Raw genomic sequence first — 55,784 nt, forward strand, 5'->3', positions numbered from 1 at the left:
TCGGCCGCGGCGTAGACGGTCGCGTCGTGGGAGCCACCAGCCTTCGCCACGAGCGAGGCGTGCGTGGGGGCCTCGGGCACGTGGGCGGGCCGCAGGGAGTCGAACTCCTTGCGCAGGACCGGCACAACCTCTTCGCCCAGCAGGTCCAGCTGCTCGAGGACCGTCTTGAGCGGCAGGCCCGCGTGGTCCATGAGGAACAGTTGGCGCTGGTAGTCCCCGACCTCGTCGCGCATGGAGGCGTAGCGGTCGATCACTTCCTGCGGGCTGCCGACGGTGAGCGGGGTCTGGGCTGTGAAGTCCTCCATGGACGGCCCGTGGCCGTAGACGGGGGCGTTGTCGAAGTAGGGCCGGAACGCACGCTTGGCGTCCTGGGAGTTCTTGTTCATGAACACCTGCCCGCCGAGCCCGACGATCGCCTGGTCGGCCGTGCCATGGCCGTAGTGCTCGAAGCGTTGGCGGTAGAGGGCGACCATCTCTCGGGTGTGCTCGATCGGCCAGAAGATGTTGTTGTGGAAGAACCCGTCGCCGTAGTAGGCGGCCTGCTCGGCGATCTCGGGGCTGCGGATCGAGCCGTGCCAGACGAAGGGGGCCACGCCGTCGAGCGGACGCGGGGTCGCGGTGAAGCTCTGCAGCGGGGTGCGGAACTCGCCCTCCCAGTCGACGACGTCCTCGGTCCAGAGCCGGCGCAGGAGCGCGTAGTTCTCGACCGCGAGCGGGATTCCCTGGCGGATGTCGCGCCCGAACCACGGGTAGACGGGTCCGGTGTTCCCGCGGCCCATCATGAGGTCGAGGCGCCCGTCGGCAAGGTGCTGCAGGGTCGCGTAGTCCTCGGCGATCTTCACCGGGTCGTTCGTGGTGATGAGGGTGGTCGCGGTCGAGAGCATGATCTTCGACGTCTTGGCCGCGATGTAGGCGAGGGTCGTGGTCGGGGAGGAGGGGACGAAGGGCGGGTTGTGGTGCTCGCCGGTCGCGAAGACGTCGAGGCCGACCTCCTCCGCCTTGAGGGCGATCGCGATCGTTGCCTTGATGCGTTCGTTCTCGGTGGGCGCGCGTCCGGTCGTGGGGTCCATCGTGATGTCGCCGACCGTAAAGATTCCGAACTGCATGTGGACCAGCTCCTGAAGAAGTAGATGCGTTTGCATGTAGTTTACGTCTCAACTACTTCATGGTCAAACATATTCCGGTCAGCGGAGAGTGGCGGTGGTCACCCGGCCGCGCGGGCCGGCGTGAGGCGCTTGATGACGAGGTACATCTCTCAGCCGATGCACACATTGAAGACGGCGTTGAGGAAGGCCGCGACGAGCGCGACCCCGGCCGCCACGGGGACGGCCACCGGCACGACGGTGAGGCCGAGCACCAGACCGGCTCCGGTGATCACGAGGCCGACGCGCTGCGCGAAGCGTGGGGGGAGGGGGTCTTCAAGCTCGGTCGGCGGCGCGAGGCGCGGCCGGACGAAGGTCTTGAACACCCAGCCCTGGACGGTGCCCTGTGCCCCGCGGACGGCTCCCAGGACGAAGAGCGCGACGGCGATCCCGAGCAGCACGAACGCGGCGGTCGAGGTGCCGGCGAGAACGGTCACGGCCAGCAGGACCGACATGAGGACGGCTCCGAAGCGTGGTCCACGTGGGTCGATGCCGCGCGTGGGACCGGTCGTCGAGCCGGTGGCTGATGAGTCGCTCATGGGGTGTCCTTGAGGCTAGCCACGCCCGCGGGTGCGGCCGTGTGGTTCGGAGTTGAGCTCTGATGTACCGGGTGCATCGGAATCGAGTGCAGCGAGTGCGTCGCGTGCCTGTCCCGGGGTCATCGGGCCGGAGGTCCGTCCGTGGACCGAGCCGCTCGGTCCGAGCAGGAACACGGTCGGGGTTCTCAGGACCCCGTGGGTGCGGACCAGGTCCGGGTGCTCTCCCACGTCGATCTCGACGTGGGAGACGCCGTCCTCCCGTGTGCTGAGGTCGGTGAGCACCCGGGCGACCTGGCGGCACGGGGCGCACACCTCGGAGGAGAACTGGACGAAGGTCGCCCTGCTCCCATGGACCGCGCCCAGGCCGGCCAGGTCGAGGCGAGGGTCGTCGGCGCGGGCGGCGGAGGCGCGCATCGTCCCCGACCGCCGGGAGGCGACGAACCACAGCAGGCTTGTCACGGCCAGGAGCGCAACGAGGCCTGCCGCGCGTCCGAGGGGCGAGCCGAAGACGAGGTCCATAGGGGTGGTCCGGTATCTCTCTGGTGGGACGGAGGGTGCTTGTGGAGGTGGCTGGCCCGGTGCATCTGTTCCGGTGCTCATGGCAGTCGCGGTCAGGTGTGCGAGCTAGGAGCTGGGTCGTCACCAGCCGCATGCATCTCGCAGGGGAGGGGCCTCGGCGCCCGGGTGGGGCGCGGCGGGCGCGGTCGCTATCGAGCGGCCGGACAGCAGAGCGGCCGACAACAACGCCCGGCGCGGGGAGCGCGGGACGTGGTCAGTTCCGGGGACAGCTGCATGCCGAGCATTCAACCATGTTCGGCATCGACCACAACAGTGCCTGTTCACCTGCTGGATAGACGCCGATTCATGGCTTCCCCCCCCTCAGATCAACTTTCCCATTTCTTCACACCGTTCTTCAGGATAAAATAGTGTGCCAAGCACATCTGATGCTATGGAGGAGACTCGAGCTGTGACCTCACCACAAGAAGCAGTGACGGCAAGATACCCACGACCGCCAGTGACGCACGCCGAGGCGGAATGGATCTGGCGCGAGCTGTCCGTGGACGCGCTGCGTACCGGCGCGAAGCCGGAGATCGTACGCCTCGCGGTCATCGTCGCCCTGAGCCGGTGCACAGGCGCGCGCTACGGGGACCTGCTGCGATGCACGGTCGACTCCTTCGGGCCGGAGCAGGGGAGCGTCCTGGTCGACCACGGGAAGCTGCGCACTCGCCTAGAGCACCCGCTCGACGACGCCGCACGCCTCGTCCTGCGGCGCTGGTTCGTCGTCCGTGAGGAGCTGTGCGCAGGGATCGAGGGATCGACGCCCCAGGCGTTGCTCCTCACGGTCCACCACACCCACGACAACGGGATCACGGTCGTGGCCGGCCTGCCGATCACCCGGCAGGGTCTTGTGCTGTCGTGGCGACGGTTCATCCACCGCACCAACGCCCGCTACGCCGGGCTCCGTCCACCGCTGCCGACCCGCTTCGAGCAGGTGCGACGCGCCTGGTGGGCCTCCGACGAGCCACAGACCACCGACGAGCCGGTCATCCCGGCTGATCTAGGCTGACCCGGTGCCATCCTTCCGAGTCTCTCTCGCCGTCGGCCTGCTGCGCCCCGGCGTCCCTGCTGCGAGCATCCTGCCAGCCGCCAAGGCGGCCGGAGCCGACCTGACCACCGTCGAGTCGAGCGACGTCTCTGTCGTCGGGGGTGCGGCCCGGATCACCGTGCGCTTCACAGCCGAAGACACCCCCACCGCTCGCACGATCGCCGATCACGTGTGCGCGACGACGGGCGCGCTGGCTTCGATCTCCGACCTTGCGCTCACCCGCCGGTACGGCGGCCGCTGGCTTCCGGTGTGACCCGGCCGGCCCGCCAGATCGGCTCCTCGGTGAAGCCGCCGCCGCGCCGGCGCAGCGCTCTGGCGGGTTGGTAGTTCCCGGCCTAGGCTGAAACCATCCTCATCAACGAGGGCGGAATCATGGGCTGGATCCTTCTCTTCTACGGCGTCGTGCTGGCGTGCTTGGTCATCGCGCTCAGGTTCGCCCCGCACGGCACGGTGCCCGTGCGGCACGCCCGGCGCGGCATGTCGTCTCCACGCCCCCGGGGACGCCACGCATTCGCTGCGGCCCCTCGCCACGTCGACGACGATCCCTTCGAGGTCCTCGCCCTGCAGTGTCGGCTCACGGCCCTGGCGGCCGAGATCCAGCGGCTCGGGCGAGACCGCACGACATTCGCCCTGGCCCACCACCTGCGGGCGACCCAGTATGCCTACGATGCGCTGCTGGCCGAGGCGTGCACGCTTGTCGGCCTGACGACCGAGGCCTGGGACCCAACGATCCCCGACGAGACTTCTGGGTCCTGGACCGTCGACGAGGACACCAGGATGCGCAAGGAGCTTGAGCTGTCCGCACGCGGCTGGACCTGGTGACCCGACCACCAAGCCCGCTCAGTCCGTCGCGTCGGTGACCTGCCAGCCGCGGACGGCCACGACGACGGCGCCCGCCGTGGCGGCGGCGACCGCCTCCTCGAGCGCAGCGAGCCGCGCGGGCGGGACGAGCAGGGTGAACGTCGCCCCGGCGTCGTACACGACGGGGCAGAAGGTCGCGTGGGAGGTCGAGGCCCACTCACGGAGCATGTTCTCCAGGCGACCGGCCTCGGTGTGGCTCGCCGCGACGGCCACCTCCGCCCGCACCTCGCGACGCACGATCGTGGCCGCATCAAGAGCCTGGCCGACCGACGTGGAGTAGGCCCGCACCAGGCCACCGGCCCCGAGCAGCACCCCGCCGAAGTACCGGGTCACCACGGCCACGACGTCGGTCACCCCGCGGTGGCGCAGCACCTCGAGCATGGGCACACCGGCGGTCCCGGAGGGCTCGCCGTCGTCGGAGGACCGCTGCTGGTCGCCGCCCGGTCCCACGATGAGCGCCACACAGTTGTGCCGGGCGTCCCAGAACTGCTTGCGCACCGCGGTGATGACCGCCTCGGCCTCCTCCGTCGTGGTCACGTGGGCGAGGCGGGTGATGAACCGGGACTTCTTGATGACGATCTGATTGACCGTGTCGCCCGCGATCGTGGAGAGCAGCGGCCCTGCGCCCGCCGGGGGAGCGGGAGTCGGCACAGGTTCGGTCACCTGGTGAGCCTACCGAGGATCAGCCGGGGTCATGGCAGCCCGGCTGTGCCGCCCATCCGAGCCAGCGCACGCCGGGCGAGCACCTGCGGTGCGACGAACCACAGCAGGATCAATGCGATCGCGACGAACGCCGCCGCCCCGGTCGCCGCCCACTGGTTGGCCACGACGTCGAACAGCAGGAAGGTGCAGCCGATCAGCACGAGCGCCAGGACCAGCAGCCCGGCCCGGGCCAGCAGGTCCCCGTCGTGGACGAGGACGGACTTGAGGTGCTTGCGGAACAGGCGGCGGTGCAGCGCGACCGGGGCCACCAGGAGCGCCGTCGCGAGCATCGCAAGAACCACCAGGACGAGGTAGATGCCCCGTTGGGTGGCGTCGAGCAGCTCGAAGCGCTGCTGGAACGGGACGGTGAGGAGGAAGCCGGTGAGGATCTGTGTCCCGGTCTGGGTGACCCGCAGCTCCTGAAGCAGCTCGGACCAGTTGCGGTCCATCCGCTCGGTGACCGTCTCGTGACGATCGTCGGGCAGCTTGGGAGCCCCGGGGGGCTGGGGCGCCGGTGGCCCCGGGGGCACCGGGGGCACCGGCGCCTCAGACGGCTCGGGTTCCACCGAGCACCGTGGCCAGACCGCGTCAGCTGTCGGCCTTGCCGGCCTGATCCGCCGCGCTCTGCTCCGAGGTCGCTCCCGCGGTGCTCAGGTCGCCCCCGGAGGACTCCAGGTGGGCTCGGATGAACCAGTGGAACAGCTCGAGCTCATGGAGGTGGCCGATGAGAAGGTCGTTGCTCACCAGGTCCAGCTCCTCGGTGTCGGCGGCCGCCTTGCGGTGGCTCAGGATGACGCCCTGGTAGACCTCGTCGAGCGCTCCGAGGTGGGCGATCGTCGAGGCCCGCCCGAGCGCGTAGTCGTCCCACGTCCGTTCGGCGACGATCACTCCGGGTGTCCCGCGCGGGGCCAGCCCGAGGGTCGCGATGCGTTCAGCGAGCGCGTCGACCATCAGTCGCACGGCGTCGACCTGCGGGTCGATCATCTCGTGGACGGCGATAAAGTGCGGCCCGACGACGTTCCAGTGGACGTGCTTGAGGGTGAGGGCGAGGTCGTTGAGAGAGTTGAGGCGCTGCTGCAGGATCCCCGCGACCTCGGCCCCCTGGGCGGGGGTGAGTGACGGGACGGTGTAGTTGGGCAGCTGCTTGCGAGTCGGCATGAGCTCATTCCTCCACATGTGCGAGCGGGGCGGGTCCCCTCTCTCATCGTGCCCGCGGGCCGACGAGCGCGCAGAAGTTACCGCGCCGAGCTGGCCCCACGTCGCGGCCAGCTGCGCGCACCGGTGCGCAGCGCGATCGCCAGCACGATGAGCGCCAGCGCCCCGGCCACGCCGATCCACACCGTGCCCGACGCCGGCCCACCGTCCCCGGACTCGCTCACCGTCGTCAGGACGCCCGCGAGCAGGGCCAGGGCTTGGCCCACGAAGTTGATGACCGCGAACCGTCGCCCTTCGGCGGCCACGACCGTGACCTCGACCCGGGTGGTCGCCGAGACCTGCGAGGTGAACCAGCTGAGCCGCACGCTCGCGTGGATGGCGATCATGAGCAGCGGTATGCGCCAGGAGTACCCCTCAGAGCCGACCGCGAGCAGGACGATCGTGGTCGGGGCGAGCGATACCCCGAAGGCGAGATATCCGGGACGGCGCACGGTCACGGCGACCGCGGCGGCGATCACGACGCAGACGACGGCGACCAGTCCCGCGGGCAGCGCGGCGGCGGCCGCCGTGAGGAAGGCGCCGACGGCGCACACGGCGAGCCCTGCATGCAGGTACCAGCCCGGGATCGTGTTCCCGGCCTCGATCGTGGCACCTCGGCTGGTCTCGGCCCGTCTCCAGAACCGGGGAACCGTCACGGCCGCGCGCACGCGCCGCAGGAGCACGCGGGTGGCCCGCTCAGCGGGTGCAGCGGTCATCGTGGGCGCCCGTGCGTCTGGGCCCGGGCGGCCCCGCGCAGGTCTCGCGCGGCGTCGCCGCCGGCCCATCGAAGCACGTCGATCCCTGACCGGGCGAGGGTGATCAACCGGTCCCGGCGCTCGATGTCGGTCAGCCGCCAGGCGTAGATCTCACGCACGGTCAGCCCGCGCAGGTCCGCCACGGGCAGGGTGTCCACGGCGATGACCCGGTGCCCGTGGGTCTGCCACTGCCCGGCGATGTCGGCGGCATTGTCGTCAAGGAAGGTGGAGAAGAGGTAGACGAGCGCCCCGCTGGGGATCTGGGGCGCTCGCCTGCGGGTGGGAGGGGCTCCGACGGGGCGGCTCAGCGCGAGCGCGTAGGTGAGGCGCTGCAGGTGGCGCTTGCCGCCCGCGAGGGGCAGCGGTGAGGCGACCCGGCCGAGGTCTTCCAGGCCCACCCGGTCGCCCGCGTCGACCACGGCCTTGGCAATCGCGGCCGCGGCCTCCCGCGCGAGGTCGAGGGACGTCTGTTCGTAGGGCGCGCTCTCCTGGTACCCGACCCAGGTGGACACCCGGGGGCCGACGTCGTCGCGGGAGTCGACGACGAGCACGACGGAAGCCTCGGAGGCGGCGAAGGTCCGCCGGACGTAGAGCTGGCTGAGGTCGGGGGAGCGCCGCGCGGTCGCGCGCCAGTCCACCCGGCGCAGCGAGTCGCCCGAGCGCAACGGCGCGACGTCGCGCATCTCGGGTCCGTCACCCAGGCGCCGGGAGCTGTGCGGGCCGGTCAGCCCGCGCAGCTGCTGAGAGACCGGGACGAGGTCGAGGCGACGTTGGCGCGGCAGCACCAGAACCCGCGCGGCGGGCAGGTGCACGGGACCGTGGTTCCAGCCACCCGCAGCGACCAGGCCGAGCACGTCGACCGTGAACAGCTCACGGGTCCCGGTGCGGACCGAGGGGGTGTGCAGCCGGAGCGACCGGGTACCGCCGGGCACCGCGACCATCGCCGCGATCGACGGGTTCCCCGGGCTCAGCGCTCGGATCACGGCCGTGTCCGCGCCGGGCGGCGCCGTGATGGTGAGCTCGATGTCGAGCTGGGAGGAGCGCACGGCGGTGGTCCCGGCGACGGCCGTGAGCGTGAGTGCGCCGCGGGGGCGGTGAGCGATCGACCACACCGCGCACAGGACGAGCGGGGTCGCCAGGGCGACGACCTGGGGCCGGCCTACCAGCAGGCCCGCCGCGGCGAGCAGGAGCCCCGCGACGGCGCTGACCATGATGGACGCATCGGCGTGCCAGATGCGTGTCACGTGCCGGCGACGGTCGTGGGTCCCGCGACCCGGTCCAGGATCCGGGAGACCAGGGTCGCCGCGGCCACCCCGGAGGCCCAGGCGCCGGGGCTCAGGGTGAGGCGGTGCGCGAGGACGGGCACGGCGACGGCCTTGACGTCCTCGGGCAGCACGTAGTCACGGCCGTCGATGACAGCGAGGGCACGCGCCACGAGCATGAGGGTCTGGGAGCCGCGCGGGGAGGCACCCACCTCGAGCTCGTCCAGCTCACGGGTCGCGGCGGCCAGGTCGACGCAGTACCGCACGACGTCGTCGTCGATCAGCACGTCCTCGATTCCGGCCTGCATGGCCAGGACGGTCGCCGGGGTGACGACCGCCCGCACCGGGGAGAACTCCTGACGGCGGTCCAGACGGCGGCGCAGCACGTCGAACTCGGCGTCGCGACCCGGGTAGCCGACTGCCAGACGAACCATGAACCGGTCCAGCTGGGCCTCGGGCAGCGGGTAGGTCCCTTCGTACTCGACGGGGTTGGACGTGGCCATGACGTGGAAGGGCAGCGCGAGCGGGTAAGTCGTGCCGTCGATCGTCACCTGGCGCTCGGCCATCGCCTCGAGCAGGGCCGACTGCGTCTTGGGTGCGGTGCGGTTGATCTCGTCGGCCAGGAACAAGCCGGTGAAGACCGGGCCGGGGCGGAAGACGAACTCACGCTGGGCCGGGTCGTAGACCGAGGACCCGGTGATGTCGGCCGGGAGCAGGTCCGGGGTGCACTGCAGCCTGGTGAAGTCGAGCCCGAGGGCGCCCGCGAGGCTGCGTGCGGCCAGCGTCTTGCCCAGGCCCGGTACGTCCTCGAAGAGCACGTGCCCCCCGGCCAGGATGGCTGCGAGCGCGACCCGCAGGGGCTCGACCATACCGACCACGACGGTCGCGACCTCGGCCAGCACCTGGTGGGCGAGGTCGGCGATCTCGGCGACCGGGAGCGGCACGGTGAGCTGGCCGGTGAGCGGGTCGAAGGTGTTCTGAGCCGGCGTGGTCTGCTGGGGCGGGGTGGTCATCAGGGGATCCTCGGTGACGGTTGGCGGGGTGTGGCGGGGGAGACGTGCGGGGCGGCCGCCATGAGGGCGGCTGGCTCGATCGCGGTGAGCCGGTCGATGCACCGCCCGAGCTGCGCCATCGAGGGCGGCGGGCCGTACGTCGTGAGCAGCGCGTAGGCACCCTGGCCCAGCAGCTCGCGGGCGGCCCGGGCGTGGGCGGGGTCGGCGAGGTCGACGCCGTGCAGCGCGAGACGCGCGGTCGCGGCCTTGCGGACGGCGTGCAGCCCGCGGGTGCTCACCGACTCGTCTCGGGTCATGAACGCCCAGGAGAGCGCGGTGACCTGGTCGCGGGCGCCGTCCCGACGGTCGGAGGACTCCCGGGGCCACCGCGGCTCCTGGATGTCGGGCAGCGCGACCAGCATGACCGTCACGGCCGCGGCCGCGGTGATCGCGAGCAGAGCGTGGGCGGGGGCGAACCCCATCGCCTGCTGGGCGAGCAGGATCACGAGCGCCTCGAGGGGGAGATACCACCAGAGCGCCTTCATGCGGGCGCCCCCTCATCGGCAGGTGCGTTGCTGAAGTCCTCCGTCAGGCGGCGCAGCGCGGCGCCGGCCGCGGCGACCTGGGCCGCGGTCATGTCCGTGTGGGCGAACCTGGCCAGGTGGTAGAGCCCGAGCAGCTCGGTGACGGCCTGCGGGGAGGCGGGGGTGGTCCCGAGCACCGCGACGGTGAACTCGGTCGGTGTCTGCGCAGCGCCGCGCGTGGCGCCGCTGCGCACGGCCGCGTCCTCGAGCGCCAACCAGGCCGCGATGATCGCGTCGGTCGAGTGCTCTCCCTCACGCAGCAGCGTCTCGGCGTGGGTGGCGGCCTCCCGCAGTGCGCTCAGGGGGACGACCTCAAGGTCGATGGTCGGCTGCGGTGCGGCGTCGGTCGGCCGGTCGCGCCGGGTCGCGAGCCAGGGCAGAAGCGTCCGGCGCACCCACAGGGCGGCGCGGTAGAGCAGGAAGGCGGCGAGCAGCGCGGCGGCCACAGTGAGGACGATGCTCACGACTCGACTGCCCCACTCGTTCGTGGCGCCGTCGCCAGGGTCGAACATGGGCGGGGCCGCGGTCGGTTCCGTGGTCGGCGGGACGGTCTCCAGGGTCATGGTCGGCGCGGGACCGGGATCGAGCGACCAGTCACCGCTCAGGGCAGCGCCGGCGACCACGACGAGCAGCAAGATCGTCGCGGCGGCGACCGCGAGCGCCGTGCGCCGAGGACCGCGCGCCGCGCGGATCAGCTCGTCGGGGGTGCGTGGCTGGTGGCTCATCGTGACGCCCACCCTAACGGCTCCAGGCCACTCACCCGTGGGACGTTTCACGCACCCCCAGCCCGGATCCCCCATCCGTAGGGGGAGGACTACCGGCGGACGGTCCGCGCAGCGTGCAGGCCGGCGACCGCGGCGCCGAGGAAGGCCGCTGGGTCCTGCTCGAGCCCGCGTCCCATGGTCGACAGGCCCACCGGTGATTCTTCGAGGGCGGCGAGCAGCTCGGGCGAGGTGTCCACCGTGACCAGGTGGTGGCCGGCGCCAGACAGTGCCGCGACCTGCTCCCCGATCCGCGCGTCGAGGGCGGCCGGGTCCTGCCCGCTGGCCGCGAAGGCACTGGGGGCTCCCGTGAGGACGGGCACGACGACGTCGGCTGGGCGCAGGGCGACCCGGCCGTAGGCGGTCAGCGAGTGGTGGGACACGCCGAGGTGGCGGTCGCGCGGGTCCGCGCCCGAGATCCGCAACGAGGCGACCGGGTTACCGGCCAGGGTGGACACGGCGTTGACCGTCTCGCCGGCGCTCACCCCCGAGAAGCCCCACCGGGTTCCGGTGCCGAGGTTGCCCGGTCCCTGCGCGACGACGACGAGGTCGGCATCGAGCACCACGTGGGCGGCGAGCAGGCCGGTATGGACGGTGACAGCCTCGTGGTCGCCGCCGAAGGACTGTCCGACGGTGATGCACGAGGCCAGCCAGCCAGCATCCCGCAACCCGGCGATGGTGCGGGAGAATCCCGCCGGCAGCGCGCCTCCGTCGGTCATGACGTAGACGATGCGCGGCTGCGGGTCGCCGCGCTGGGCGGCGCCGAGGCGGGCACCGGCGACGATCGCCGGGACGGCGGAGTGCAGGTCGGCGACGACGACGGGCATGCCCGCCAGGTCGTCGGCGCGGCGCAGGAGGTCGTGGTGGGGTGACTCCTGCTCGTCGATCCCCAGGACCATGGTCTGCAGCGGGGTGTAGCGCGCCTTGACGAGGTGCCCGGGGCCGGGGGAGCCGGCGGTCCGCGGACGGGACGGGTCGTTGCCGAGCGCCGGCAGGACCGTGATGACCATGGCATAGCCGCCCGTGCCGAGCCCGCGGTCCAGAGCCGTGGTGTTGAGGACCACGTGGTCGCCGGGGCGGACATCTCCGACGAGGTCGGGGTAGGCCAACGACCGGACCGGGCCGACGCCCTCGACGTCGACGCTCAGCTCCTGGGCACCTGACCAGGCACGACCGAGCGACACCACCACACCAACTCGCGACGTAATCACGGCGTTAACGCTACTCGACGCTAGCGTAGGAGCGATGTCTGCCAACACTCCTCCCGCGGCCCGCCTGCTCAACCTCGTCATCGCGCTCATGAACACCCCGGTGCGCATGACCAAGGACGAGATCCGCACGTCCGTCGCCGGGTACGACGAGCCCGCCTCGACCAAAGCCTTCGAACGAATGTTCGAGCGGGACAAGGACTCCCTGCGCGGCCTCGGCGTGCCGATCGTCACGGTCGAGCCCGACGGACACACCGAGGACATCGGCTATCGCATCGACAAGGACTCCTACGCCCTCGACGAGGTGGACCTCACCCCGGCCGAGCTTGGCGTGCTCTCCCTTGCCGCACAGTTCTGGCAGGACGCCGCCGTCGCGGTCGACACCACGCGGGCGCTGACCAAGCTGCGCTCGGCCGGGGAGATGGACTCCGGCCCCGCGGGGGAGGGCACCGACGCCGTCGCCGGCCTGGCGCCCCGGGTCCGGACGGTCGCGGCCGCCTACGAGCCTCTGCTGGACGCGATCCTCGCCCGCCGGGTGGTGGTCTTCACCTACCGCGCGGCCAACACCGGTGAGGTCCGCCGGCGCACCGTGGAGCCCTGGAAGGTCGCCGTGCGCGACGGCGGGTGGTACCTGCTGGGCCACGACCGCGACCGCCGGGCGGCCCGCTCCTTCCGGCTCACCCGGATCGAGGGCTCCGTCCGGGCGATCGGCGAGCGCGGCGCCTTCACCATCCCGGCCGAGATCGACGTCGACCAGCTCGTGGGGGGCGCCGCCCCCGCTCCGGTGCGCCACGCCCTCCTCGCCCTGCGGCCCGAGCGTGCCAGCGCGTTGCGGGCCCGGGGGAGTGCAGCCACGCCCCTGGGGCCAGATCGCGCGGCGCTCGCCCGAGCGGTGGCCGACCGAGAGCTCGTCATGGTCGGCTACACCTCCACCCACGCCATGGCCGACGAGGTCGCCGGCTACGGCGAGGCCGTCCTCGTCCTGGAGCCCCTCGAGCTGCGCACGGAGGTCCTGGATCGGCTCCGCGCCGCGGCAGCCCTGCCGCTGACCCCAACAACCTCCGGAGACGATCGTGGCTGAGCGCGCAACCGAACGATTTGTGCGCCTCGTCGCGCTCGTCTCCTTCCTCGAGGCCAGCGGCCCGGTGCCGGTCGCCGAGCTCGCCCGGCACTTCTCGGTGACCCCCAAGCAGATCCTCGCCGACGTGGACACGCTGTGGATCTCGGGGACCCCGGGATACTGGCCCGAGGACCTCATCGACTTCGACGCGGACTCCTTCGACCGAGGCGTCGTGCGCCTGACCGAGGCCCGCGGCATGACCCGGCCGCTGCGCCTGGGCACCCGGGAGGGTATCGCCCTGATCGCCGCTCTGCGCGCCCTGGCCGAGGTCGTGGCCGAGTCCGGGGACGACGAGCAGGCCGCGGTCATCGGATCCGCGCTGACCAAGCTCACCCTCGCCTCGGGCGAGGCCTCCGCGGCCCTGGACGTCCGGCTGCGGGTCGACGCCACGCCCCACGTGCTCGAGGCCATCCGCTCCGCACTGAGCGAGGGGCGAGCGCTCCGGATCGAGTACGTCAACGCCTCCGACGTGACCTCCAGCCGCGTCGTCGAACCGTTCCGGCTGCTGCCCTCGGACACGTTCACCTACCTGCACGCCTGGTGCCACAGCGCCCAGGAGCAGCGCACCTTCCGCACCGACCGGATCTTGGCGGCCGAGGTCCTCGACCGCCACGTGGAGCACCGCGGACCGCTCGGCGTCCCCGCCGACTATCGGCCGGCCGGTGACACGGTGGCCGAGCTGGTGCTCTCCAGCCGGGCCCGATGGATCGCCGAGCAGATCCCGGTCGAATCCGTGGTCAACCTGGACGAGGCGCGCTTCGCCGTGACGGTCCGGGTGGCGAACCCGCTGTGGCTGCGCCACCTGCTCCTGCGCCACGCCCGCGACGTCCGGTCCGTGCGCCCTGCCGCCCCGCGCGACGACGCCGCCCGGGCTGCCGGGGCCGCGCTGGCCGCCTACGCGGCCCTGGATGCGTAGGCTGAGCAGATGTGGTTCTGGATCTGGTGCATTCTTGTCCTCGGCGCGGGTGCGGGCGGCTTCTTTCTCGCCCGTGACCTCTGGCGTCGGATCAAGGTGATGCTGCGCGCAGGCGCGGGGCTGAGCGACGCGCTCGAGGCCATGTCGGAGAAGGTCGCCGCGGGCGAGGCCGCCGGGCCGGCCACGAACCCGCGTCCGGTCGACGTCTTCGCCGACCCGCTCGACCTCGCCGACCTCGTCGCCGAGCGACGCCGGCTCAGGCGCTCCCGCACCGCCGCACGACGTCGGGGCCATGCGGAGCGCTACGAACGATGGCGCACGATCGACCTCTAGACCACACCTCGACGGACCACAACCTCGATCAGGACGCATCGACGACTGCCAATCTGTGACGGCGCACCGACCGTTCACCGCGGGCGGGTACCCTGCCCAGGGTTCAACCGAACTACCATTGAGTCAACACGTTCACATACTGGAGGTCTCCTATGGGTGCCATGAAGCCGATCCACTGGGTCGTACTGCTCGTCATCGTCCTGCTGTTGTTCGGGGCGAAGCGTCTCCCTGACCTCGCCAAGAGCGTCGGCCAGTCGATGAAGATCTTCAAGAAGGAGATCAAGGAGCTCCAGGAGGACGACGCTCCCGTGAGCGCCGCCCCGGTCGCACCGGTCGCCCCCGTCGTCGTCCCCGTCGTCGTCCCCGAGGCCGTGGCCCATCCGGTCGACACGTCCAAGCCCGCGACCGCCGCGTCCGAGAGCACCAATCCACCGAAGGCGTAGGGGCGTGGCGCGAGGCTCACAGTCGAAGGCAGACCAGCGCGCGGAGCGGCTGGCTGCCAAGGGGAAGATGTCCCTGCGGGGTCACCTCCTCGAGCTGCGCAAGCGGCTCTTCCTCGGCGCGCTCGGAATCGCGATCGGTGCGATCGTCGGGTGGTTCCTCTACGACCACGTGTTCCACCTGCTCCAGCAGCCGATCCTGGAGGCGGCCGCGCGGCGCAACCAGCTCGCCTCGATCAACTTCGGGGCACCGGGTGCGGCGCTCGACATGAAGTTCAAGATGTCGTTCTTCGTCGGCTTCATCATCACCAGCCCGTGGTGGCTCTACCAGCTCTGGGCGTTCATCACCCCGGGACTGACGGGCAAGGAGAAGCGGTACACGGTCGGCTTCATCGGCGCGGCTGTCCCGCTCTTCGCGGCCGGCGCCGGGATGGCTTGGCTCGTGCTGCCGCACGCGGTGCGCATCCTGACCGACTTCCTCCCCACGGACTCCACGAACTTCCAGGACGCCCAGACGTACCTGAACTTCGTCATGCGCCTCCTGGTGGCCTTCGGCCTCGCCTTTGTCATGCCCGTCGTCATGGTCGCGATCAACTTCCTCGGCATCGTGCGGGCCAGCACGTGGGCCAAGGGCTGGCGGTGGGCGATCATCATCGCCTTCACCTTCGCCGCGATCATGACCCCTACCCCGGACGCCCTGACGATGATCCTCGTCGCCCTGCCCATCTGCGTGCTCTACTTCGCGGCCCTGGGCGTGTGCATCCTGCACGACCGCCGCGTCGACAAGCGACAGGCGGCCTTCGACGCCGAGGTCGAGGGATACGACGTCTGACCCATGGCCGTCTCTGCTCACCACCCTGACCCCGTCACGCCTGCGCGCGTCGGTCTCGTCGTCAACCCCACGGCCGGGCACGGCCGGGGCCGCAAGGCCGGACTCCGCACGGACCAGCTCCTCCGGGAGGGCGGCCACGTGGTGGTCGAGCTCTCGGGGGAGACCGTCGCCGACGCGCTCGCCCGGGCCAGGGGCGCCTCGATCGACGGGCTCGACGCCCTCGTCGTCGTCGGCGGGGACGGCATGGTCCACCTGGGAGTGAACGCCGTCGTCGGCACAACCACCCCGCTCGGGATCGTGGCCGCCGGATCCGGGAACGACTTCGCCAAAGTGCTTGGCCTGCCCGTGCACAAGGTCGACGACGCCGTCGCCCGCATCGTCGTCGCGCTGGGCCACCCGCCGCGCGCGGTCGACGCCGTCCACGTCGCCCCCTACATCGCCGGGGCGCACTCGCCAGACGGCGAGACGTGGGGCGGTTCCTGGTTCGCGGGGGCCCTCTCGGTCGGCCTCGACGCCGCCGTCAACGCCCGCGCCAACACCTACACCTGGCCGCCCGGTGCAGGAAAGTACATTCGCGCGGTCGTCACCTGCGTGCGCGACTTCAAGCCCTATGGCTACCGGATCACGACCGACACGGCCGCCTTCGACCTCACCGGGACGGTCGTCGCGGCCGCCAACGCCCCCCAGATCGGGGGAGGGGTGCGGATCGCACCGGACGCACTGATCGACGACGGGCAGCTAGATGTCATCTACGCGAGCGCGCTGCCCCGGCGCGGCATCCTCAAGCTCTTCCCGGGCATGTACCGCGGTCGCCACATGACCCACCCTGCGGTCACGGCCCTGCGCACAACCTCGATCATCATCGAACCGACCAGCGCCGGGGCGTTCCCACCGGTCGCCTTCGCCGACGGCGAGGTCATCGGCCCCGTCCCGCTGCGCGCCCAGGTCCACCCTGGCGCGTTGCACCTGCTCGTCTGAGTCGAGACCTAGGCTGGAGCCATGGCTCCCCGCTCAGATCGCCGCACGTCAGACGCCAACAGGTCAGATCCCAGCAACGCCGAGCCCGGTCCGGCCGAGCGCTACCGCCGCTTCCGCGAGCGCACCGCCCAGACCGGACCCCAGCTGGCTGCGTTCCGTGAGTCGCTCGAGATCGAGCTCGACGACTTCCAGGTCGACTCCTGCGCGGCCCTCGAGCGCGGGCAGAGCGTTCTCGTGGCCGCCCCTACCGGCGCCGGCAAGACGATCGTGGGGGAGTTCGCCGTCCACCTGGCCATCGCGAGCGGCCGCAAGGCGTTCTACACGACCCCCATCAAGGCGCTCAGCAACCAGAAGTACGCGGACCTGGTCCGCCGGTACGGGACCGACTCGGTCGGCCTGCTCACCGGTGACACGACGATCAACGGTGAGGCGCCCGTCGTCGTGATGACCACCGAGGTGCTGCGCAACATGCTGTATGCGGACTCCCCGACACTGGCCGGGCTGGGCTTCGTCGTCATGGACGAGGTGCACTACCTGGCCGACCGGTTCCGAGGTGCGGTCTGGGAAGAGGTCATCATCCACCTCGCGAGCGACGTCCAGCTCGTCTCCCTCTCGGCGACCGTGTCCAACGCCGAGGAGTTCGGGGACTGGCTCGAGATGGTACGTGGTGACACGGCCGTCGTGGTCAGCGAGCACCGTCCGGTGCCACTCTCCCAGCACGTGGTGGTCGCCGGACGCGGGACCAACCCTGGCGGCATCCTCGACCTCTACGCCCATATGGTCGACCCGACGTCCCCGGGGACGAACCCGCCGATCAACCCGGACCTGCTCGCCGTCATGCGCCAGAGCGAGGGGTTCCGTGGCTCCGGGTCGAGTGGCGGCGGCTGGGGTGGCGGCCGCGGGCGAGGAAGACGCGGGGGACGCGGCGGGCCTTCACATCCCTCTGCTCCTTCACAGCACTCTGGCCGCCGCGGACCGCCCCGGTTCGCCGTCGTGGACGGCCTCGACCGCGCCGGGCTGCTCCCGGCGATCTTCTTCATCTTCTCCCGGGCCGGCTGCGAGGGAGCCGTCGCGCAGTGCCTAGGCGCGGGGCTTCGGCTGACCAGCCCCGCCCAGGAGGCGCAGATCCGCGAGATCGTCGAGGCCCGCTGCGCGGCCATCCCCTCCGAAGACCTCGCCATCCTCGGATACTGGGGCTGGCTCGACGCCCTCAGCCGCGGGGTCGCGGCCCACCACGCCGGCATGCTCCCGCTGTTCAAGGAAACCGTCGAGGAGCTGTTCAGCGCGGGCCTGGTCAAGGTGGTCTTCGCAACCGAGACGCTCGCCCTCGGGATCAACATGCCCGCGCGCTCGGTCGTGCTGGAGAAGCTCGTCAAGTGGGACGGCTCGAGCCACGTCGACCTCACCCCGGGGGAGTACACCCAGCTCACCGGGCGGGCCGGGCGGCGCGGGATCGACGTCGAGGGCCACGCCGTCGTCGTCGACCACCCCGGGCTGGACCCGGTCGCCCTCGCCGGGCTGGCGTCCAAGCGCCTGTACCCGCTCCGGTCGAGCTTCTCGCCGACGTACAACATGGCGGTCAACCTCGTCTCCCAGGTGGGCCGCGAGCGCGCCCGGGAGATCCTGGAGACGTCCTTCGCGCAGTTCCAGGCGGACCGCGGGGTCGTAGGCCTGGCCAAGCAGGCAGCTGCGAACTCCGAGGCGCTCGACGGCTACGCCCGCGCGCAACAGTGCGACAAGGGCGACTTTACGGAGTACATGCGCCTGCGCCGGGCGATCACCGCCCGTGAGGGTGCGCTGGCCAAGCGCGCGTCGGGGGAGCGCCGCTCGGCGATCGTCGCCTCCCTGACCGGGCTGCAGCGCGGGGACATCATCGAGATTCCGTCCGGGCGACGCGCCGGCTACGCGATCATCATCGATCCCGGTCAGGACGCCGGCTTCGACGGGCCGCGACCCACGGTGCTCAGCAGCGAGCGGCAGGTTCAGAAGCTCACCCTGGCCGACGTGCCGCACGGCGTGGAGACGGTCGGTGCCATCCGCATCCCCAAGGCCTTCAACGCCCGCAACCCCGCCGCCCGCCGGGAGCTCTCCGTCCAGCTGCGCGCCGCGCTGAACGCACCGGGGGGACCTGGGAGAACGGGCGGGGGTGCGTCGTCGGGCACAGCGCCCGGGCGCGGCGTGCGCCGCGGCGCAGGGGAGGACGCGGAGCTGGGGCGGCTGCAGAGCGCGCTGCGGGCGCATGCCTGCCACTCCTGCCCCGACCGGGAGGACCATGTGCGGTGGGCGACCCGGTGGACCAAGCTCGACGCCGAGCACCGGGCGCTGCTGCGCCGGATCGAGGGGCGCACCGGGTCGATCGCGAAGGTCTTCGACCGGATCTGCGAGGTGCTGAGCACGCTGGGCTACCTGGAGCGCCAGGACGGCGAGCTGGTCGTGACCGCCCCGGGCGCGGCGCTGCGCCGCCTGTACGCCGAGAGCGACCTGCTGCTCGCGGAGTGCCTGCGCCTGAAGGTGTGGGAGGGCCTGGACGCGGCCGGGCTGGCCGCGGCTGTCTCCACGCTCGTGTACTCCGCACGCCGCGACGACTCCGACGGCGACCCGCACATCCCCGGGGGACCGGGCGGCGTGCTGGCCCGGGCCCTGGACGAGACCATCCGGGTGTGGTCCAAGCTCGACGACCTGGAGGCCGCGCACCGCCTGGAGGCCACCGGGGCCCTCGACCTCGGCCTCGTCGAGGCGGTCCACCGGTGGGCGTCGGGGCGGGGCCTCGACGTGGTGCTCAAGGGCACGGACTTCGCCGCGGGGGACTTCGTGCGGTGGTGCAAGCAGATCATCGACGTGCTCGGCCAGCTCACCAAGGCAGCCCCGGACCAGCACATGCGCGCCACGGCCGACCAAGCCATCGAGGCGCTGCGACGGGGCGTCGTGGCCTATTCGAGCGTCTAGCAGCGCGCCCGGTGGCATAAAGTCGTGCGGTGACCTCGATCCTGTACCGCAACGGCATCATCCACTCCCCGGCAGACCCCTTCGCCGAGGCCCTGCTGGTCGACGACGGGGTCGTCACCTGGATCGGGGCGAACGACACCGCCGACGGGCTGGCCTCCCGTGCCGCCCGGGTGATCGACCTGGACGGCGCGCTCGTCGCCCCCGGCTTCGTCGACGCTCACGTCCACCTCCTCGAGGAGGCCTTCACCCGCGAGGGCGTCGACCTGTCCAGCGCACCCTCGCGGGCCGCGGCCCTGGACGCCCTTGCCGCGCGGGCCCGTGCCCACCGGGCCGACGACGGCCCGCTGCTCGCGCATGGCTGGGACGAGACCACGTGGGCCGACTCCCGCCGCTTCACCGCCGCGGAGCTCGACGCCGCGTGCGCCGGAGCGCCCGTCTATGCCGCCCGGGTCGACCTGCACTGCGCCGTCGTCTCGACCCGTCTCGCCGAGCTCGCGGGCCTGGCCGGGCGTCCCGGGTGGCACGACGACGGCTTCGTCGCAGGCGAGGCGCACGTCGCGGCGCGCCAGCTCGCCCGCCAGGTGGATGCCACCCGCCACGCCCGGATGACCGACGCCGTGCTCCGCGCCGCCGCGGCGCGCGGCGTGGTCGCCGTGCACGAGAACAGCGCCCCCGGCGTCGACACCCGCGAAGGCCTCACCTCGCTCCTCGCCGCGACCGCCGACGCCGCCAGCGGCTTGCCGCTCGTCGTGGGATACCGCGGCGAGCTGTGCCGGACGGTCGAGGAGGCACGCTCCCTCGCCGAAGCGATCCCGGGCCTGACCGGGATCGGTGGTGACCTCTCGGTCGACGGGTCCATCGGCGCGCGCTCGGCCGCGCTGCGCGAGCCCTACGCAGACGCGCCCGGCACAGCCGGTGACCTCCACCTGTCAGCCGCCGACGTCGAGGCGCATGTCCTCGCGGTCACCGCCGCCGGCCTGCAGGCCGGATTCCACGTGATCGGCGACCGCGCCTGCGACACGGTCGTGGCGGGCCTGCTCGCAGCCGGCGAGCGTGAGCGCAGCGCCATGCGCCGGTTGCGGCACCGCCTCGAGCACGTCCTGATGATCGACGACGCCGCGCTGGCTGCCCTGGCGACCCTCGGGGTCGGGCTCAGCATGCAGCCAGCCTTCGACGCGGCCTGGGGCGGTTCCGGTGGCCTCTACGACGTGCGGTTGGGGACGGCGCGGGCCGGGCAGATGAATCGTTTCGCCGCGATCGCCGCGGCCGGGGTACCCACGGCCTTCGGGTCGGACGCACCTGTGACGGCGCTGAGCCCGTGGGCTGGTGTGCGGGCAGCCGTCTACCACCACACGCCCGAGCACCGGATCTCCGCCCGGGCCGCCTTCCGTGCCGCAACCCGCGGCGGCTGGCGGCTGGCCGGCCTGGATCACACCGGGGCGGGCGAGATCCGGCTGGGCAGCCCCGCACACCTCGCCGTGTGGACATCCGAGCACGTGGGCGTGCAGTCCGAGGCGGCCGGACTGTCCTCGTGGAGCACCGACGCCCGCTCGGGCACGCCGTTGCTGCCCGACCTGAGCCCCGATGCGGCCCTGCCGCAGTGCCGGCAGACCGTGCGCGCGGGGCAGGTCATCTTCGACACCTTCGACTGACGCGCGCTCAGGTCGCATTTTTCACCCGGTCCCTTTTGTCCCACATTGCCGCCCTGACCTGCAAATATATCGCTGACCAGCGAGAACGCACTGTTGACAGCAGGCAGGGACGGACGAGTAGGTTCTTCTTGTACCTCCCCGGGGCGGTTCGTGCGTTCAGTAGAAAACGCAGGTCTCAGCGATGCGACCGGCGGCACGAAGGACGCACGAACCACCCCACCTCACTCCACCGGCCCGGACACGACCTCCAGGGAACGCCCAGTGCCGTGAAGTACCCTGCTCAGGTGCTTGCCCGTCACATGCCCCGGTGGTTCACCCTCGTCCTTGCCGTCGTCGGCGGGTACCTCACCGACCTCGGTTTCCCCGACGTCGGTATCTGGTTGCTGGCCATCGCTGGCGTGGGCATGCTCTTCCTCGCCACCATGCGCGACGCCCCGGCCTGGAACTTCCTCATCGGCCTCGTCTGGGGCCTGACGTTCTTCCTTGTGCACATCCGGTGGGCCCAGTACGCGGTCGGGGACGTGCCGTGGGTCGCACTGAGCGTCATGGAGGCCCTGTTCGTCGCCCTGTCCATGCTGGCCTGGACATACGTCCGCCGGGTACCCGTGATCACCCGCAGGGCCGGCCTGCAGGCCATCGCCTTCGCGCTGGTCTTCGTGGCTGGCGAGCTCGCCCGATCGGCCGTTCCCTTCGGTGGGTTCCCGTGGGGCCGGCTGGCCTTCTCACAGTCGGAGTCACCCATCGGTCGACTCGCCTGGCTGGGGGGCATGCCCCTCGTCTCCCTGGTCGCGGCGGTGTGCGCGGCCCTGCTCGCCCTCGCTGTGGGCGCCCTGGGACGGTTCAACCTGCTCCGCGCGGGCTCCTGCGCCCTCGTGGCGGTGGCCGCCATCGGCGTGGGCCTGGCAGTACCGCTCGCCACCCAGGCCGAGAGCGGCACCCTCCAGGTGGGCGCCGTCCAGGGCAACGTAGCCACGCCGGGTCTGGACGCCTTCAACCACCGCCGTGAGGTGCTCAACAACCATGTGGCCGGGACGTATGCGCTGCTCGACCTCGTCGCCCCCGGCGACCTCGACCTCGTTGTGTGGCCGGAGAACGGCACCGACATCGACCCCCAGGTGGACGCGGACGCCGCCACGGCCATCGACGACGCCGCCCAGGCTGTCGGGGCGCCCCTGCTCATCGGCTCGCAGGAGTTCCCCGAGACCGGCGGCCGGTACAACGTGTCGCTGCTGTGGGAGCCCGGCGTCGGCGTGGTGGGTCGCTATGCCAAGCAGCACCCAGCGCCGTTCGCGGAGTACATCCCCATCCGCAGCCTGGTCCGCCCGTTCTCCTCGGCCGTCGACCTGGTCACCAACGACATGATCGCCGGCACCGAGGTGGGCATCGTCAACCTCGACTCACCCCGGCTGGGGAGGGTGGTGAAGATCGGCGACGCCATCTGCTTCGAGGTGGCCTACGACGCCCTCGTCCAGGATGCGGTCGCGGCCGGCGCCGAGATGCTCGTGATCCCGACCAACAACGCCTCCTTCGGCCCGACGAACGAGTCCACCCAGCAGCTCGCCATGTCCCGGCTGCGGGCCATCGAGACCGGGCGCACCACGATCCAGATCTCGACCGTGGGGGTGAGCGCCGTCATCGCCCCCAACGGGGTGCTGCTCGAGCAGACGGGGCTGTTCACCGCCGAGCAGATGGTCAGCCCGGTGGCACTGCGCACGTCCCTCACCCCGGCGGTCAGGGCGGGGGAGTGGCCGGCTCGCACGGTGCTCGCCGCGGCCACGCTGCTTACCGCGGCGGGGGTCGTCGTGAGCATCCGGTCCCGGCGCCGCACCGGCCAGGACGCGGCGTCGTCGGCTGGCGCTGCAAAGAAGGCTGCAGCGAAGAAGGCCGCGGCCCGGGCCTAGCCGGCCGGCTCCGGACTGGTCTGAGTGGCAGGTTGGTCAGTAGATGTCGGATCGGTGATCGACGTCGAGGGCGATGATGATCCGGTAGTCACCGGCCCGGAGCCGCCATAGGCCGGCCATAGGGCCGCATCAGTGATGCGTCGGGCAGTGACCGGCTCGAGCTTCTTCAAGCTGCGTTGTGCTCGTGGGGTGAACTGGATATCCCAGCCGCTCATGCGTCGCCTAGCGCGGTGTCGTCCAACTCGTCACGGGTCATTCCGAGATCGGCAAGGACCTCGTCCAGACCGACCGTTTCGAGTTTGCCGCTCCGGACCGCTTCCGCCTCGGCGCGCAGTGTGTAGACGTGCTCCAACTCACCCAGGTGCTCGGTCAGGGCCTCGCGCACGTAGAACGCGGCTGGGCGGCCGGTGGATGCGCTCAGCGCGTCCAGACGGTGCTTCAACTCGTGGGGCAACCGGATACTCAGGACGCCTGTAGACATGTAAACATGTCTCCCACGTTCCCCGGTCGAGGACCAGATGTCTTGGCTGGGCTGGAGTTCTACCCCGCACATGACGATGCTCCCGAACCCAGACGGGTTCGGGAGCATCGGTGTTCGTGGCGGCGGCGCGCAGGCGCTGCTGCGGTCAGCTCACGCGCTGCGGCGGAGCTTTCCGGCCCTCAGCAGCGTCAGACGCTCGTCGAGAAGCTCCTCGAGCTCCTTGACCGTGCGACGCTCGAGCAGCATGTCCCAGTGGGTGCGGGGCGCCTTGCCGGCCTTCGCCTCGGGCTGGTCGGCGTCGCGGAGCAGCGCCTCCTCACCGCAGCGGCACTCCCAGACCAGGGGCACGTCGGCCTCGGTCGAGAACGGAAGGATGATCGTGTGCCCGTTCGGGCAGTCGTAGTGGGCCTGGAAGCGCGGAGCGAAGTCGACGCCCTCATCGGACTCCATGCTCTTGGCGCCAATGCTCATACCGCGCAAGGATCGGTCTGCCATGTTGTCCTCCAAGTGAATTGCGGTGACATCAAAAAGGCGTGATGCGCATACCGGCTGATACGTCTATGTCTGGAAAGAAGCTCTGGTGGTTCAACGAGTCGATCAGGCGATCTGTTCCACACACACCGTGAAGGTATCGTGAAATCGCCGCTCGGACTCGTCGAGATGGCGGTGATCCGCGCATCTCGGGTGTCTCGGTGGTGCTCCCAGGACCGTCCGCGGTCTGTGCCGGTCCGTCACCGGACGCACGACAGAGACGCGAGATTGATCTGGGAATCCCTGTCAGTGTAGCGCGGGCGGGCTGCCGACCGCATACTGCCGAGCGGTTACCGTCGTCACCTCTGGCTGGCGCTCACCTCAGGTCGGCGTGCGGTACGCACCGCGCCCGGTCAAGCACGCGGGACCGATCTGCTCCCACCGCGGCGATCATCCGGATCGACCAGCCGGTGGCATCGGCGGCGCGCCACAGCGCGTCGGCCCAGGAGCGTTCGTGGTCCCCGTAGTCCCCTCCCGTCGGTCGGACGATCGCGACGAGCGCCTGAGCGCCCGGGTACACCTTCCCGACGACGTCGCGCATCGCCGCGGCGAGCGCGGCGGTCGTCGCGTTGTCGGGCATGGACGGCAGATCGTCGATGGGCAGGACCAGCGCGAGCGCGCGGTCGTCGGCGGACAGGAAGGTCACCCACAGCACCGCGTCGTCGCTGCAGTCACCGACCAGGCCCGCCAGGTGCTTGAGCGCCTCGTGGTCGCTCGCGATGAGCGAGCCGGGAGGCATGGGGGAGCGGCGCCTGGTGGGACGGACGGGCGTGGGGTGGACGTAGTCAGGGCGGATGTTGTCGTCGGCTGGGGCGGGAGATGGAGTCATCGTCAGATCTTCGGCGCGGCGTGCCCCGCGCCGCAGCCCGGGACCTGCGGGTTGTGGACGGTCCTCGATGTCCACAACCCGGCCGCCAGCTCGATCGGGTCGAATCCTCACCCGCTGGGACTGCGTAGGATTGCTCTGCTGCGCCTGTGACCCGCAGCGACCACCTCGAATGCTCATCGAGCAGGCACTGGAGAGAACACCTCATGACCGGACGCAGCGGCGAGTCCGCGCTGGCTCAGTCGTTCAAAGCGCTCAGCGACCCGACTCGGCTGCGCCTGCTCTCGCTCGTGGCAGCTCACGAGAACGGCGAAGCCTCCGTCGTCGACCTCACCGAGCCGCTGAACCTCACCCAGCCGACGGTCTCCCACCACCTGAAGATCCTCGTCGATGCGGGCCTGCTGACCCGAGACAAGCGCGGCGTGTGGTCGATCTACGCCCTCGTCCCCGGCGCGCTGGGGACCCTGGGTTCCTACCTGCGCGACGCCGAAGCCGCCTGGGGCTGAGTGGGCTGAGTGGCTGGCCACTAGGCTGACGGGCATGGACACGACCGCCGCGCAGCCGCCCGCGCCCCATGTCGCCGACACCCATGATCTGATCCGGGTGCAGGGCGCGCGCGAGAACAACCTCAAGGACATCCATCTTGAGATCCCCAAGCGCCGACTGACGGTGTTCACCGGAGTCTCCGGCTCAGGCAAGAGCTCGCTGGTGTTCGCCACGATCGCCGCGGAGTCGCAGCGGATGATCAACGAGACCTACAGCGCCTTCCTGCAGGGCTTCATGGCGAACCTGGCCCGGCCTGACGTCGACCTGCTCGAGGGTCTGACCACGGCGATCATCGTCGACCAGGAGCGGATGGGCGCCAACTCCCGCTCGACCGTCGGCACCGCGACCGACGTCAACGCGATGCTGCGGATCGTGTTCAGCCGGCTCGGGCAGCCGCATGTCGGATCGCCCCAGGCGTTCTCCTTCAACGTCGCCTCGATCAGCGGGGCCGGCGCTGTCACGTTCGAGCGCGGCGGCAAGGCCGTGAAGGAACGGCGGGACTTCTCCATCACCGGCGGCATGTGCCCGCGCTGCGAGGGCATGGGGACCGTCAACGACATCGACCTGACCGCGCTGTACGACGACAGCCTGTCGCTCAACGAGAACGCGTTGACGATCCCCGGCTACACGATGGACGGCTGGTACGGGCGCATCTTCCGCGGCTGCGGCTTCTTCGACCCGGACAAGGCCATCCGCGACTACACCAAGACCGAGCTCGACGACCTGCTCTACAAGGAGCCGACGAAGATCAAGGTCGACGGGATCAACCTGACGTACTCCGGGCTCATCCCGCAGATCCAGAAGTCCTACCTGTCCAAGGATCGCGAGGCCATGCAGCCCCACATCCGGGCCTTCGTGGACCGTGCGGTCACGTTCACGCCGTGCCCCGAGTGCGGGGGCACCCGGCTCAACGAGGGCGCCCGGTCCTCGCGGGTCGCCGGGATCAACATCGCCGAGGCATGCTCCATGCAGATCAGCGACCTGGCCATGTGGGTCGCCGGCCTCAGCGAGCCGTCGATGGCGCCGCTGCTCACCGCGCTGGGCCACACCCTCGACTCCTTCGTGGAGATCGGGCTGGGCTACCTCTCGCTGGACCGGCCGGCGGGCACGCTGTCCGGCGGCGAGGCGCAGCGCACCAAGATGATCCGGCACCTCGGATCCTCGCTCACCGACGTCACGTACGTCTTCGACGAGCCCACCATCGGGCTGCACCCGCACGACATCGAACGCATGAACAAGCTGCTGCTGGAGCTGCGGGACAAGGGCAACACGGTGCTCGTAGTAGAGCACAAGCCGGAGATGATCGTCATCGCCGACCACGTCGTCGACCTCGGTCCGGGAGCGGGCTCGGCCGGGGGAGAGGTGGTGTTCGAGGGCACCGTGGCAGGGCTGCGAGCCAGCGACACGCTCACGGGGCGCCACCTCGACGACCGCGCCGTTCTCAAGGAGACCGTGCGCACGCCCACCGGGGCGCTAGAGATCCGGGGCGCGACGGCGAACAACCTGCGGGACGTCGACGTCGACGTCCCGCTCGGGGTGCTCGTCGTGGTGACCGGGGTGGCCGGCTCGGGCAAGAGCTCGCTCGTGCACGGGTCGATCCCGGCTGGGGAGAACGTGGTCTCGATCGACCAGGGTGCCATCCGCGGCTCCCGGCGCAGCAACCCGGCGACGTACACCGGGCTGCTCGATCCGATCCGCAAGGCCTTCGCGAAGACCAACGGGGTCAAGCCCGCCCTGTTCAGCGCCAACTCCGAGGGCGCCTGCCCCAACTGCAACGGTGCGGGCGTCGTCTACACCGACCTGGGCATCATGGCCAGCGTAGCCTCGCCGTGCGAGGTGTGCGAGGGAAAGCGATTCCAGGCCTCGGTCCTCGAATACCACCTCGGTGGCCGTGACATCAGCGAGGTGCTTGCGATGTCGGTGACCGAGGCCGAGGAGTTCTTCGGCTCAGGGGAGGCCCGCACGCCGGCCGCGCACACCATCCTCGCCCGGCTGGCCGACGTCGGGCTCGGCTACATCAGCCTGGGCCAGCCGCTCACGACGCTGTCCGGCGGCGAGCGGCAGCGGCTCAAGCTGGCCACGCACCTGGGTGAGAAGGGTGGCGTCTACGTCCTCGACGAGCCGACCACCGGCCTGCACCTGGCCGACGTCGAGAACCTGCTCGGGCTGCTCGACAGGCTCGTGGACTCCGGCAAGTCGGTCATCGTCGTCGAGCACCACCAGGCGGTCATGGCGCACGCCGACTGGATCATCGACCTCGGCCCGGGCGCCGGGCACGACGGCGGCCTGGTCGTCTTCGAGGGCTCGCCGTCTGAGCTTGTGGCTGACCGGTCGACGCTAACCGGCCAGCACCTCGCGGCGTACGTCGGGGCCTGAGGTGACGCCCGCCGTGCCGCCTGCTGACGGACCTGTCGCACGGCCCGCGCGCCACGGCGACCTCGACGGCATCCGGGAAGTCATGGTCCGGACGAGACCTCTCGACGCCGATTCCGGCGTCGACCAGGTTGCCCGGGCGATCAGCGACGACCACCGTGCTGTCGTGGTCGCCGTCGTCGGTCCCCGGATCGTCGGCTGGGGCAAGACACACCTGTTCGCCGACGCCGATGGTGTCGCACCCGCCGGTCACTACCTTGCTGGGATCACCGTCGACCCCGAGTTCCGTCGCCTCGGCGCGGGCGCCGCACTCACCCAGGCACGCATCAGCTGGGTGGGCGAACGCTCCGCTTCGGTCTACTACTTCACCAACCGCCGCAACACCGCGTCGATCGCCCTCCACCAGCGCTGGGGTTTTCGGGAGATCGCTCGCGGACCGTCGTTCCACGCGGTGCCCTTCGACGGCGGAGCCGGCCTCTTGATGCAGGCGGACCTCGGGCCCAGCGCGACTAGGCATATCAGCCCATAACGGGCTACTTAGATCACCTCGTCCAGTTCGCTCTGGTGGGTGATGGCCGCCCGGAGCAGGTTCCGCATCGTGGCCATGAGCAGCACGAACGCCGCTCCGCCGGCGACACTCGCGGCGAGGAGGAAGAGGACTCCGGGCCCACCGACACCCACGATCACGAGCAGGTGGAAGGTGACGGCAGCCGGGAGAAGGGCTGCGGCCACGCCGCAGGCGATGATGGTGTCGACACACCGCAGGGCGCGAACCGTGAAGATCGTGTTGTTGGCGACGAGAGACAGCAGCCGCCAGATCACGACCAGCGCAACCTGGGCGCACACGATGACCAGGATGCCCACCACCGAATAGGGCGCGACTAGGCGTGCGGTCTCCTCGTACGGCCCACCGAGGTCTTGGGCGAGCAGCGGCAACAGGGCCTGGGACAGCACGGAGCCGGCCATGAGAACGATCAGCACCGCGCGGAGTGACGGAACATATGGGGTGAGCACCTATCGAGTATCGATAGGTGCCGAACGACTGTCAATCGACGACCACCGCACCGCACTCATCGAGCCGTTGTCAGCTCGCCCGAGGACCGCTAGAAGCTCTTCAGCATCGTGACAGGGTGGAGCCTGACCGCTGCGACCATGTGATCGGCTTGGGAGTCTAGGTAGACGCTGGTGGTGGCCACGGACGCGTGGCCGAGAATGTCGCGCACGGTCATGACGTCCGCGGCGCCCGAAGCGAGGAGAAGGGTGGCCGCAGTGTGGCGCAGGCCGTGTGGGGTGACCTCCCGCATGAGGGCGGCGGGCATCAGGGCGGCTTGCCGGTGGACCATCAGCTCGACGTCACGCGGTTGCATGCGCAGACCCCTCCACGTGAGGATGAGCGCACGCTTGGCGTCGTCGACTCCAACCGTCTCGACCAGGACACCGTTGACCTTGCGTGTGCGCGGGGCCGGGGCCGGGCGCGCGCGGTCGTAGTTGGTGAACGCTTCCATGGTCCTGGGGGAGAGAGGCACCCTGCGGCGACCGCCTCCCTTGCCGTGACGGATGTCGAACCACGCGGCGCCTTCGTCGTCAACGCTGATGTCGGCGCGGTCCGCCTTGCAGAGCTCGGAGACTCGAGGCCCAACTTCCACGAGGAGGTGAAGGATGAACCGGTCTCGAAGCACCATGTCCTGGTCAGCGCGCGAGACCTTCTGGTCGGCGGGGTCGGTCGTGGACAGGAGAGCCACAGCGCCTGACTGGGGGAGCGCGGTGCGCGACTTCGCCCTGGTACGACTGCCCTTGAACGTGACGAGCATGTCGGGGACCGGGTTGAGCTGTACCCAACCGACGCGGGTCGCATGGGAGAACATCCGGGAGACCGACTGCATGAATCGGGCGGCTGCTCCGATGGAGCGGGTCCGATCACCAGGGTCGTTGAACCGTCCGTCCGGCTTGGATCCATACGTCACAACTGCAACATCAAGGTCTTCGCCGTTGAGGTCGTCGAGGATCCTGTCACCACCGACGATCTCGACGAACTCGGCGAGGTCGCGAACATAGTTGTCGACGGTGACCTGGGAGAGCGACCCCATGACGACGGACCGCGGGAACGTGCCGATGTAGGTGTCCGCGGCCACCGCCACGCTGAGGAGTTCAAGGGACGGCGGTGCAACCACGGGACGTGCTCCTTCGACTGAAAGTCCATCGGAAGAGGACTGGTGCGAGCCTAGTGTTGCCCTCTGACACTCAGAAAACTCAGTGCGACTCGAGCACAGTGCGACGCAAGTTCAGCGCAGTGAAGTGCCAGTGCGACGGGGGCGCGTTCACCCCATTTTTGTTACTACGTTCTTGCAGCGTACAGCGTAGTAAGCGTGATAACTTAGACATAACGTCGCCAACGCCCTCTGGTCCCACTTGATCGACACTCCAGGCCCGCGAGCTTGTACGGGACGTTCTGCTGCGTCGTCCGCGCCACAGCCTCCAGCCCGCCGACCGAACCCCCGTGGCGATGGCGATGGCGATGGCGCAGATTCTCGACCAGGGCCGGCTGCTGCATGGCCAACAGCAGATGCTGTCCACGGAGATCGGGTCGAACTCCATCGCAGCACGATGGACCTCATTGATCACACACAGGCAGATCCTTGCCCCCATGCGCGAGAAGGTCCGCAGCCCCTCAGTCAGTTGATTTCGGGCCACTTCTGCCCCACCGTTCATCCAGCCGATAATGTATCTTATGACATTACGGCGATGCGAACCCGGTCCCTCTCTGCGGACGGGACGCCGCTCACCTGCTCGTCGGCTATGTTCGTCGAGTGGATGATGTCGAACAGAGCGCCATGCGGTTCGCCCAGAAGACGCTCAAGCGTGCCCTGATAACCTCAGCGGTCGCGCCGTTCGTGGTGGCTGGCGCGATTGTCGCCCTCGACCACTGGAAGAAACGGACGGAATCGCGCAAAGCGGTGTTTCCGCACGCGCGACCGCTGACGACGACCATCGGCGACTCGACCACCACGGTGTTTTCCTTCGGCGAAGACCTCTACGCCGAGATGATCGCGGCGATCCACGCGGCGAAGACCCGCATCTTCATCGAGACCTACATCTGGAAGGGCGACGAGGTCGGTCAGACCTTCAAGGACGCACTCATCGAGGCGTCCGCGCGCGGCGTCGAGGTGTTTGTCGTCTACGACGGCTTCGCCAACCTCGTGGTCCCCCGGCGCTTCTTCCGGTTCCCCGAACCGATCCACGTCCTCGAGTACCCGATCTTCCGCCCGCAGGTCCTCCTCATGGACATCAAGCACACCGGGCGCGACCACCGCAAGATCCTCGTCGTCGACGACGAGATCGGTTTTGTCGGCGGGTACAACATCGGCACCCTGTACGCGACCCAGTGGCGCGACACCCACCTCAAGCTCACCGGCCCGGCCGTGTGGGAGCTCTCCAGCGCGTTCATCGACTTCTGGAACCTCAACCTGCGCGGCGCCAACCCCACGATCCCCTCCCCCGGGACCGAGGTCTGGGCGCCCCGACTCCAGGCCGCGCGCAATGCACCGGTACGCCGGGTATACCCGATTCGCAACCTCTACCTCGAGGCGATCCGCCGGTCCACCCATCACGTCTACCTGACCCAGGCGTACTTCATCCCCGACCGCGAGCTGCTGGCGGTCATCGTCGCCGCGGCGCGTCGCGGCGTCGACGTCCGGATCGTGGTGCCCGAGGCGTCCAACCACGTGCTCACCGACTGGCTCTCCCGCGGGCTCTACTCCCAGCTGCTGCGGGCCGGGGTGAGCATCTGGCTGTACCGAAACGCGATGGTCCACGCCAAGACGGCCACCGTAGACGGGCAGTGGACCACGATCGGCACGGCGAACATCGACCGGCTGAGCCTGACCGGCAACTACGAGATCAACATGGCCATCTACGACGAGACGCTCGCCGCCCAGATGGAGGACATCTTCGCGGTCGACCTGAGCAACTGCCGCCAGCTCCTGCTCGACGACTGGGAGCGACGCTCCCCCGTCGCCAAGATCGGCGAGCTCATCCTCACCCCGCTGAGCCCGCTGCTCTGAGCCCGGTTAGGCCTGGGTCGCCTGCACGCTGCTCACTCGCGGGAGGCGTCCGCCACGAGCTCCTCAGGGCGAGGCGGGATGGTCTCGTCGTCCTCGAGCAGGCGGACCTCGTCAAACTCAGGATGGGCGGAGTGCAGCCGGCGTGCCACCTCCTCGGCCTGCCCGTCGAGCCCGTCGCGATCGGGGCCAGCTAGATGGTCGGAAGCATCAAGTCCCTCGTGGTGAGCATTCATGTGCGTGTCCTCCTCAGATCCGGTGACGACCACGCTAGGCACCATCTCCCCCACCCGCCACCTGGATCCGCTAGGAGATGACCATGACCAGGTCGCCGCCCTCGAGCTGCTGGACAGCGCCGATCACCAGGCGCTGGACCGTTCCGGCCACCGGGGTGGTGATCGAGGCCTCCATCTTCATCGCCTCGACCGTGGCCACCGTCTGACCCGCCTCGACCCGCTGGCCCTCCTGGACCACGGGCGTCACAGCCCCTGCGAACGGCGCCGCGATCTGACCCGGGGTGTCCAGATCGGCCTTCTGTGCCAGAGAGCTGTCCACCGCGATGCGCATGTCACGGACCTGGATCGGACGGAGCTGGCCGTTCAAGGTGAACATCACGGAGCGCATGCCGCGCACGTCCGGCTCGCCGACGGCCTCGAGGCCGACGTGCAGCCGCACGCCGCGCGCGAGGGCGATCTCGACCTCGTCGCCGCGCTCGAGCCCGTACAGGTAGTTGGACGTGTCCAGCACGCTGACGTCACCGAACTTGGCCTGGGTGGTGAGGAAGTCCTTCGTCGGCCCGGCGAAGAGCAGGTGATTGAGCCGGTCCCGGCGCACCTGCGACGACCCGGCGAGGTCGGCGAGGTCCTGCTCGGTGAGCGGGTTGATCGCGTCGCGCACGGTCCGCCCGGCCAGCGCCTTCGTGCGGAAGGGCTCGGGCCAGCCACCGGGGGGATCACCGAGCTCGCCACCGAGGAAGGCGATCACGGAGTCCGGGATGTCATAGTCCTGCGGATTCGCGGCGAAGTCCGCCGGGTCCGCGCCGCGGGCCACGAGCTGGAGAGCCAGGTCCCCCACGACCTTCGACGACGGCGTCACCTTGACCAGGCGGCCGAGGATCCGGTCCGCAGCGGCATAGGTCGCCTCGATCTGCTCGAACTGGTCACCCAGGCCCAGCGCGATCGCCTGCTGGCGCAGGTTGGACAGCTGCCCACCGGGGATCTCGTGGGTGTAGACGCGACCGGTCGGGCCGACCAGGCCGGACTCGAAGGGTGCGTACAGCCGGCGCACGGCCTCCCAGTACGGCTCGAGGTCGCACACGGCGGCGAGCGAGAGCCCGGTGTCCCGCGGGGTGTGCTCGAGGCTCGCCACCAGGGCGGACATCGGTGGCTGGCTCGTGGTCCCCGCCATCGCGGCCGACGCCACGTCGACCGCGTCCACCCCGGCCTCGACCGCGGCCATGATGGTGCCCATCTGGCCGCCGGTCGTGTCGTGGGTGTGCAGGTGGACGGGGAGGTCGAAGCGCTCACGCAGCGCGGTGACCAGCTTGACCGCGGCCGCCGGACGCAGCAGACCGGCCATGTCCTTGATCGCCAGGATGTGCGCGCCGGCGTCCACGATCCGCTCAGCCAGCTCGAGGTAGTAGTCGAGGGTGTACAGGGTCTCAGCTGGGTCGAGCAGGTTCCCGGTGTAGCACAGGGCGACCTCGGCCACGGCCGTGCCGGTCGCCCGCACGGCCTCGATCGCGGGTCGCATCTGCTCGACGTCGTTGAGCGCGTCGAAGATCCGGAAGATGTCGATGCCCGACGCCGCCGCCTCGCGGACGAAGGCTTCCGTCACCTCGGTCGGGTACGGGGTGTAGCCGACCGTGTTGCGCCCGCGCAGCAGCATCTGCAGGGCCACGTTGGGCAGCGCGGCGCGGAGCTTGGTCAGGCGGTCCCACGGGTCCTCCCCGAGGAAGCGCAGCGCGACGTCGTACGTCGCCCCGCCCCACGCCTCGACCGAGAACAGCCCGGGAATCATCCGCGCCACGTACGGCGCCACGACCTCGAGGTCGTGGGTGCGCACCCGGGTGGCGAGCAACGACTGGTGGGCGTCGCGGAACGTCGTGTCGGTCACCGCGACCGCCGTCTGGGCGCGCAGCGCCCGGGCGAAGCCCTCGGGTCCGAGCTCGAGCAGGCTCTGCCGGGTCCCGGCGGGCGCCGGCGCGCTCACGTCGCACATGGGCAGCTTGGCCCGCGGGTCGATCGCCCCCCGCCCCGATCCGTGCGGACGGTTCACGGTGACGTCACCGAGGAAGGCCAGCAGCTTCGTGCCGCGGTCGGCGCTCTCCCGGGCCACGAGCAGCTCGGGGCGCTCGTCGATGAACGACGTCGACAGGTTTCCCGCGACGAACTCGTCGTCGGACAGCACGGCCTGGAGGAAGGGGATGTTCGTGCGGATGCCACGGATGCGGAACTCTGCCAGCGCGCGGCGCGCGCGGCGCACCGCCGTCGGGTAGTCGCGGCCTCGGCAGGTGAGCTTGACGAGCATGGAGTCGAAGTGACCGGTGATCTCCGAGCCCGCGGTCGCCGTCGCGCCGTCCAGGCGGACGCCCGCGCCGCCCGGTGAGCGGTAGGCCACGATCCGGCCGGTGTCGGGGCGGAAGCCGTTGGAGGGGTCCTCGGTCGTGATGCGGGTCTGCAGGGCGGCCCCGTTGACCCGGATGTCCTCCTGACGGATGCCGAGGTCTTCGAGGGTCTCTCCGGCCGCGATCCGCATCTGGGAGGAGACCAGGTCGATGTCGGTGACCTCCTCGGTGACCGTGTGCTCGACCTGGATGCGCGGGTTCATCTCGATGAACACGTGCTGACCGGCCCGCTCCCCCACCGTGTCGAGCAGGAACTCGACCGTCCCGGCGTTCTGGTAGCCGATGGACCGGGCGAATGTCACCGCGTCCGCGCACAGCGCATCCCGGATCGCAGGGTCGAGGTTCGGAGCCGGGGCGATCTCGATGACCTTCTGGTGGCGACGCTGGACCGAGCAGTCCCGCTCGAAGAGGTGCACGATGTTGCCCTCGCCGTCCGCGAGGATCTGGACCTCGATGTGCCGGGGTCGCAGGACCGCCTGCTCGAGGAACATCGTCGGGTCGCCGAAGGCGCCCTCTGCCTCCCGCATGGCAGCCGCGAGGGCCTCGGGGAGGTCCTCGCGATTGGCGACGCGGCGCATGCCGCGACCACCTCCGCCGGCGACCGCCTTGGCGAAGAGCGGGAAACCGATCACGTCGGCCGCGGCGATCAGCTCGTCGACGTCGGCCGAGGGCTCCGAGGAGGCGAGGACAGGGATGCCAGCGGCACGGGCGGCCTTGAGCGCACGGACCTTGTTGCCGGCCAGCTCGAGCACCTCGGCCGGCGGGCCGATGAACGTCAGGCCTGCGTCGACGCAGGCCCGGGCGAGGTCCGGGTTCTCCGAGAGGAAGCCGTAGCCGGGGTAGACCGCGTCCGCCCCGGAGTCCTTGGCGACCCGCACGATCTCTTCGATGTTCAGGTATGCCCGGACCGGGTGGCCAGCTTCGCCGATGAGGTATGCCTCGTCGGCCTTGAGGCGGTGCTCAGAGTTTCGATCCTCCTGCGGGAAGACCGCGACGGTGCGGGCCCCCATCTCGTAGGCGGCCCGGAACGCACGCACGGCGATCTCGGCTCGGTTGGCAACCAGCACCTTGGAGAACACGCGTTATCCCATCATTCGACAAGATCCCACGCAGTCCGCAGGCGTGAGATTCCGTCGATCTTCCCATGATTCTCGCCGGCCACGGCCACGAACGCGGAGAAATCTCGGCGTTCGGTACGCTGATCCCGCATGAAAGGCCTCAGCTCGCCCCTGTCACCAGTCGACAGCGCGACGAGCGACGGCATCGAACTAGGTGGAGTTCCCGCCGGAAGGACCGTGTCCCCTCGTGCCCGTGCTCGGAGTGTGCAGCTTGAAAGGCGGCGTCGGCAAGACGTCCATCACCCTCGGTCTCGCGTCGGCGGCGGTCGCCGCCGGCCTGCGGACGCTTGTGGTCGACCTCGACCCGCAGGCGGACACCACGCTCGCCCTCGGTGCCACCGGGGCGGCCGCGCAGGACGTCGCCGCAGTCCTGGACAACCCGGCCGACTACGTCGTGAAGTCGGCGCTCGCCGTCTCGAGCTGGGACCCGGACATGCTTGACGTCCTCATGGGATCGGCCGACTCCGCGCGTCACGACGGGCCCACCTACGAGCACCGGCTCGGCCGGCTCGCGACCGCCCTGGACACCCTGGACGAGTACGACCTGGTGATCATCGACTGCCCGCCGTCTCTCGGCGGCCTTACCCGACAGGGCCTGACCGCCTGCGACCGTGCGCTCGTGGTCACCGAGCCCGGGCTCTTCTCGGTGACCGCGGCGGCCCGTGCCTTCAAAGCCATCGACGACCTCCGCCGCAGCTCGGCACCCCATCTGCAGCCGCTCGGCGTGGTCATCAACCGGGTCCGCGCACGTTCGAGCGAGCAGGCATACCGCCAGGCCGAGCTCGAGGGCATGTTCGGACCGCTGATCCTGTCCCCGATGATCCCGGAACGGGCTGCCATGCAGCAGGCACAAGGCGCTGGGCGGTCGATCCACGACTGGCCGGGAGCCTCTGCCGCGGAGCTGGCACAGGCCTTCGACTCGATCCTGGCCCGTGGGATGCGGGCGATGTCCGAGGCGTGAGGGAGGGAGCCGCTAGCCCGCCGAGCGGGCCTGCCGGCGCACCGACAGCTCGTCGTGACCGGCGTCGACCACGGGGTCGTCGAGACGCTCGGTCGGCAGGGTCGCGAGCGTGCCCTCGACCTCGCGCCAGACGCGTCCGACGGCGATCCCGAAGACTCCCTGTCCGCCCTGGACGAGGTCGATGACCTCGTCGGCCGACGTGCACTCGTAGACGGAGGCCCCGTCGCTCATGAGGGTGAGCTCGGCGAGGTCCTCGACCCCGCGCTCGCGCAGGTGGACCACCGCGGTGCGGATCTGCTGCAGGGAGACACCCGTGTCGAGGAGCCGCTTGACGACCTTGAGGACAAGCACGTCACGGAAGCTGTACAGCCGGTGCGTCCCCGATCCAGTCGCAGAGCGCACGGTCGGCTCGACCAGCCCGGTCCGCGCCCAGTAGTCGAGCTGGCGGTAGGTGATCCCAGCCGCGCGGCACGCAGTGGGGCCGCGGTAGCCGATCGACTCGTTGCGGCTGGGGAGGTCCTCGTCGAAGAGGAGACCCTGGGTGCGCGTGACGGGTGCCCCACCCGGGCCGCCGTCGTGTCCGCTACCACTCACTTGTCTGCCTCCGTCTCAAGCCGCCCTGCCAACCGGACTCGGCGCAGTGCTGCTTCCATGGTGACACGATTCCGTGGACTGCAGATGCTCAGCGAGAGGGGATCTCGTGTCGCTGGCGCAGATCCTGCGCCATCCGATGACAGGCCCACGCTATGGCCCGGGTGGGGCGGGGTCAACGACCATCGCGGCAGGAGTTCTGGCGTGTCGCGCCGTGGCGGTCAGAGAAGCGGTCGCAACGACGGTCGTGACGGGCTCAGCCGGGGAGGTCTCCCACGCCCTGGCGCACCCACGCGGTGTGCAGGCGGGCAAACATCTCACCGAGCTCGGCGGCGGTCGCCCCGGCCTGGCCGCGGGCCGAGGGCGCGTGCTGCCCGCGCAGCGGTGAGACGACCTGGTCGATGAGGTCGATATGGCGTTCTGCCGCAGTGCGCAGGGAGCGAAGATGGCGTGGTTCGATGCCGAACTCGCCGAGCCCAGCGGCCAGCTGGACGATCTCCTGGGCCGCAGCGTCGAAGTGACCGAGCCCGTCCGGGCGCACGATCCCGGCGCCCACCAATGCCTCCACGAGTGTGGCAGCCACGCCGCACGAGGCGGCCAGCGCCTCCGTGCTGCTCTGGGTCCGGACGGCGGCGGACTCGCCGTCGCGGGCGATCAGGCGCGGGATGAGCGGCTGGTCGCTGCTCGCCACGCCCGCATCGAGGGCGGCGAGCTTGCCCTTGATCACCTTGAGCGGCAGATAGCGGTCACGCTGTTCGATGAGCACGAAGCGCAGACGCGCGACGTCGGCCGGGCTGTACTTGCGGTACCCGGAGGCGGTGCGCACCGGTTCGACCAGGCCCTGTTCCTCGAGGAAGCGCAGCTTGGAGTGGCTGATCGCCGGGAACTCCATGCGCAGGCTGGAGAGCACGTCGGAGATCCGCATGGAGGCCTCACGGGAGATCCCGTGCGGCCACGTGCGCTCGACGACGACGTCCGCCGGGGCACCGTCCTGAGGCGCGCCGTCGTGCTGACCGGCGTCGCCCTGCCTGCTGTTGGCGTGCCCGCTGTTGTCGTGCCCGCTGTTGTCATGCGGAGAGCGCGCAGCGCTCACTCGGCAACCGGTTCGTCGGTCGACGCGTCGCGAGTCAGCGGGCTCGGGTAGAAGAGCATGCGGTACTTCCCGATCTGCACCTCGTCACCAGCCTTGAGCAGCGCAGAGTCGATCCGCACGCGATTGACGTAGGTGCCGTTGAGGGAGCCGATGTCCCGGACGACGAAGTCGTCGAGCTCGCGGACGAACTCCACGTGCTTGCGGGAGACGGTCACGTCGTCGAGGAAGATGTCCGCCTGCTCGCTGCGACCGGCGACCGTGCGCTCGGCGTCGAGCAGGAAGCGAGAGCCTCCGCTCTGGCCGCGCTGCATGATGAGCAGCGCCGAGGTCCGCGGCAGGGCCGCCACGGCGGCCTGCTGCTCGGCCGTGAGTCCGCCGGCGCCGAGGACCTCGTCTGCGACGGGTGTCCCGAAGCTGATCGTGGTGTCCCCGAGACCTGACAGTGCGGAGCTGTCGGGCAGACCCGGTCCCCCTGGGTGTCCGGTGCTGCTGGTCATGTCGCCTCCTGGTCACTGCGAATACATCACTGCCTACGTCACTGCTGTGCCGCTCATGCCGCTCATGCCGCTCACGTCACTGCGCGGACGTCCGACTGTGTCCGCACCGACTACATCATCGGCAGGCGACCCGCATCTGTGAGTGGTCGGAACCTCTTAAGGACAACCTTAGAGGTGAACCGCCCAAGACAGAAGTCCCCCGATACTCTTGCACGCTACACGCCGGTCGTCTTGACCGGCCGGATCAGTCGCCGACGTCTGGCGTGGCGTACTTGGGCTCGGCCGGCTCGCGGACCGAGCGGATCTCCACCAGCGTCTTCTGCTGGATCGTGGTGCGGCCGCCGTTCGTGGTGATCGTCGCCATGGCGCCGCCGGGGATCGCGATGGCCGGCTCGAGCGTCTGCGGGTCGCCGATCACCGACCACCGGTAGGGCGCGGAGACCGGGATCCCGTCGATCACGACCCCCTGGTCGGCGTCGGTGAAGTAGCTGCTGGTGACCATCCGGATGCCATTGACATCGATCGCCTCGGCGCCGGCGTTGCGCAGTTCCTCCAGGACGTTGAACAGTCGGGCCGCCGTGATCCGCTTGGTGCCCTCCACGATCGTGATCTCCAGGCCGGGCCCCTCGGCTGGCAACCGGCCCGACAGGATTCCCTGCACGGCGACGTTCTGCTCGGCAAGCTCGATCGCCGCTCGCTGGGAGTCGCTTCCCGACTGCAGCTCGAACTCCGTCTCGCGCAGGGCCGCCGCCTCGCGCTCGAGGGCGTCTGACCGCCGGTTCACGTCGTCGAGGATGCGCACCAGGTCCGACTGGCGCAGACCCGCGAACTCGTCCTGCTGGGTCTGGCGGAGCTGCACGACGAGCGCGAAGCCGAGCACCGCACACAGGATCGCGGCCAGGATCTGCGCACGGGTCGCCCGCGGCCTCCAGGCGCCACGGACCCGGCGCCACGCGGTCATCGGGGGCCGGGGCGCGGTCTCTGTCGACGGGGCGTCTGCGGGACTGGCGGCCGCGTCGTCGGGCTCCTCGTGCTTGCTCATGCCTTGAACAGGTGCCGACGGATCGCCGCAGCGTTGGAGAAGATGCGGATGCCGAGCACGACGACGACGCCGGTCGAGAGCTGGGTGCCGACCCCGAGCTGGTCGCCGAGGAAGACGATGAGGGCGGCGACGACCACGTTGGACAAGAACGAGACGAGAAAGACCTTGTCGTCGAACATGCCGTCCAGCAGGGCGCGCAGCCCGCCGAAGAGGGCGTCGAGGGCAGCGACGACCGCGATCGGAAGATAGGGCTGGAGGTAGACCGGAACCGTCGGTTCCAGGAACAATCCAGCAGCTATCCCGATCAAGAGCCCGAAGACCGGAATCACGTTGTACTCCCCCATGCTGTAGTCACTTGTCACCATTGTCCGTGCCGAGGGGCTGTGCCGAGAACAGCACCCGAGTCGGCCCCGCGGGTACGAGGAGGTCCTCGTGCGTGGCCACGCTGGTCTTGATCCCGTACTGGGATCCCAGGGCACTGAGCTGCTGCGCCGCCGAAGATCGGGCCAGGCCGGTCTCGAGATCGTTCCGGTTGCCGATCGCGACGACCTCATACGGCCCGGCGACCCCGACGAGGTCAACAAGGATGGCGCTGCCGGCGCTGCGGATCGAGGTGGTCGCAGTGAGCCGCTGGCCGTTGATTGCGATCGCCTCCGCGCCCGCCGACCACAGCGCGTTGACGACCGACTGCAGGTCGGAGTCCTGCACGAAGGCGGCCGGGTCCGTGGCTGCATCGGCGCCGTCCGCGACGGTCACGGTGATCCCTGGCCCTTTGGCCGCGACCGTCCCGTTGGTGAAGCCGTCCAGGGCTACGGTGCGCACCAGCTCGGGGTCCACGAACTCCAGCGCGGAGTCCCGCAGGGTGTCGATCGACGTCCCCAGTGCGGCATTCTGGGCGGTCAGGGTGGCGACCTCCGCGCGGGTGCTGGTGATCTCGTCCTGCAGGAGCGTCCGGGCCGCCACCACGCCGGGCTGCGGCTTGCGCAGCTCGATCGCCGCCCGGGCGGTCCCGAAGCCCAGCACGATCGCCACGACGAGGAGCACCACGATCGTGACGGCGGCGCGCGGCGCTTCCTCCCCCCGTGCCCGACGCCCCGCCGCCGCGGCGTAGCCGGGGTCGAGCGGGCGGTGCATGACCTCGTTGAGGAGGGTCATCGACGCGTCGACGGCGCGGGCGGGACGCGGCTGGGCCGGGTCGGCGTCGGGCATCATGACGGTGCCCCGGCGGCCCGGATCAGCTCGCGCGCCTGGACCACGTAGCCGGCACCGGAGTACCAGTACAGGCCCACACCCCACCAGGCGAAGGCCCACCCGAGAGCCGCCGCCCACGCCCCCAGCGCGCCGGGCATCTCGGCCAGCAGCAGCAGCGGGAAGGCATAGAGCAGGGCGAAGGTCGCCGCCTTGCCGACGAAGTTCACCGGGAGCGGCCCGTAGCCGAGCCGGGTCAACCCGGGCAGCAGGCACATCATGACCACGTCGCGCCCGAGGATGAGCACGAGCAGCCAGAGCGGGACGATCTCGCGCCAGGCCAGCGCCACGAGAGTGACGAGGATGAACAGCCGGTCCGCGGCCGGGTCGAGCACCTGGCCGAGCTTGGACACCTGATTGAGCATCCGGGCCGCGACGCCGTCCAGCCAGTCGGTGAGCGCCGAGAACGCGAGCACCACGACCGCAGCGACGTCGTGCGACCCGACGATGAGCACCGCGAAGACCGGCACGAGCGCAAGCCGGAGCATGCTGATCATGTTGGGGACCGTGAGCACCCGGGTGCTCACGTGCTGCTCCTGCGCCTCACTCACCGCCGACCGACCATCCTTCGCGTGCTTACGCACTTCCGCTGTGTGCCGCTGCCTGCACTGCTGGCTATCTTATGAGCGTCGCACCTGCGACCCGTGCCCCGAGCCGGAATATATGACAACGATATGGACACGAGTTGACCTGTGGTCGAGGTCACCGGCGAGAGGCTCGACCCGGATGGGGCCGACCACGTACAGTAGGAGCATTCCTCGGAGTTTGTCGCGAGTCCCGCGTGTGTGCGTGTCAGTGGCCTGACTTGGCCCAGTGTGTGTTTTCGGGATTGCGACGCCGGTTCGGCTCACTCGAGCTGTCCTATCGCTCCCCACACCACTGAATGGTTGGTTGCTCTTTTATGACTTCTGTCGACACTGCTGCGCCCGCAAACAGCGCGCCCGACGCCCCCACCGTGTCTTTCGCAGACCTCGGCCTTCCAGCTGAGCTGCTCTCTGCGGTCCTCGACCTCGGGTTCACGATCCCCTCCTCGATCCAGGCCGAGGCGATCCCCGCTCTGCTTGCCGGCCACGACATCACCGGCGTGGCCCAGACGGGAACCGGCAAGACGGCGGCCTTCGGCCTGCCGCTGCTCGCCGCGATCGACCCCGACCTGCACCAGACGCAGGCACTTGTGCTTGCACCGACCCGTGAGCTGGCCATGCAGGTCGCCGAGGCGATCGAGACCTTCGCCAAGCACCTCCCCGGCATCGAGGTCGTCGCGGTCTACGGCGGATCCCCGTACCCCCCGCAGGCCCGCGCACTCTCCCGCGGCGCGCAGGTTGTCGTCGGAACCCCCGGTCGCGTGATCGACCACCTCGAGCGCGGCACCCTCAAGCTGGGCGCCATCCGCTTCCTCGTCCTGGACGAGGCCGACGAGATGCTCCGTATGGGCTTCGCCGAGGACGTCGAGAAGGTCTTCGGAGCCGCTCCGGTCGAGCGCCAGGTCGCCTTGTTCTCCGCGACCATGCCTCCCCAGATCCGCCGCGTCGCCGCGCACCACCTGCGTCAGCCGATCGAGATCGCCGTCTCGCGTCAGTCCTCAACCGTCACGGGCGTCACCCAGCAGTTCGCCGTCGTGCCCTTCCGTCACAAGATCGGCTCGCTCACCCGCGTCCTGGCCACGTCCGACGCCGAGGCCGCAATCGTCTTCTGCCGCACCCGCGGCGCAGCCGAAGAGGTCGGCTCCGCGCTGATCGAGCGCGGCATCTCGGCCGCCACCATCTCCGGTGACGTCGCACAGAAGGACCGCGAGAAGATCGTCGAGCGCCTGCGCGCAGGCGCCCTCGACGTCCTCGTCGCGACGGACGTCGCGGCCCGCGGCCTCGACGTCGACCGCATCGGTCTTGTCGTAAACTTCGACATCCCGGGCGAGCCCGAGGCCTACGTGCACCGCATCGGCCGTACCGGCCGCGCCGGACGCACGGGCACCGCGCTCTCCTTCGTCACCCCGAACGAGCGTGGCCGCCTCAAGCAGATCGAGCGGACGATCCGTCAGCAGCTCGTCGAGATCGAGATCCCCTCCCCCGCCGACGTCTCCGCGCACAAGGTCCGTCAGACCCTGGCCCGCATCGACGAGCGTCGCGAGGCCGGCCGCCTGTCGATGTACGTCGACCTGGTCCGTGAGTACCTCGAGACGCACGAAGGCACCGACCCCGCCGAGCTCGCCGCCATCCTCGCCGCCCTCGCGGTGGGCGACGACGGCCCCAAGGCTCGCGAGGAAGAGGCCGCGTTCGAGGCCCAGCGCGCCGAGGCCCGCAACGAGCGCAAGACCCGCGACGCGCGGGACGCCAACGACCGCGACCGCGGTCCTCGCGAGCGTCGTGACGACGGACCCCGGTCCCCGCGTGCCGGCGGAGCCCGCCGCGACGTCGTCGGAACCCGTTACCGTCTCTCGGTCGGCCACACCCACGGCGCCCAGCCGAGCGGGATCGTCGGCGCACTGACCAACGAGGGTGGCCTCTCGGGCAAGGACCTCGGCAAGATCGACATCTTCCCGAGCTTCTCCCTCGTCGACATCGCGACCCCGCTCGACAACGAGACGATCGACCGCATCTCCCGGGCCCGCGTGGCCGGCAAGGCGCTGCGCATCAAGCTCGACGACGGCCCCGCGGTCTCCCGCGGACCGCGCAGCGGATCTGCTCCCAGCAGCACCCACAGCGGACCGCGCAACAGCGCGCCGTCCGGTCGTCGCGAGGAGCGCTTCGAGCGCCCGACCGAGCGCACCGGGTACGACCGTTCAGAGCGCACGCCGCGCTACTGACCTGATGCGCGCGTGAGTGCGCGCGACTGAGTCAGGCTGAGCTACGCAAGGCCGGGTCCCGATGGGGCCCGGCCTTCTGCGTGCGTGGGCGCCGCGTGCTGGAGCTCGCTCAATGAGTGCTGTGCGATTCCCCGTGCAGGGTGACCAGCGAGTCCAGCCGTTCGACCTCGCGTGCGGCATACCGTCCGTCGGAGCGCTGGATCGCCATCATCGCCGTGCGATGCCCGTCGGAGAGCTCGAGCATGACCCACGGGTCCCCCGAGCCGTACGTGACCGCGACGATGTGGGGCCAGTCGTAGGTGCGTACCCAGAAGAGGTTGCGGACCTTGATCCCGGTCGTGTCGACCGTGGCGCGGACCGTGGCCTGCCGCCACAGAAAGACGCACCCGGCGAGCACGACGAGCGTCAGGCCGACCACGTTGCCGGCGCTGTAACCCGCCCCACCGGTGCCGGGCGCGAGGTACAGCACGATCGAGAGTCCGCCGACCAGGACGACGACCGCGGCCCACGCCATATACCGGACAAACCGCGGTGCAAAGGGTTCGTAGAGGCCCTTGGGCGACGCCATGACACACTCCCCTCGAGCCTGCGGGCGGAGCCTGTGTCTCAGCCGATCGTCAGAGCCTGCAGGCGTGGATCGATGTCACCAGGATCGCACGTGCCCCAACTTCGTACAGGGTGTCCATAACCTCATTCGTCTGGTCACGGCGGACCATCGCCCGGACCGCGGCCCAGTCGCGGTCGTGCAGCGGTGAGACCGTCGGCGACTCCAGCCCCGGGGTGATCGCGACTGCGGCGTCGACCAGGTGGACGGGGACGTCGTAGTCCATGAGGACGTACTCGTGGGCGGTCAGCACGCCCTGCAGGCGGCGGGTGAGCTGGTCGAGCTTCGCCGGGACATCTGACCCGCGGCGGCGGATGAGCACGGCCTCGGACTTGAGAATCGGGTCCCCGAAGATCTCCAGGCCGGCCGCGCGCAGCGTCGTGCCGGTCTCCACGACGTCGGCGATGACCTCGGCGACGCCCAGCTTGACCGAGCTCTCCACGGCCCCGTCGAGGCGGACGATCGACTTGGGCGTGATGCCCTGGGCCAGGAGGTAGTCGTGTACCAGGACCGAGTAGGACGTGGCGATGCTGCGGCCCTCGATCTGGGCGATGTCGGTGATCTCGCCCACGGGTGCGGCGAAGCGGAAGGTCGAGCGGGCGAAGCCGAGCGGCAGGTGCTCCTCGGCGTCGGCCCCGGAGTCGAGCATGAGGTCACGGCCGGTGATCCCGGCGTCGACGGTCCCGGCGCCGACGTACACAGCGACGTCGCGGGGGCGCAGGAAGAAGAACTCGACGTCGTTGGCCGGGTCGGCGAGGACCAGCTCGCGGGAGTCGCGGCGCTGACGGTAGCCAGCCTCACGGAGCATGTCGGAGGCAGGTTCGGACAGGGACCCCTTGTTGGGGACGGCAATACGGAGCACGGGATTCTCGCGTTCGAGTCGGAGGAGTGGGTCAGGCTCAGAGGTACTTGTAGACGTCCTCGAGGCTCAGTCCCTTGGCGACCATGAGGACCTGCAGGTGGTAGAGCAGCTGGGAGATCTCCTCGGCTGCCTCGGCGTCGGACTGGAACTCCGCGGCCATCCACACCTCGGCGGCCTCTTCGACGATCTTCTTGCCGATGGCATGGACCCCGGCGTCGAGCTCGGCAACTGTGCCTGAACCGGCGGGGCGTTCCACGGACTTGAGGGTGAGCTCCGCATACAGCTCTTCGAACGTCTTCACGGTCCAAGACTAGACGCCGAACGCCCCCGCCCCCCAACCCGTCCGCCAAATGACCACTCCCCCGAGATCCCACCCAGGCCCACCCCTCCCGCCCCATCCGCTGAGAGCATGAAAAAGTGCGTGTCGCACCCGCAGGTCGCGTACATTTTCGTGCACTCAGGGAGGCCGTCGAGGGGTGGGGGTGGGTTAGAGGGAGCGGAGGGCTATCACCGTGGCGATGGCCGCCTCGACGGCTTCGGCGCCCTTGTCCTCACGGGAGCCGGGGAGACCAGCCCGGTCGAGGGCCTGCTGCTCGTCGTCGACGGTGAGCACCCCGAAGCCGACGGGCACGCCGGTCCGGATCGCGACGTCGGACAGGCCCAGGGTCGCGGCCTGGCACACGTACTCGAAGTGCGGCGTCCCGCCACGGATGACGACGCCGAGCGCCACGACCGCGTCCGCCCCGGCCTCGGCCGCCCGCACGGCTGCCACAGGCAGCTCGAAGGATCCGGGGACCCGGATCTCCTTGACGTGCGTGACGTTGGCCGCGATCAGCGCCCGGTGGGCGCCGGCGAGCAGCCCGTCCATGATCTCGGTGTGCCACTGCGCCGCGATCACGGTGATCCGCAGACCGGTCCCGTCGGGACTGATGGTTGGTGCTCCTGCTCCGCTCATGGCGGTTCCTCCTTGGTCGGTCGTGCTGGTCGGTCGTGCTGAGGCTAGGGAACGAGCGGGGTCGGTGGATCCGCCGTGATGGTGTGCAGCAGGTGGCCCATCGACATCTTCTTGGTCCTGAGGTAGTGCTCGTTCTCCGGCGTGTGCCCAACCTCGATACCGACGGTCTCGGTCACCGTGATCCCGTGGGCGGTGAGCCCGACGGCCTTCGCCGGGTTGTTCGTCAGCAGCCGGATGCGTTCCAGCCCGAGCTCGGCCAGGATCGCCGCGGCCGCGCCGTATTCGCGGCGGTCGGCCGGCCAGCCGAGCTCGAGGTTTGCCTCGACCGTGTCCCGCCCGGCGTCCTGCAGCTGGTAGGCGGCGATCTTGGCGAGCAGGCCGATCCCCCGGCCCTCGTGCCCGCGCAGGTAGACGACGGCCCCGCCCTCGACTGCGACGACCTTGAGCGATGTCGATAGCTGCGGCCCGCAGTCGCAGCGCAGGGACCCGAAGGCGTCCCCGGTCAGGCACTCCGAGTGCACCCGGACGATCGGGACGGCCGACGGCGCGGTGGGCGCGGCAGGCACGAGCGCCACGTGCTCGGCCCCGGTGCGCACGTCCCGGAAGCCGTGGATCCTGAACAGGCCGTGCTCGGTCGGCAGGTCCGCGACGGCGGCCGCCTTCACCCGCACGGCCTCAGGCACGACGTCGTGGCTCACCACTGCGGGGTCGTTGACCAGGCGCCACGCGATGAGGTCCGCGATCGTGATGAGGACTAGCCCCTCCCGTTCGGCCAGGCGCGCAGAGTCGTCCATCCGCATCATCGTGCCGTCGTCGTTGACCAGCTCGGCGATCCCGGCAACCTCGCCCAGGCCGGCCAGCCGCACGAGATCCACCGCGGCCTCGGTGTGCCCGGCCCGGTGCAGCACTCCCCCGGCGACCGCCCGCAGCGGCAGCACGTGACCGGGCCGGATGAGGTCGACCGGGCCCGATGCCGGGTCGGCGAGCACGCCTAGCGTGCGGGTCCGGTCCAGGGCGGAGATGCCCGTCGTGACGCCTGTCGCGGCGTCGACGGTCACGGTGTAAGCCGTGCGCCGGGGGTCCTGGCTGTGCGGGACCATGAGCGGCAGGGCGAGCGCGTCGGCCCGCGCCGCGGGCATCGGCGCGCACAGGTACCCCGAGGAATGGCGGATCGTCCACGCCACCCACTCGCTCGAGACGTTCGACGCCGCGAAGATCACGTCAGCCTCGTTCTCCCTGTCCGGGGAGTCCGCGACCAGGACCGGGCGTCCCGCGCGCAGCTCGTCGAGGGCGACCTCGATCGAGGCAAGCCTGCTGGGCCCGCCGGCGGCGGTCATGACCGCGCTCCCAGCAGGCGCTCGACGTATTTGGCGATCACGTCGACCTCGATGTTGACGCGGTCCCCGGGAAGCAGGTCCCCCAGGACGGTCGCCTCGAGCGTCGTCGGGATGAGGGAGACGCCGAAGGACGTGTCGGTGACCGAGGTGACCGTCAGGGACACCCCGCTCACTGCGATCGAGCCCTTCTCCGCGACGTACCGGGTGATCTCGGGCGGTGCGTCGAAGACGAGGTCGTCCCAGCGCGGGCCGGGGGCCCGTGACCGGAGCACCGCCGCGCCGTCGACATGACCCTGGACGATGTGCCCACCCAGGCGAGTGTCCGCACGGACGGCACGCTCCAGGTTGACCCGAGACCCGGGCGCCAGCGCCCCGAGGGTGGTCCGGGCGAGCGACTCGGGCATGACGTCGGCGGTGAATGCGCCGCCGGGCAGGGACGTGACGGTCAGGCACACGCCACTGACCGAGATCGAGTCACCCAGCGTGGCGTCGGAGGTCACGAGCGGACCACTGACGGTCAGGACAACATCACCGTTCTCCCCTCCTGGACGCGCGATCGTGGTGACCGTGCCGATCTCTTCGACGATTCCGGTGAACATCTGATTCTCCTCAGGACGCGGACGGGTTACGGGGATGGGGGACGTGGTCATGTCAGGACGCTCGGATCTGGCGTCCCTGCCGTGACGGGTCGGGTCCGCGCGACGAGCAGCATGTCGTCGCCGAGCCGCTCGACCGAGACTGTGTCCAGACGCGGGGCGTCGGACAGGGTCGTCGCGCCGAGGCTGCCGACCACGCGGCGGCCCTCGCCCAGGATCATCGGGGCGAGGTAGGCGTGGACCTCGTCGACGGCGTGTGCCGCGAGGAACGCTGTCGCGAGCCCCGGTCCGCCCTCGAGCAGGACGTGGCGGATGTCGCGGGCGGCCAGCTCAGAGAGCACCTCTGCGACGTCGTGGGTGCGCAGGTGCAGATACTCAGCGCCGCTCCGCACCTTGGCACCGGGCGGCACCGCCCGTCTTCCGACGACGACGCGCAGCGGCTGGTGGGCATGCGGCTCGCCTGAGGCGTCGCGGGCGGTGAGGGTGGGGTCGTCGGTCAGGACCGTCCCGGTGCCGACCATGATCGCGTCGACCCGGCGCCGGACGGTGTGGGCGTGCTCGCGCGCCGGCGCCCCGGTGATCCACCGGCTCGACCCGTCTACGGCGGCCACGTAGCCGTCCAGGGTGGTTGCCGTCTTGAGCGTGACGTAGGGGGTGCCGCGTCGCACGGCCGTCAGCCAGACCCGCAGCAGCGCCTCGCCCCGGTCCTGGCGCAGACCGCTCGTCACAGACACTCCCCGCGACCGCAGGTAGTCAGCACCGCCACCGGCAATCGCGGTGGGATCGCTCACACTGACCACCACGTCCGTCACGCCCCCGTCAGCGAGGGCGCGGGCGCACGGACCGGTCCGGCCGGTGTGGTTGCACGGTTCGAGGGTGACCACGGCCGTCGCCCCGGTGACGTCGATCCCTGCCGTGGCGGCGTAGGCGAGCGCGTCGGCCTCCGCGTGGGGCGTACCCGCGCCGCGGTGCCAGCCTTGCGCGAGGATCAGTCGGGGCGCTGTGGGGTCCGGCGAGGTAGCGGGGGCCAGGATGACGCAGCCGACCTGGGGGTTGGGCCCATAGGCAGGGCCACGCGCGGCCAGCTCGAGCGCTCGCAGCATCGCCGCGTCGAGGGTGAGGTACTCCATCGCCAACCTTCCGGATACGCCGAGCGCTCCGGGGTTGGTCAAGGGTCGCCAGAAGGCGCACCACGACCACGACGGTCGAGGAGACCGTCGCCACGAGACTCTTCCCATCCGGACTTTAACCGTCGGTCCTGGAGTTCCACCAGGTCAACCGCACCGAGGTGCGGGTCGCGGACTATAACCGCCGGCTCGGATTTTCACCGACCCCAGAGCACGTGAACTTACGTCTCCACTATGGCACGGTGGCGGGAACGGTGTCATCGTCACTGGCTGTGAGCCAGGGCACAGGCGCGTCGCCATTCGCCGAGAGCAGGGCGCCAGCCCGCAACCAGTCGATCCCCAGGACTTCGCGCCGAGGCACGTCAGCTGATCGGGTCTTCGACCAGGTGGGAGCGGAGCTCCTTGACCGTGAGCGGTGGTGCAGTGCTCACGGTGCTAGCCGTGCCGGTGATGGGTGTGTAGGTCACGCCGCCGTCGAGGGAGTACTCCCCGGTCCAGGTGGTCGTCATGGTGACGGTGTAGTCGCCGGTCCTGGCGTAGGCGTACGCGACAGTGTGATCCGGCCACGGCGCCCCAGCGTCGGTCGTCGCTGTCGGTGTGGACCCGTCGGCCCAGTCCCAGACGAAGTCTCGGGGTGTGGCACGAACCGTGACCGGCTGGCCGAGCAGTGTCGTGGTGATGACCTGGGGCTGGGCGTCGGTGTAGACGATGGTGATCATGTTGACCGGGACCCACCCCTGAGCGGGGCCGACGACGATGGGTGAGGGCGTCAGCTGCAATGCCCGGAAGTCCGCCTGCGTGACGACGACGGGAGCGGCACCTGGGGCGCGGTTGCAGACCAGGACCGTGTTGAGATCGGCGGCGGAGTAGGTGCCATCGGGCTGAAGGGTCTGGATGGTGGTGGGGCTGACCTCGAAGCCGAGGTTCGGGTCGCAGTTCTCCAGGTCGAGGGCCGCCTGGCCAAGGCAGGCGACCGCGATGTTGACGACGCCGACGGCCCCGGTCGCCTCACATGCCTCGGTGCTCGTGATGAGGGTGGACGGGGGCGAGGACGGGATCGTGCCTTTGGTTGGACGGCCGCAGCCCTTGCTAGACAGAGCTGAGGACGCCTGGAGGTTCAAGAAGTCTCCCTGTGCCTGGGCTGCGTCGGAGCGCACTTGGGCATCGTCACACGATGGTGTCGGTGCTGCGATCGAGAGATCTCCCACCCCCACGCCGACGAGCATGAACATGACAGTCGCGGAAATGACAAGGACTCGACGCTTCATGAGGGCTGCACCACCCCGGCTTCAGCCCCTCTGACGACCCACTGGCCATCAGACTGACGCTGGACTGCGACTGCGAAGTCCAAGGCGTCGTCACCATCCAACTTGTCGACGATCGAGCCTGATGCGTCAAATACGGTGAAAGGAGTCCTTGCCAGAGTTCCCCACACAATATAAAAGGGATGCTCATCTGGGGGATCCACTGCAATCGTCGTAAAAATCTTCGCCCCACCGACCGTGACGTTTCCCGCCGCGATGTCGGCCTGGACTTCCTCAATCACGGCCGAACAGTAGATGCTCTCGGGATCACAGAGCTTCGTGAACTCCGCGAGGTCTTGACTCCTCACGGCATACCCGGAGACCTCCATGAAGTACTCCGCCGCGGCCTGCGCGCCCGCCTCGTCGTCGTTGTCCATCGCCGCGGGCCGCTCCGGCGGTACGAGGGGCTCCCCCGCCTTATCCGTCACAACTGGCGTCGGGTCGGCACTCGGCGCGGGAGCCGGCGTAGTCGACGTAGCCACGGCCCCCGGCGTCGTCGGCTGGGCAGACGACCCTTCCCCACAGGCGCCCAGCGTCAAGACACCGCAGAGCGTCCCGATCACCCAGCCGGCGAGCCCTGCCCTCACAAAAGTCATGCACCAGACACTACGTCCGGCCCGGGCGCTTCGGCATGTTTTAGCCGGGCCTGTGGACAACCGCTCCGATGTCGGAACGCGCGGCACGCCGCACCCGGGCCATCGGACACACCGTGGCCAGCGCCAGCGCCGGTGCTTGGAAGCCCACGCCCGCTTCGGCGAAGCACCGGGCCCATACGGGCCGCGGCGGCCCGGTCCCCGCGAAAAACCCCTGGCCGGACAGGCGACCGCGGGACACAATGTCTCGATGACCCAGTCGCTGCACACCTCGCCCACCTGGACCAGCGACCATCCCCTAGCCCGCTCCGTCCGCCTCGTCCGCCTGCCGACCGCCTCCGTCGAGGCCCTAGCCCGGGGATATCTGCGCGCGGCGCGCGCGGCCACCGACCTCGCCCTGACGGGATTCCTGACCAGCGACGGGTGCCGGTCGGTCTGGGCACGGCGGAGCAGGCAGATCGCTGACGACTCCGCCGAGGCGGACTGGGTGACCCGGGTCGTCGTGACAGCCTCGGGGGCTGTGGTCGGCCGCGCCGGGTTCCACGGCGCACCGGACCCGACCGGGATGGTCGAGGTCGGGTACGAGATCGACCCGATGTTCCGGCGCCAGGGCTACGCCCGCGCGGCGCTGCTGATCCTGCTCGACGTCGCTCGTGCGGAGCCCGGGGTCCAGGTTCTGCGGGCCACCGTCAGCCCCGACAACCACGCCTCGCGGAACCTCGTCGAGCAGCACAGCCTCGTCGAGACCGGGGAACAATGGGACGACGAGGACGGGCTCGAGACGATCTTCGAGATCAGCGTCTAGCCCTGCCCGGTCAGCGATCGGCTGCGGCCCGCCGACTTTGCGGCACCCCAGCGACCCGGCCCTCCGCGCTCGCTCAGTGCCGGTGACCTGAGGCCAACGCGCGCAGCACGTCGATCTCCGCCGGGATGTCGTCGGCCCCGTACACGGCCGAGCCTGCCACGAAGACGTTCGCACCGGCGTCGGCCGCGCGCTCGATCGTGGCGCGCGAGACGCCGCCGTCGACCTGGATCCACACGTCCAGGTCGCCCGCGCTGATCGCCGCGCGGGCGCGGCGGATCTTGGGCAGGGTGCCCTCGATGAAGGACTGCCCGCCGAAGCCGGGCTCGACCGTCATGATGAGCAGCATGTCGATCTCGGAGAGCAGGTCGACGAAGGACTCGACCGGGGTCGCCGGCTTGAGCGCGAGCCCAGCGCGGGCCCCGAGCCGGCGCAGCTCTCGGGCCAGGCGCACCGGCGCGGCGGCGGCCTCGGCGTGGAAGGTCACCGACTGCGCGCCCGCCTCGGCGAAGCCGGGGGCCCACCGGTCCGGGTCGGCGATCATGAGATGCACATCGATCGGGATCGGGGACACCTGGACGATCCGCTCGACGACCGGCAGGCCGATCGTCAGGTTCGGCACGAAGTGGTTGTCCATGACGTCGACGTGCGCGTAGTCCGCACCGGCGATCGCGTGCAGGTCACGCTCGAGGTTGGTGAAGTCGGCAGACAGGATGCTCGGTGCGATGAGGGCGCTCATGCCACCACCGTAGATCCCACACGGCGCAGCAGCGTCAGGTGCATCGCGTCGGTCCCGTGCAGGTGCGGCCAGAGCTGGACGTCCAGGCGCTCGGCGAGCGGCACGTCCGTGCCCGCGATCTCAGTGACGAGGGACCGCGCGTCAAGCATCTCGACGGACCCCTCCGGCAGCGTGCCCAGCACGTCAGAGACGACCGTACGGGTCTCAGCCAGGTGTGGGGAGCACGTCACGTACGCCACGACGCCGCCCTCGCGCACAGCTAGCAGCGCCGAGGTGAGCAGCTCGCGTTGCAGGGTCGCCAGGACCTTCACGTCCGACGGCGTGCGTCGCCACCTCGACTCTGGCCGGCGGCGCAGCGCGCCCAGCCCGGTGCACGGAGCGTCGACCAGGACGCGGTCGTAGGACCCGGGCTCCTGGGTGCCGATGTCCCGCCCGTCCCACACCTGAACCTTCTCGACCGAGTGGGCCGGGACCGCCGCGAGGGAACGCTCGACGAGGTCGGCGCGGTGCGGCTGGATCTCGTTGGCGACGATCCGCGCACCCCGGGTCCCGGCGATCGAGGCGAGCAGTGCCGCCTTGCCCCCGGGGCCTGCGCACATGTCGAGCCAGCGCGCGTCGGTCCCCTCAAGAGGCGCCTGGGCGAAGGCCAGCGTGACAAGCTGGCTGCCCTCGTCCTGGACACCGGCCTGGCCGTCGCGGACGGCCGCGATCGCGCCCGGGTCCGAGCCCTCCAGGATCAGCGCGGTCGGCGCGAGCCGGCCGGGGTGGGACTCGACCTGCGCGCCAAGCTCGGCAACAGAGATCAGGCCGGGCCGGGCCACGAGCGTCACCCGCGGGGAGGCATTGTCCGCCTCGAGCAACGACACCAGCTCGTCGACCGGACGCCCCGAGGCCACGAGGGCGTCACGCATGGCCCGGGTGATCCACTGCGGATGGCTGTCCACGACGGACATCTTCGCGATCTCGTCGCTCTCCTGGGCCTCGATGAGCTCGAGCCACTCCTCAAGCTCCGTCCGGGAGATCTTGCGCAGCACCGCGTTGACAAACTGGGCGCTACCGGCCCCCACCCGGGACCGGGCCAGGCCCACAGTCTCGGAAACGGCGGCGTGCGAGGGGACCCGCATCCCCAGGAGCTGGTGGGCTCCCAGGCGCAGCACGTCCAGGACGGGCGCGTCGATCTTGTCGAGCGGGCGGTCCACACACAGGGCGATCACGGCGTCGTATCGCCCGCGCATGCGCAACGTCCCGTAGGTGAGCTCGGTCGCGAAGGCCGCATCACGGCCCGAGAGCCCGCGTGAGCGGAGCATCGGGGGGAGCACGAGGTTCGCGTAGGCATCGGAGTCCGCGACCTGACGCAGCACGTCGAAGGCGATCGTGCGGGAGTCGTCGGTGCCCTTGCGCCGTTCCCCCGGTGCGAGCGAGCCACGGTTGCCGTCGCCCCGGGTGCGCGCGGCGCTGCGCTCGCGACCCTGGGCATTGCGGCGTTCGGGCTGGGTGCTGCGTGCTGCGTCGTCGTTCACTGGTGCTCCGTTCGTGGCGTCCGCGGGCGGGGCACCTCGCGTTGATGGGATGCCGCGCAGCTCGTGGCACCGTTCATGGTGATCGTCGTGATGGCTCTCGCCGGCGCTGCGGGGCGGCGTGCACGCCCGCTCACGCGCGGCCCTGCTCGCCCAGGTACGTCCCGGCGTCCAGCCGCGCACCGCGGGCCCAGTCGCTCGCTGCCATCGGCTTCTTGCCGGCGGGAACGACCTCGCCAAGCTCGACCGCGGCTGACGCCGTGCCGACGCGGACCGACTTCTTGGTCACCTCGACCTGGCCCGGGGCGAGCGACCCGGCCGGGGTCTGCTCGTCGTCGACGACGGTCACGGGTCCGATGCCGAGCCTCGACCCATCGGGGAGCACGGTCCACGCACCGGGCGCGGGTGTGCAGCCGCGGATCAGCCGGTCGACGGTGTGCGCGGGGCGCGTCCACTCGATCCGGGCGTCCTCGGGCGCGAGCTTCGCGGCGAGGCTGACGCCGTCTGCGGGCTGGATGACCGGGTTGAGCGCGCCGTCCTCGAGGGCGTCGAGCGTGGCCACGAGGAGCCCCGCGCCCGACGACGCGAGCCGGCCGAGCAGGTCGCCCGCGGTGTCACGGCGGCGGATGGTCTCGGTCGCGGTGCCCAAGATCGGTCCGGTGTCCAGGCCCTCCTCGATCAGGAACGTCGTTGCGCCGGTCACCTCGTCGCCCGCGATGATCGCGCGCTGAACCGGCGCGGCACCGCGCCAGGCGGGCAGGACCGAGAAGTGCAGGTTGACCCAGCCGAGGGCGGGTACGGCCAGCACGTCGGCCGGGAGGATCTCGCCGTAGGCGACGACGGGCGCGCAGTCGATGTCGAGTGCCGTGAGTCGCTCCACGAAGCCCTCGCTGCGCGGACGGTCGGTGATGACCTCGATCCCGGCTGCCTCCGCCCGTTCGCGCACCGGGCTCGGTGCGAGGTGGCGCCCGCGACCCGCCCGTGCGTCCGCGCGGGTCAAGACCGCCACGACCTCGTGGCGGGAGGCCAGCAGGGCCTCCAGGGCAGGAACAGCTACGGCCGGGGTCCCGGCAAAGAGCAGACGCATGGACCCCAGTCTAAGAGCGCGCGGGGGGCGACCCACACACCTGGACTCCCAGCTCGCGGAGCTGGACCCGGAAGTCCTCGGTCGTGGTGAAGTGCACAGCCACGTAGCCGCGCTCGGCTGCGGCCTCGACGTTGGGCAAGGAGTCGTCGACGAAGACCGTGCGACCCGGCTCGAGGCCGAACCTCGTCGTGGTGAGGTCGAAGATCGCCGGGTCAGGCTTGGCCAGACCAACCTCCCCCGAGACGACGATCCCGCGCAGCCGCCCGATGGCGGGCGCGGACGGCTCGGCATGGTGGAACAGCTCGGCCGACCAGTTGGTCAGCCCATAGAGCGCGAGCCCGGCGCGGTCGAGCTCGTCGACGAGGGCTGCCGAACCCGGGACCGGGCCGGTGAGCGTGCGGGAGAAGTTCTCCACGTACAGGTCCACGAGCTCGCCGTGGCGCGGGTCCGCGCTCGCGAGGAGATCACGCAGCTCCGCCCACGACCGGCCGGCGTCCTGAGCGTGGTTGTGGGCGAGGAAGCTGCTCTCGGCGAAGAACGCGTCGACCTCGTCGCGGCTCAGACCGTCGAAGGCCGCGTAAGGGTCCCAGCCGATGAGCACGTTGCCCAGGTCGTAGAGGATCGCTTCGATGGTGGTCTGAGCGGTCACAGCATCTCCTTCGGGTCGAGCACGACCGAGATCAGGCCGGCTTCGCGTTTGGCGCTCGCGCTGGCGAGCGCGCTGGCTAGTGAGCGGGCGAGCT

At 70.3% G+C, this 55,784-nt stretch carries 60 protein-coding genes and 1 riboswitch (2 of these 61 running past the window's edge); of the genes, 20 read left to right on the forward strand and 40 right to left on the reverse strand.

What is annotated here, in order from left to right:
* The 3 genes from BLQ50_RS05000 to BLQ50_RS05010 form a co-directional block, all read right to left on the reverse strand.
* Positions 1-1,106 carry the 5' portion of an LLM class flavin-dependent oxidoreductase gene (locus BLQ50_RS05000; RefSeq protein ID WP_093181803.1) on the reverse strand. The gene continues 37 nt to the left of window position 1, outside the view, so the window shows 1,106 of its 1,143 coding nt (coding positions 1-1,106); it begins with the start codon at positions 1,104-1,106; its stop codon lies beyond the left edge, outside the window.
* A gap of 149 nt (positions 1,107-1,255) precedes the next feature.
* A complete protein-coding gene (locus BLQ50_RS05005; protein WP_093181805.1) occupies positions 1,256-1,681 on the reverse strand; it encodes a DUF4395 domain-containing protein in 426 nt (141 codons plus the stop codon).
* Positions 1,682-1,696: 15 nt separating this feature from the next.
* Positions 1,697-2,200 carry a thioredoxin family protein gene (locus BLQ50_RS05010; RefSeq protein WP_093181807.1) on the reverse strand — a complete coding sequence of 168 codons (504 nt, stop codon included), beginning with the start codon at positions 2,198-2,200 and terminating at the stop codon, positions 1,697-1,699.
* Positions 2,201-2,696: 496 nt separating this feature from the next.
* Here BLQ50_RS05010 and BLQ50_RS05015 point away from each other — a divergent pair, with 496 nt between their 5' ends.
* The 3 genes from BLQ50_RS05015 (at position 2,697) to BLQ50_RS18980 (ending at position 4,109) form a co-directional block, all read left to right on the forward strand.
* Positions 2,697-3,248 carry a site-specific integrase gene (locus tag BLQ50_RS05015; protein WP_175559027.1) on the forward strand — a complete coding sequence of 184 codons (552 nt, stop codon included), beginning with the start codon at positions 2,697-2,699 and terminating at the stop codon, positions 3,246-3,248.
* Between the two features lie 4 nt (positions 3,249-3,252).
* Positions 3,253-3,540 (forward strand): hypothetical protein, encoded by a 288-nt coding sequence (locus BLQ50_RS05020; protein ID WP_093181809.1) that lies wholly within the window; start codon positions 3,253-3,255, stop codon positions 3,538-3,540.
* 119 nt (positions 3,541-3,659) lie between these two features.
* Positions 3,660-4,109: a hypothetical protein gene (locus tag BLQ50_RS18980; RefSeq protein ID WP_245700909.1), complete on the forward strand. Its 450-nt coding sequence runs from the start codon at positions 3,660-3,662 to the stop codon at positions 4,107-4,109.
* Positions 4,110-4,127: 18 nt separating this feature from the next.
* On the opposite strand, the gene BLQ50_RS05030 is transcribed toward BLQ50_RS18980, so the two are convergent.
* The 9 genes from BLQ50_RS05030 to BLQ50_RS05070 form a co-directional block, all read right to left on the reverse strand.
* Positions 4,128-4,811, reverse strand: a complete 684-nt coding sequence (locus BLQ50_RS05030; protein WP_245700910.1) for a YigZ family protein — start codon at positions 4,809-4,811, stop codon at positions 4,128-4,130.
* 29 nt (positions 4,812-4,840) lie between these two features.
* A complete protein-coding gene (locus BLQ50_RS05035; RefSeq protein WP_342672055.1) occupies positions 4,841-5,389 on the reverse strand; it encodes a DUF6328 family protein in 549 nt (182 codons plus the stop codon).
* 49 nt (positions 5,390-5,438) lie between these two features.
* Positions 5,439-6,008 (reverse strand): Dps family protein, encoded by a 570-nt coding sequence (locus BLQ50_RS05040; RefSeq protein ID WP_093181812.1) that lies wholly within the window; start codon positions 6,006-6,008, stop codon positions 5,439-5,441.
* A 77-nt stretch (positions 6,009-6,085) separates the two neighbouring features.
* Positions 6,086-6,760: a hypothetical protein gene (locus BLQ50_RS18560; RefSeq protein WP_175559028.1), complete on the reverse strand. Its 675-nt coding sequence runs from the start codon at positions 6,758-6,760 to the stop codon at positions 6,086-6,088.
* Positions 6,757-8,043: a DUF58 domain-containing protein gene (locus BLQ50_RS05050; protein ID WP_093181815.1), complete on the reverse strand. Its 1,287-nt coding sequence runs from the start codon at positions 8,041-8,043 to the stop codon at positions 6,757-6,759. The genes BLQ50_RS18560 and BLQ50_RS05050 overlap by 4 nt, the downstream gene beginning before the upstream one ends.
* A complete protein-coding gene (locus BLQ50_RS05055) occupies positions 8,040-9,074 on the reverse strand; it encodes an AAA family ATPase (protein ID WP_093181817.1) in 1,035 nt (344 codons plus the stop codon). Before BLQ50_RS05055 ends, BLQ50_RS05050 begins: the two co-directional genes overlap by 4 nt.
* Entirely contained in the window at positions 9,074-9,598 is a 525-nt protein-coding gene (locus BLQ50_RS05060) for a hypothetical protein (RefSeq protein ID WP_093181818.1), read from the reverse strand. Before BLQ50_RS05060 ends, BLQ50_RS05055 begins: the two co-directional genes overlap by 1 nt.
* Positions 9,595-10,362, reverse strand: a complete 768-nt coding sequence (locus BLQ50_RS05065; protein ID WP_139185749.1) for a DUF4129 domain-containing protein — start codon at positions 10,360-10,362, stop codon at positions 9,595-9,597. Before BLQ50_RS05065 ends, BLQ50_RS05060 begins: the two co-directional genes overlap by 4 nt.
* Positions 10,363-10,451: 89 nt before the next feature.
* Complete coding sequence (locus BLQ50_RS05070) at positions 10,452-11,609, reverse strand: DUF3866 family protein (RefSeq protein WP_217629107.1); 1,158 nt, start codon at positions 11,607-11,609, stop codon at positions 10,452-10,454.
* 34 nt (positions 11,610-11,643) lie between these two features.
* Here BLQ50_RS05070 and BLQ50_RS05075 point away from each other — a divergent pair, with 34 nt between their 5' ends.
* From BLQ50_RS05075 to lnt, 9 genes are all read left to right on the forward strand, one after another.
* Positions 11,644-12,687 carry a helix-turn-helix transcriptional regulator gene (locus BLQ50_RS05075; RefSeq protein ID WP_093181824.1) on the forward strand — a complete coding sequence of 348 codons (1,044 nt, stop codon included), beginning with the start codon at positions 11,644-11,646 and terminating at the stop codon, positions 12,685-12,687.
* Positions 12,680-13,642 carry a helix-turn-helix transcriptional regulator gene (locus BLQ50_RS05080; RefSeq protein ID WP_093181825.1) on the forward strand — a complete coding sequence of 321 codons (963 nt, stop codon included), beginning with the start codon at positions 12,680-12,682 and terminating at the stop codon, positions 13,640-13,642. Before BLQ50_RS05075 ends, BLQ50_RS05080 begins: the two co-directional genes overlap by 8 nt.
* 9 nt (positions 13,643-13,651) lie before the next feature.
* The gene (locus tag BLQ50_RS05085) at positions 13,652-13,975 is read left to right on the forward strand and encodes a hypothetical protein (RefSeq protein ID WP_093181827.1); all 324 of its coding nucleotides are present in this window, start codon (positions 13,652-13,654) and stop codon (positions 13,973-13,975) included.
* 161 nt (positions 13,976-14,136) lie between these two features.
* Complete coding sequence (gene tatA, locus BLQ50_RS05090; protein WP_245700911.1) at positions 14,137-14,418, forward strand: Sec-independent protein translocase subunit TatA; 282 nt, start codon at positions 14,137-14,139, stop codon at positions 14,416-14,418.
* Positions 14,419-14,422: 4 nt separating this feature from the next.
* Complete coding sequence (tatC, locus tag BLQ50_RS05095; protein ID WP_483826438.1) at positions 14,423-15,247, forward strand: twin-arginine translocase subunit TatC; 825 nt, start codon at positions 14,423-14,425, stop codon at positions 15,245-15,247.
* A gap of 3 nt (positions 15,248-15,250) precedes the next feature.
* A complete protein-coding gene (locus tag BLQ50_RS05100) occupies positions 15,251-16,225 on the forward strand; it encodes a diacylglycerol/lipid kinase family protein (protein WP_093181830.1) in 975 nt (324 codons plus the stop codon).
* Between the two features lie 21 nt (positions 16,226-16,246).
* Positions 16,247-19,171 carry a DEAD/DEAH box helicase gene (locus BLQ50_RS05105; protein WP_093181832.1) on the forward strand — a complete coding sequence of 975 codons (2,925 nt, stop codon included), beginning with the start codon at positions 16,247-16,249 and terminating at the stop codon, positions 19,169-19,171.
* A 29-nt stretch (positions 19,172-19,200) separates the two neighbouring features.
* Complete coding sequence (locus BLQ50_RS05110) at positions 19,201-20,823, forward strand: amidohydrolase (RefSeq protein ID WP_093181834.1); 1,623 nt, start codon at positions 19,201-19,203, stop codon at positions 20,821-20,823.
* A 284-nt stretch (positions 20,824-21,107) separates the two neighbouring features.
* Entirely contained in the window at positions 21,108-22,724 is a 1,617-nt protein-coding gene (gene lnt / locus BLQ50_RS05115) for an apolipoprotein N-acyltransferase (RefSeq protein ID WP_342672049.1), read from the forward strand.
* A gap of 211 nt (positions 22,725-22,935) precedes the next feature.
* Here the strand turns inward: lnt and relB are convergent, their stop codons facing one another.
* The 3 genes from relB to BLQ50_RS05130 form a co-directional block, all read right to left on the reverse strand.
* Positions 22,936-23,205, reverse strand: coding sequence for a type II toxin-antitoxin system RelB family antitoxin (relB, locus tag BLQ50_RS05120; RefSeq protein WP_093182539.1), 270 nt, complete (start codon positions 23,203-23,205; stop codon positions 22,936-22,938).
* A gap of 150 nt (positions 23,206-23,355) precedes the next feature.
* Positions 23,356-23,700, reverse strand: coding sequence for an RNA polymerase-binding protein RbpA (locus BLQ50_RS05125; protein ID WP_093181838.1), 345 nt, complete (start codon positions 23,698-23,700; stop codon positions 23,356-23,358).
* Positions 23,701-24,052: 352 nt separating this feature from the next.
* Entirely contained in the window at positions 24,053-24,565 is a 513-nt protein-coding gene (locus tag BLQ50_RS05130; RefSeq protein ID WP_093181840.1) for a hypothetical protein, read from the reverse strand.
* A gap of 203 nt (positions 24,566-24,768) precedes the next feature.
* Between BLQ50_RS05130 and BLQ50_RS05135 the strand changes: the two genes are divergently transcribed.
* The 3 genes from BLQ50_RS05135 to BLQ50_RS05145 are packed head-to-tail and all read left to right on the forward strand — an operon-like array spanning position 24,769 to position 28,010.
* Positions 24,769-25,068 carry an ArsR/SmtB family transcription factor gene (locus tag BLQ50_RS05135; protein ID WP_093181841.1) on the forward strand — a complete coding sequence of 100 codons (300 nt, stop codon included), beginning with the start codon at positions 24,769-24,771 and terminating at the stop codon, positions 25,066-25,068.
* Between the two features lie 34 nt (positions 25,069-25,102).
* Entirely contained in the window at positions 25,103-27,484 is a 2,382-nt protein-coding gene (locus BLQ50_RS05140) for an ATP-binding cassette domain-containing protein (RefSeq protein WP_093181843.1), read from the forward strand.
* A 13-nt stretch (positions 27,485-27,497) separates the two neighbouring features.
* Positions 27,498-28,010 (forward strand): GNAT family N-acetyltransferase, encoded by a 513-nt coding sequence (locus tag BLQ50_RS05145; RefSeq protein WP_245700912.1) that lies wholly within the window; start codon positions 27,498-27,500, stop codon positions 28,008-28,010.
* A gap of 8 nt (positions 28,011-28,018) precedes the next feature.
* Here the strand turns inward: BLQ50_RS05145 and BLQ50_RS05150 are convergent, their stop codons facing one another.
* Positions 28,019-28,495: a DUF2975 domain-containing protein gene (locus BLQ50_RS05150; RefSeq protein WP_093181845.1), complete on the reverse strand. Its 477-nt coding sequence runs from the start codon at positions 28,493-28,495 to the stop codon at positions 28,019-28,021.
* 89 nt (positions 28,496-28,584) lie between these two features.
* Complete coding sequence (locus tag BLQ50_RS19185; protein WP_093181847.1) at positions 28,585-29,652, reverse strand: tyrosine-type recombinase/integrase; 1,068 nt, start codon at positions 29,650-29,652, stop codon at positions 28,585-28,587.
* Between the two features lie 326 nt (positions 29,653-29,978).
* Between BLQ50_RS19185 and BLQ50_RS05160 the strand changes: the two genes are divergently transcribed.
* Both BLQ50_RS05160 and BLQ50_RS05165 read left to right on the forward strand, forming a co-directional pair.
* Positions 29,979-30,161 (forward strand): hypothetical protein, encoded by a 183-nt coding sequence (locus BLQ50_RS05160; protein ID WP_093181848.1) that lies wholly within the window; start codon positions 29,979-29,981, stop codon positions 30,159-30,161.
* A gap of 127 nt (positions 30,162-30,288) precedes the next feature.
* On the forward strand, positions 30,289-31,542 hold the full coding sequence (locus BLQ50_RS05165) for a phospholipase D-like domain-containing protein (RefSeq protein ID WP_217629108.1): 1,254 nt from the start codon (positions 30,289-30,291) through the stop codon (positions 31,540-31,542).
* 32 nt (positions 31,543-31,574) lie between these two features.
* On the opposite strand, the gene BLQ50_RS05170 is transcribed toward BLQ50_RS05165, so the two are convergent.
* Together BLQ50_RS05170 and BLQ50_RS05175 are read right to left on the reverse strand one after the other, a co-directional pair.
* Positions 31,575-31,775 (reverse strand): hypothetical protein, encoded by a 201-nt coding sequence (locus BLQ50_RS05170; RefSeq protein WP_139185750.1) that lies wholly within the window; start codon positions 31,773-31,775, stop codon positions 31,575-31,577.
* Positions 31,776-31,845: 70 nt separating this feature from the next.
* The gene (locus BLQ50_RS05175) at positions 31,846-35,244 is read right to left on the reverse strand and encodes a pyruvate carboxylase (protein WP_093181852.1); all 3,399 of its coding nucleotides are present in this window, start codon (positions 35,242-35,244) and stop codon (positions 31,846-31,848) included.
* A gap of 226 nt (positions 35,245-35,470) precedes the next feature.
* Here BLQ50_RS05175 and BLQ50_RS05180 point away from each other — a divergent pair, with 226 nt between their 5' ends.
* Positions 35,471-36,244 (forward strand): ParA family protein, encoded by a 774-nt coding sequence (locus BLQ50_RS05180; RefSeq protein ID WP_093181854.1) that lies wholly within the window; start codon positions 35,471-35,473, stop codon positions 36,242-36,244.
* A gap of 12 nt (positions 36,245-36,256) precedes the next feature.
* Here BLQ50_RS05180 and BLQ50_RS05185 read toward each other — a convergent pair whose 3' ends face one another.
* The 7 genes from BLQ50_RS05185 to clsA all read right to left on the reverse strand — a co-directional run bounded on the left by BLQ50_RS05185 (position 36,257) and on the right by clsA (position 41,266).
* On the reverse strand, positions 36,257-36,838 hold the full coding sequence (locus BLQ50_RS05185) for a MerR family transcriptional regulator (protein WP_093181855.1): 582 nt from the start codon (positions 36,836-36,838) through the stop codon (positions 36,257-36,259).
* 253 nt (positions 36,839-37,091) lie between these two features.
* Positions 37,092-37,928 carry a transcriptional regulator FtsR gene (gene ftsR / locus BLQ50_RS05190; protein WP_245700913.1) on the reverse strand — a complete coding sequence of 279 codons (837 nt, stop codon included), beginning with the start codon at positions 37,926-37,928 and terminating at the stop codon, positions 37,092-37,094.
* On the reverse strand, positions 37,925-38,425 hold the full coding sequence (locus BLQ50_RS05195; protein WP_093181857.1) for an FHA domain-containing protein: 501 nt from the start codon (positions 38,423-38,425) through the stop codon (positions 37,925-37,927). Before BLQ50_RS05195 ends, ftsR begins: the two co-directional genes overlap by 4 nt.
* 244 nt (positions 38,426-38,669) lie before the next feature.
* Positions 38,670-39,467: a DUF881 domain-containing protein gene (locus tag BLQ50_RS05200; protein WP_093181858.1), complete on the reverse strand. Its 798-nt coding sequence runs from the start codon at positions 39,465-39,467 to the stop codon at positions 38,670-38,672.
* Positions 39,464-39,796, reverse strand: a complete 333-nt coding sequence (locus BLQ50_RS05205) for a small basic family protein (protein WP_093182545.1) — start codon at positions 39,794-39,796, stop codon at positions 39,464-39,466. Before BLQ50_RS05205 ends, BLQ50_RS05200 begins: the two co-directional genes overlap by 4 nt.
* A 22-nt stretch (positions 39,797-39,818) precedes the next feature.
* Entirely contained in the window at positions 39,819-40,676 is an 858-nt protein-coding gene (locus BLQ50_RS05210; RefSeq protein ID WP_093182547.1) for a DUF881 domain-containing protein, read from the reverse strand.
* Positions 40,676-41,266 carry a cardiolipin synthase ClsA gene (gene clsA, locus BLQ50_RS05215; protein WP_342672050.1) on the reverse strand — a complete coding sequence of 197 codons (591 nt, stop codon included), beginning with the start codon at positions 41,264-41,266 and terminating at the stop codon, positions 40,676-40,678. The genes BLQ50_RS05210 and clsA overlap by 1 nt, the downstream gene beginning before the upstream one ends.
* Before the next feature lie 350 nt (positions 41,267-41,616).
* On the opposite strand from clsA, the gene BLQ50_RS05220 reads away from it, so the two are divergent.
* On the forward strand, positions 41,617-43,518 hold the full coding sequence (locus BLQ50_RS05220; protein WP_245700914.1) for a DEAD/DEAH box helicase: 1,902 nt from the start codon (positions 41,617-41,619) through the stop codon (positions 43,516-43,518).
* A 109-nt stretch (positions 43,519-43,627) separates the two neighbouring features.
* Here BLQ50_RS05220 and BLQ50_RS05225 read toward each other — a convergent pair whose 3' ends face one another.
* From BLQ50_RS05225 to BLQ50_RS05265, 9 genes are all read right to left on the reverse strand, one after another.
* Positions 43,628-44,086 (reverse strand): PH domain-containing protein, encoded by a 459-nt coding sequence (locus BLQ50_RS05225; RefSeq protein ID WP_093181861.1) that lies wholly within the window; start codon positions 44,084-44,086, stop codon positions 43,628-43,630.
* Between the two features lie 49 nt (positions 44,087-44,135).
* Entirely contained in the window at positions 44,136-44,984 is an 849-nt protein-coding gene (gene hisG / locus BLQ50_RS05230; RefSeq protein WP_093181863.1) for an ATP phosphoribosyltransferase, read from the reverse strand.
* A 37-nt stretch (positions 44,985-45,021) separates the two neighbouring features.
* Positions 45,022-45,285: a phosphoribosyl-ATP diphosphatase gene (locus BLQ50_RS05235; protein ID WP_093181864.1), complete on the reverse strand. Its 264-nt coding sequence runs from the start codon at positions 45,283-45,285 to the stop codon at positions 45,022-45,024.
* A gap of 186 nt (positions 45,286-45,471) precedes the next feature.
* Positions 45,472-45,939, reverse strand: coding sequence for a 6,7-dimethyl-8-ribityllumazine synthase (gene ribH / locus BLQ50_RS05240; RefSeq protein ID WP_093181866.1), 468 nt, complete (start codon positions 45,937-45,939; stop codon positions 45,472-45,474).
* A gap of 44 nt (positions 45,940-45,983) precedes the next feature.
* Entirely contained in the window at positions 45,984-47,276 is a 1,293-nt protein-coding gene (gene ribA / locus BLQ50_RS05245) for a GTP cyclohydrolase II (RefSeq protein WP_093181867.1), read from the reverse strand.
* Positions 47,273-47,875: a riboflavin synthase gene (locus BLQ50_RS05250; RefSeq protein ID WP_093181869.1), complete on the reverse strand. Its 603-nt coding sequence runs from the start codon at positions 47,873-47,875 to the stop codon at positions 47,273-47,275. Before BLQ50_RS05250 ends, ribA begins: the two co-directional genes overlap by 4 nt.
* A 47-nt stretch (positions 47,876-47,922) precedes the next feature.
* Positions 47,923-49,002 carry a bifunctional diaminohydroxyphosphoribosylaminopyrimidine deaminase/5-amino-6-(5-phosphoribosylamino)uracil reductase RibD gene (ribD, locus tag BLQ50_RS05255; RefSeq protein ID WP_245700915.1) on the reverse strand — a complete coding sequence of 360 codons (1,080 nt, stop codon included), beginning with the start codon at positions 49,000-49,002 and terminating at the stop codon, positions 47,923-47,925.
* 91 nt (positions 49,003-49,093) lie between these two features.
* Positions 49,094-49,217: riboswitch (FMN riboswitch) on the reverse strand.
* 144 nt (positions 49,218-49,361) lie between these two features.
* Positions 49,362-50,156, reverse strand: coding sequence for a hypothetical protein (locus BLQ50_RS05260; RefSeq protein WP_139185751.1), 795 nt, complete (start codon positions 50,154-50,156; stop codon positions 49,362-49,364).
* 107 nt (positions 50,157-50,263) lie between these two features.
* Complete coding sequence (locus BLQ50_RS05265) at positions 50,264-50,899, reverse strand: DUF6318 family protein (RefSeq protein ID WP_139185752.1); 636 nt, start codon at positions 50,897-50,899, stop codon at positions 50,264-50,266.
* Positions 50,900-51,146: 247 nt separating this feature from the next.
* On the opposite strand from BLQ50_RS05265, the gene BLQ50_RS05270 reads away from it, so the two are divergent.
* Positions 51,147-51,701 carry a GNAT family N-acetyltransferase gene (locus tag BLQ50_RS05270; protein WP_093181873.1) on the forward strand — a complete coding sequence of 185 codons (555 nt, stop codon included), beginning with the start codon at positions 51,147-51,149 and terminating at the stop codon, positions 51,699-51,701.
* Between the two features lie 73 nt (positions 51,702-51,774).
* Here the strand turns inward: BLQ50_RS05270 and rpe are convergent, their stop codons facing one another.
* The 5 genes from rpe to BLQ50_RS05295 all read right to left on the reverse strand — a co-directional run.
* Positions 51,775-52,437, reverse strand: coding sequence for a ribulose-phosphate 3-epimerase (gene rpe / locus BLQ50_RS05275; protein WP_093181875.1), 663 nt, complete (start codon positions 52,435-52,437; stop codon positions 51,775-51,777).
* Entirely contained in the window at positions 52,434-53,957 is a 1,524-nt protein-coding gene (locus BLQ50_RS05280; protein WP_093181876.1) for an RsmB/NOP family class I SAM-dependent RNA methyltransferase, read from the reverse strand. The genes rpe and BLQ50_RS05280 overlap by 4 nt, the downstream gene beginning before the upstream one ends.
* Positions 53,958-54,087: 130 nt before the next feature.
* Positions 54,088-55,041 (reverse strand): methionyl-tRNA formyltransferase, encoded by a 954-nt coding sequence (fmt, locus tag BLQ50_RS05285; protein WP_093181878.1) that lies wholly within the window; start codon positions 55,039-55,041, stop codon positions 54,088-54,090.
* 10 nt (positions 55,042-55,051) lie between these two features.
* Positions 55,052-55,690: an HAD family hydrolase gene (locus BLQ50_RS05290; protein WP_093181880.1), complete on the reverse strand. Its 639-nt coding sequence runs from the start codon at positions 55,688-55,690 to the stop codon at positions 55,052-55,054.
* Positions 55,687-55,784 carry the end of a primosomal protein N' gene (locus tag BLQ50_RS05295; RefSeq protein WP_245700916.1) on the reverse strand. The gene runs 2,278 nt beyond the window's last position, so only the last 98 of its 2,376 coding nucleotides appear in the window; its start codon lies beyond the right edge, outside the window; the stop codon is at positions 55,687-55,689. Before BLQ50_RS05295 ends, BLQ50_RS05290 begins: the two co-directional genes overlap by 4 nt.

Source organism: Sanguibacter gelidistatuariae (assembly GCF_900096585.1).
Lineage (GTDB): Bacteria > Actinomycetota > Actinomycetes > Actinomycetales > Cellulomonadaceae > Sanguibacter > Sanguibacter gelidistatuariae.

What these genes read in the sequence shown, in the direction of transcription:
- BLQ50_RS05065 (WP_139185749.1), bottom strand. Translation starts at nt 10,362, where the DNA reads ATGAGCCACCAGCCACGCACCCCCGACGAGCTGATCCGCGCGGCGCGC.
- BLQ50_RS05125 (WP_093181838.1), bottom strand. Translation starts at nt 23,700, where the DNA reads ATGGCAGACCGATCCTTGCGCGGTATGAGCATTGGCGCCAAGAGCATG.
- BLQ50_RS05060 (WP_093181818.1), bottom strand. Translation starts at nt 9,598, where the DNA reads ATGAAGGCGCTCTGGTGGTATCTCCCCCTCGAGGCGCTCGTGATCCTG.
- BLQ50_RS18560 (WP_175559028.1), bottom strand. Translation starts at nt 6,760, where the DNA reads ATGACCGCTGCACCCGCTGAGCGGGCCACCCGCGTGCTCCTGCGGCGC.
- BLQ50_RS18980 (WP_245700909.1), top strand. Translation starts at nt 3,660, where the DNA reads ATGGGCTGGATCCTTCTCTTCTACGGCGTCGTGCTGGCGTGCTTGGTC.
- ribA (WP_093181867.1), bottom strand. Translation starts at nt 47,276, where the DNA reads ATGACCGCCGCCGGCGGGCCCAGCAGGCTTGCCTCGATCGAGGTCGCC.
- BLQ50_RS05210 (WP_093182547.1), bottom strand. Translation starts at nt 40,676, where the DNA reads ATGCCCGACGCCGACCCGGCCCAGCCGCGTCCCGCCCGCGCCGTCGAC.
- BLQ50_RS05075 (WP_093181824.1), top strand. Translation starts at nt 11,644, where the DNA reads ATGTCTGCCAACACTCCTCCCGCGGCCCGCCTGCTCAACCTCGTCATC.
- BLQ50_RS05100 (WP_093181830.1), top strand. Translation starts at nt 15,251, where the DNA reads ATGGCCGTCTCTGCTCACCACCCTGACCCCGTCACGCCTGCGCGCGTC.
- BLQ50_RS05250 (WP_093181869.1), bottom strand. Translation starts at nt 47,875, where the DNA reads ATGTTCACCGGAATCGTCGAAGAGATCGGCACGGTCACCACGATCGCG.
- fmt (WP_093181878.1), bottom strand. Translation starts at nt 55,041, where the DNA reads ATGCGTCTGCTCTTTGCCGGGACCCCGGCCGTAGCTGTTCCTGCCCTG.
- BLQ50_RS05105 (WP_093181832.1), top strand. Translation starts at nt 16,247, where the DNA reads ATGGCTCCCCGCTCAGATCGCCGCACGTCAGACGCCAACAGGTCAGAT.
- BLQ50_RS05225 (WP_093181861.1), bottom strand. Translation starts at nt 44,086, where the DNA reads ATGGCGTCGCCCAAGGGCCTCTACGAACCCTTTGCACCGCGGTTTGTC.
- BLQ50_RS05270 (WP_093181873.1), top strand. Translation starts at nt 51,147, where the DNA reads ATGACCCAGTCGCTGCACACCTCGCCCACCTGGACCAGCGACCATCCC.
- rpe (WP_093181875.1), bottom strand. Translation starts at nt 52,437, where the DNA reads ATGAGCGCCCTCATCGCACCGAGCATCCTGTCTGCCGACTTCACCAAC.
- BLQ50_RS05140 (WP_093181843.1), top strand. Translation starts at nt 25,103, where the DNA reads ATGGACACGACCGCCGCGCAGCCGCCCGCGCCCCATGTCGCCGACACC.
- BLQ50_RS05040 (WP_093181812.1), bottom strand. Translation starts at nt 6,008, where the DNA reads ATGCCGACTCGCAAGCAGCTGCCCAACTACACCGTCCCGTCACTCACC.
- tatA (WP_245700911.1), top strand. Translation starts at nt 14,137, where the DNA reads ATGAAGCCGATCCACTGGGTCGTACTGCTCGTCATCGTCCTGCTGTTG.
- BLQ50_RS05195 (WP_093181857.1), bottom strand. Translation starts at nt 38,425, where the DNA reads ATGACCAGCAGCACCGGACACCCAGGGGGACCGGGTCTGCCCGACAGC.
- BLQ50_RS05170 (WP_139185750.1), bottom strand. Translation starts at nt 31,775, where the DNA reads ATGAATGCTCACCACGAGGGACTTGATGCTTCCGACCATCTAGCTGGC.
- BLQ50_RS05220 (WP_245700914.1), top strand. Translation starts at nt 41,617, where the DNA reads ATGACTTCTGTCGACACTGCTGCGCCCGCAAACAGCGCGCCCGACGCC.
- BLQ50_RS05265 (WP_139185752.1), bottom strand. Translation starts at nt 50,899, where the DNA reads ATGACTTTTGTGAGGGCAGGGCTCGCCGGCTGGGTGATCGGGACGCTC.
- BLQ50_RS05200 (WP_093181858.1), bottom strand. Translation starts at nt 39,467, where the DNA reads ATGAGCAAGCACGAGGAGCCCGACGACGCGGCCGCCAGTCCCGCAGAC.
- BLQ50_RS05085 (WP_093181827.1), top strand. Translation starts at nt 13,652, where the DNA reads ATGTGGTTCTGGATCTGGTGCATTCTTGTCCTCGGCGCGGGTGCGGGC.
- ribH (WP_093181866.1), bottom strand. Translation starts at nt 45,939, where the DNA reads ATGAGCGGAGCAGGAGCACCAACCATCAGTCCCGACGGGACCGGTCTG.
- ribD (WP_245700915.1), bottom strand. Translation starts at nt 49,002, where the DNA reads ATGGAGTACCTCACCCTCGACGCGGCGATGCTGCGAGCGCTCGAGCTG.
- BLQ50_RS05130 (WP_093181840.1), bottom strand. Translation starts at nt 24,565, where the DNA reads ATGACTCCATCTCCCGCCCCAGCCGACGACAACATCCGCCCTGACTAC.
- relB (WP_093182539.1), bottom strand. Translation starts at nt 23,205, where the DNA reads ATGTCTACAGGCGTCCTGAGTATCCGGTTGCCCCACGAGTTGAAGCAC.
- BLQ50_RS05010 (WP_093181807.1), bottom strand. Translation starts at nt 2,200, where the DNA reads ATGGACCTCGTCTTCGGCTCGCCCCTCGGACGCGCGGCAGGCCTCGTT.
- BLQ50_RS05005 (WP_093181805.1), bottom strand. Translation starts at nt 1,681, where the DNA reads ATGAGCGACTCATCAGCCACCGGCTCGACGACCGGTCCCACGCGCGGC.
- BLQ50_RS05055 (WP_093181817.1), bottom strand. Translation starts at nt 9,074, where the DNA reads ATGACCACCCCGCCCCAGCAGACCACGCCGGCTCAGAACACCTTCGAC.
- BLQ50_RS05135 (WP_093181841.1), top strand. Translation starts at nt 24,769, where the DNA reads ATGACCGGACGCAGCGGCGAGTCCGCGCTGGCTCAGTCGTTCAAAGCG.